This is a genomic window from Caballeronia sp. AZ7_KS35 (genome assembly GCF_023631045.1).
GTDB classification, from domain to species: Bacteria; Pseudomonadota; Gammaproteobacteria; order Burkholderiales; family Burkholderiaceae; genus Caballeronia; species Caballeronia zhejiangensis.
On the sequence record NZ_JALQDV010000008.1, the window covers coordinates 1 to 57,671 of the forward strand.

Sequence of the window (57,671 nt, forward strand, 5' to 3'; positions counted from 1 at the left end):
CGCGATTTTCGCGAGCGAGCCGCCGAATTTGCCTACCGCCGTACGCGCGGCCGATACGATCACTACGTCAGTCATTTCAGTTTCCTCTTGCCATCGAATGTTAATGCGGCTACGAACGGTTCCATGCGCTCGCGCGCACGGTCACGCGCCGCTCAGAAGTCGCGTTCCAGCACGTAACGGCCGGGTGCGGCCTCGATCACCGGGTAAGTCTTCGATCCCTGCGCCGCGCCCGCCTTGACCTGCTCGCCCGCGTTCGCGGCGAGCCACTTCGACCAGGTCGGCCACCAGCTTCCGGGATGCTCGGCGGCGGCATCGAACCACGCGTCGGGGTTCTCGGGCAGATGCCCGTCGTTGCTGTCGATCATCCAGAAGCTGCGCTTGTTCTTCGACGGCGGATTGATCACGCCCGCGATATGCCCCGACGCGCCGAGCACGAAGGTCTGCGGTCCGGAGAGAATCGGCGCGGACGCATAGGCCGATTTCCACGGCACGATGTGATCTTCGCGCGAGCCGTAGATGAAGGTCGGCACCGTGAGACGCGACAGGTCGACCGGCTCGCCGCACACCTTCAGCGCATTCGGCGTCTTCAGCTTGTTCTCGAGATACGTGTTGCGCAGATACCAGACGCACATCGGGCCGGGCAGGTTCGTCGAATCGCTGTTCCAGAAGAGCAGATCGAACGCTTGCGGCGTGCGGCCCTTGAGATAGTTATCGACGACGTAATTCCACACCAGATCGTTCGGTCGCAGATACGAGAACGTATTCGCGAACTCGATGCCGCGCATGAGACCGGCTGGCGCGCCGTTCTTGCCGCCGATCGCCTGCTCGCGCATCTGCACGTGCGCCTCGTCGACGAACACGTCGAGCACGCCGGTATCCGAGAAGTCGAGCATCGAGGTGAGCAATGTCATCGATGCGGCCGGTTCCTCGCCGCGCGCCGCCGCCACCGCGAGCGCGGTCGCGAGAAGCGTCCCGCCGATGCAGAAACCGAGCGTGTTGATCTTGTCTTCGCCCGTGATCTCCTGCACGACGCCGATCGTCTCCAGCACGCCTTGTTCGACGTAGTCGTCCCACGTCTTGTGCGCGATCGACTGATCCGCGTTGCGCCACGACAGGATGAACACCTGATGCCCTTCTTCGAGTGCATAGCGCACGAGCGAGCTTTCCGGCGACAGATCGAGAATGTAGAACTTGTTGATGCAAGGCGGCACGATCAGAAGCGGGCGCGCATACACCTTCGGCGCGAGCGGCTTGTACTGGATCAGTTGCACGAGTTCGTTCTCGTACACGACCGAGCCTTCCGTCGATGCGATGTTCTTGCCGACGAGAAAGCGCGATTCGTCCGACTGCGAGATCTTGCCGCGCTGCATGTCGGCGAGCAGGTTCAACATGCCCTGGCGCAGGCTCTCGCCCTTGCTTTCGATGAGCGTCTTCTGCGCGTCGGGATTGAGCGCGAGGAAGTTGCTCGGCGCGGCCGCGGCCGCCCACTGCTGCACCGTGAAGCGGATGCGCTCGCGCGTCTTCGGATCGCTCTGCACGGCGTCGGCGAGTTCCTGCAGATAGCGCGCGTTCAGCAGATACCACGCGGCGGTGAACGCATATGCCGGCGTGGATTGCCATGCGGTGTCGGTGAAGCGACGATCCTTCAGCGCCGACGGATCGATGCTCTGCGCGCCCGCCTGCTTGAGCAACTCGGCGGCATCGCGCGAATAGTTGCTCTGCAACTCGTGCAGACGCTCGGGCGCGATCGCGGCGGTCGGAATCTTCGGCAACGTGGGCAACCCCTGCATCGCCGCGCCGAAGCCCGGCATGCTGCTCGCGAGCTTGGCGAATTCCGCCATGCCGTTCATCTTCGTGAAATCGGGCATCTGCGGCATGGCGCCGGACATCGGAAACGACGGGAATGCCGTCGACGGAAATCCGTTCGGAAATCCGTTGGCGAATGCACTGAAAGCAGCGAACGGCGATGCCGCCGCCGCGGCCGCATCATTCGCGCTATTCGTCTGCTGAGTGAATTTCGACCACTGCGCGGGATCGGCGACGCTGCGCCACGCGTTCAGCCATTGATCGAACGCCTGCTGTACGCCTGTCGTTTCGGCGGATGCTTCTGCCGAGGTGCTGTCGGCGGTACGGGAGCGGGAAGATGAGGAAGTAGATTTGGAAGCCATACCCGCTATTGACCTGTGAGTCTCGGAAGACTTGGATTGCTGATGCAGGCATCGCCGGGCTTTCCTCGACCAGCGCGCAAGTGTTGGTGCGCCTTATGCGCGTGGCAAGTCTGAGCCTTGCTACGCCGTGCCCGATTGATTGAATTCCAGGAACATTCTTGCTCTAGGATGTCAGGCATGTCAATGCTTCGTCCCGATTTTGCCGCAGTGCGATATTTTTTTAATTATCGTTTTCCCCCATGCGAAATGTTGCGTTCGCAAGGGGTTTCGTCATAGGCAAGAAACGATAGTTGGGTATGTTCCAACACTAATGACAATGGTCATTCATTGAGCCAGATCATTGCGGCCATGCGGCCCGTCACGCGATCGCGTCGATATGAATAAAAGCGCTCTTTTTCCGTGACGGTGCAATGCGTGCCGCCGTGAACGCGCGCGGCATCGATGCCTAGATCGGCAAGACGCATACGCGCGAGCGCGTAGATATCGGCGAAATACTTGGCCGGTGCGCCGCCGACGGGACGGAACGCGGCGCTCGTCGCGTCGCGGCGATCCTCTTGCGACGCCGCGATGAAGGCGTCGAGCACGTCTTCGCCCACTTCGAACGCCTGCGGCCCGATGGCCGGCCCGAGAAACGCGTTGAGCGACGAGGCCGGCACGCCCGCGAGCGACGCGACGCGCTCGCCCGTCTTTTCGATGATGCCGCCCGCGAGACCGCGCCAGCCCGCGTGCGCGGCGCCGACCGCGCGGCCGTCGTTGTCGCAAAACAGCACCGGGAGACAATCGGCCGTCATCACGACGCACACGACGCCCGCGCGATCCGTCACGCTGGCGTCGGCGCGCGTGCGCTCGCCCTGTGCGAGGCGCTCGATGACGGCGCCCGCCTCCACGACTTCCGTGCCGTGGATCTGCTCGAGCCACGCGGCTTCGCGCGAACCCGTCAACGCGAGCGCGCGGCGGCGATTTTCCTTCACCGCGTCAGGCGCATCGCCCGTGGAAAAACCGAGATTGAGGCCGCCCGCGCCGGGCTCGCCGCCGCCATAAGGCGCATCGCTCACGCCGCCATTACGCGTCGTGACGAATGCCCGCACGCGCGGCGACACGCTCCATTGCGGCCAGAGACAGTCTTTCGATGGCAAATCGGCAGCGTCGCGCGTCATGCTTCGTCGTCCTCGTAATCTTCGTCGTCCCAGTCGCCTTCTTCGCCTTCGCCCATTTCATAGACTTCGGCGAAATCGTCGTCCTCATCGAACTCGACTTCTTCGTCCTGTCCGAAGCCGAGCTCCGCGGCGAGCGTCGCGATGTCTTCGGGAACGTCCGCGCGCCAGTGCACTTCCTTGCCCGTCGCGGGATGGATCAAGCCGAGGCGCCACGCGTGCAGCGCCTGTCGCGCGAATTCGTTGGGCAGCGGCTTGACCGACCGCTTGCCGCGCGCGTGCCCGTACACCGGGTCGCCCAGCAGCGGATGCTGGATATGCGCGCAATGCACGCGAATCTGATGCGTCCGGCCGGTTTCCAGATCGCAATGGATGGCGCTGACGGGCTGGCCGTGCCACGTCGTGCGGTCGATGGTGCGGAAATGCGTGCGCGCGGGCTTTCCCGACGCAGTCTTTACCACCGCCATGCGCGTGCGCTCGCGCGGATCGCGGCCGATGGGCGCGTCGATCGTGCCTTCGTCGGGCATGTTGCCCCACACGAACGCGACGTAGCGGCGTTTCACCGTCCGCGCCTGCAACTGCCGCACGAGGTCGGTTTGCGCCTCGAGCGTGCGCGCGACGACCATCAGCCCGGACGTTTCCTTGTCCAGCCGATGCACGATGCCCGCGCGCGGCAGCCCGGCGGCGGCATCGCCGTAACGATGCAGCAGGCCGTTGAGCAGCGTGCCGCTCCAGTTGCCCGCGGCCGGATGCACGACCATGCCCGCGGGCTTGTTGATGACGACGAGCGCCTCGTCCTCATAGACGATATGCAGCGGCACCGGCTCCGGCGCGAACGCGAGCTGCTCGGGCAGAAGGTCGGGGACGAGCGTGATCGTCGCGCCGAGCGGGACGGGCTGGCGCACTTTCGCGCCCGCGCCGTCGACCAGCACGCGCCCTTCCTCGATCCAGCCCTGCAACCGGCTGCGCGAGAACTCGGGGAAGATTTTCGCGAGCACCTTGTCGAGCCGGTCGCCAGCGAGCTCGTCGGGCACGCGGGCCGTGCGGGGCGCTTCGCGAGCCGCGCCGCCGCCCGAATCGGCCTGCGCTGCGTCGTCGGGGGTAGCGCATGGGCTATAATCTTTGAGTTGGTCTTTGGTACGACGAGTACTTGAGCGGGTCATTTGAACGAGATTCGGCGGCATGGAAGAACAGCCGCGCCGGAAAAACAGCTAGAACAGCGAAGAATCAACTAGATTCAGCCAGGAACAGCAAGCACTGATGCGAGCCTTCAACACCATTCATCTCTCGATGCGTCAATCGATCAAGTATCTGGCGCTGGCCGCGAGCGTCGCCATCGTCACGGCCTGTCACGGCCTGCCCGAGAAGACCGACGAAACGGCAACATGGAATAACAACAAATTATATACGGAGGCCCAGGACGCGCTGTCCGGCAGCGACTGGGGCAAGTGCGCGAAGTATTTCGAAGGGCTCGAAGGCCGCGATCCGTTCGGCCATTTCGCACAGCAGGCGCAGATCAACGTCGCGTACTGCAACTGGAAGGACGGCGAAACCGCCAACGCCGACCAGGCCATCGACCGTTTCATCAAGCTGCACCCGGATCATCCCGAAATCGCGTATGCGTACTATCTCAAGGGCATGATCCACTTCAACGACGACTTGGGCCTCTTCGGCCGCTTCTCGGGTCAGGACATGAGCGAGCGCGATCCGAAGTCGCTGCGCGAGTCCTACGACGCGTTCAAGGTCGTCGTCGACAAGTATCCGCAAAGCAAGTACGCGCCCGATGCCGCGCAGCGCATGCGCTATATCGTGAACGCGCTCGCATCGCATGAAGTGCACGCCGCCGATTATTACTATCGCCGTGGCGCGTATGTGGCCGCGATCAATCGCGCGCAGCTCGCCATTCGCGAGTACAAGAACGCGCCGGCAACCGAAGACGCGCTGCACATCATGATGCTGTCGTACGAGCGTCTCGATCAGCCGCAACTCGCCGACGACACCAAGCGCGTGCTCGCAGCGACGTTCCCGGACAGCCCGTATGTCACCGGCAAGCGGCGCGCGGGCGCTGACAAGCCTTGGTATCAGATCTGGTAGTCCAGAAAGCAAAAAGCGAAACGGCCGGTTGATCACCGGCCGTTTTTTCATGTCGACGAGAATTGCGAACCCGATGCTTATTCGGCCAGTTCCGTCTTCCACTTCGCGGCATCGCTGAAAAACTCGCGCACCACGTCCAGCTCGCGCGTGCGCTTGAACGGCGGCAGGCTTTGCCAGATGCGCCGGCCGTAAGGCTTGTCGACGAGCCGCGTGTCGCAGATCATCAGCACGCCGCGATCCGTCTCCGCGCGAATCAGCCGCCCCGCGCCCTGCTTGAGCGTGATGACCGCCTGCGGCAACTGATGCACGGCGAACGGGCTCAAACCTTTCTTCGTCAGCGCGTCGAGGCGCGCGGCCAGCACCGGATCGTCGGGCGGCGCGAACGGCAGCTTGTCGATGACGACGAGCGACAACGCATCGCCGCGCACATCGACGCCTTCCCAGAAGCTCTGGCTGCCCACCAGAATCGCGTTGCCATAGGCGCGGAAACGGTCGAGCAGTTCGGTGCGGCTCGCATCGCCCTGCACGAGCAGCGGATTGTCCCAGCCGCGCCGCTCGATCACATCGCGCATGCGGTTGGCGATGCGGTCGACGGCGCGCAGCGTCGTGCACAGCACGAACACGCCGCCGCCCGCCGATTCGATCACCGGCAGCGCGGCATCGAAGACGGCATCGGTGAATTGCGGCGACGACGGTTGCGGCAGATTGCGCGGCACGTACAAAAGCCCTTGCGACGGATAATCGAACGGGCTCGGCAGCGTCATCGAACGGCGCGCGTTGAGGCCCATCTGCGCCGCGTAATGCGTGAAGTCGCCGCGCACCGAGAGCGTCGCGGACGTGAAAATCCACGCGCGCGGCACGCCTGCGCGCTGCTTCGCGAAGATCGGCGCGACCGAAAGCGGCGTTTCGTGCAACTGCACCGTGTGCGAAAACACCTCGATCCAGCGCACCATTTCGTTCGGCTCTTCCTTCGCGGCCTCTTTCGCGACGTCCTCATCCGCGACGACGGCGCGTTCGAGCGATGTCGGCGGCGTCGTCCAGCCCGCGAGCAGATCCTGCAACTCGCGCGCGCGGCGCACCAGCGCCTGCAACGATTCGGCACGTTCCGCATGCGAGGACAGCGCCGCGGCAAGCGCCGAAAGATGCGTCTCGAGCGTGTCGAGCGCCTCGAAGATCGGATGGTCGTCCGGCAACTGGCCGAGCGACAGACGCACCGAATCTTCCTTGAACGCGAGCCGCACGTCGCGCGCGGCGCGCTCCAGCGCCGCGCCGAGCTTGGTCCAGTCGGCGGCGTCACGCGCGTGCGACAGACCTTCGGCGACGGTATCGCGGGCGAGTTCGAGCAGTTGCGTCGTCGAAAGCGTCTCGCCGAAGAAGAGTGTCGCGGTTTCGGGCAACTGATGCGCTTCGTCGAAGATGATCGTGTTCGCCGTCGGCAGAAGCTCGGCCATGCCGGTGTCGCGCAGCATCACATCGGCGAAGAACAGATGGTGATTCACCACGACGATGTCCGCCTGCTGCGCCTCCTTGCGCGCCTGCATCACGAAGCATTCCTTGTAGTGCGGGCATTCCTGGCCGAGACAGTTGTCGCGCGTGGACGTGACCATCGGCCAGACGGGCGAATTCTCCGGCACGCTCGCGAGTTCGGCCTTGTCGCCGGTGCGCGTGATCTTCGCGAAACGGACGATCTCCTGTAGATGCGACGTGTCCTGGCGCGTCGGTAGACGGCCGTTGTCCGCAGTGCGCTCCAGATAGTAGTGACACAGATAGTTGGCGCGGCCTTTGAGCATCGCGACCGAAACCGGAACGGCGAGCGCGTCGCGCACGGTCGGAATGTCGCGCTGAAAAAGCTGATCCTGCAGATGCTTCGTGCCCGTCGACACGATGACCTTGCCGCCCCACAGCATCGCCGGCACGAGATACGCGTAGGTCTTGCCGGTGCCCGTGCCCGCCTCGACGATGAGCGTGTTCTCGCCGCCGTCGATAGCCGCCTTCGCCGTCGCGATGCCGATGTCATCGGCCGGCTGCTCGTCGGGCGCATAGGGTTTGTCGGACGGGCCGAGCTTGCGCGCGGGGCGGCGCTGCGCCTCGAACATCGCGGGCTCGGGCATTGCGCGGCCGGACGCTTCCATCGCGGCGGCGACGGAACGCGCCATTTCGATCTGCGATGCACGCGGCCGATAACCGTCGATCGCGCGTGCGAGCAGACCTTGCGCGGAAAAGATGGCGTCCAGCTCGACGCCGCGTTTATCGGTCAGCGCGAGCGGCGCGTTCGCGTCATCACTGGGTTGTGCGGGTGAGTTCAAGGCGTGCTAAATCCTGCGGGTTTCGACGCGGCCGCGCACGCGAGGCGCCGTCGCAGCACGCGCTCGCGGCGGGCACGCGGCGTTCAGTGCGCGTCCGAGTCAAGCTGCAATTGCAGCAGGAGTATGGTGTCTTTCACCTTGAGCTTGCGCTTTTTCAGGCGCCTCAGCTCGAGGTCGTCGATGCCGGACATCTTGTCGATCAGCGTGTCCAGACTGTGATGCTCGTCCTGCAACTGCGCGATGCGATCGCGCAGCAGGGCGGCATCCATGGCGGGTTGTCGGGGTGCGCGCGGGGATTCACTAAAGCGCTGCTGCATGCTCGCCTCCTTTCATCCACTTGGCGCGGGCCCGTTCGACGAGCCCGACTGCCCTATTTACCTTGCTGCTGTTGTTGCTGCTGCTGCAGTTTCAATTGCTCCTGGCGCTGCTGCTCTTGCTGCTGCGCCTTTTCCTGCGCTTTTCTCGCGGCTTCTTTCTGACGCGCTTCGACTTCCGCGCGATGCTGCGCGGCTTCCTGCTGCTTCTGCTCGTAGCGCTGCGCCTTTTGCTCGCGGTCCTGCGCGTCCTGCACGCCGCGCGCGCGCGCTTCGTCGAGTTGCTTCTGGTAGTCCGCCTGCTTGCGGTCGTACGCCGCCTGGTTGGCCGCGCGTTGCGGCGCTTCGGCTTCGCGCTGGGCGGCGGCCAGCGCGTTCTGACGTTGCCTGTCCTCGTAGGCCTGCTGGCTCGCTTTCTCGTTCGCCGCGCGCTGCGGCGCTTCGGCCTCGTATTGCGCCCGCTTGATCGCCTTCTGCTGATCGCGTTGCTTCGCCCGCTCGGCGCGCTGCTCGTCGTCGAGCGCGAGCTGTTCCTGGCGGATTTGCTGGCGCGTCTCGCGCATCTCGTTGCGCGCGTTGTCCAGACAATGATTCACGAAGAACTTGCTATAGCAGTCGTGCTCTTTCACGCCGTAGCGGTAGTTGTTTTCCTCGGTGCGCCGGTCGAGCACCTTCTGGCGCTGGGCGAAATCGGCTTGGAGGGAATCATCGGCGCTTGGCTGAGCCGCTGCATCCGGGGCACGAGCACTCACGGACGTGTCCGGGTCGACGGGCTTGGCGGCTTGAGCGAGCGCGCGCTGCGGCGCGAATGCGCCCGCTGCGCAAAGCAGCAAAACCGCCGCGGCAACCGGCACGTTTGGAAGGCGAAAGTTGGGCAAATGGATGGACGGCAACGTGATAAAGAATCAGGCGCAAAACGGCTCGTGCGATGCCCAAATTCTATCACCGCACGCCGGAGCGCTTCGCCATTTATGGCAAAATCCCCCGCTTCAGCAACCCGGTCCGAACCTGGCTCGTCACAGCGTCACCCGCCCGCGGCGCCTCGCTTTCGCGAAGCCGCGCACACGGCGCGGATCTCGCCGGCGAGCCGCAGACAGCGCAGAATCATGACGGAAACCGTAGCACTCAAGATCGTACAGCGCATTGCCACCGAACTCACCGTGCAGCCGCGCCAGGTCGCCGCCGCCGTGCAGCTTCTCGACGAAGGCTCGACTGTCCCGTTCATCGCCCGGTATCGCAAGGAAGTCACCGGCAATCTCGACGACACGCAACTGCGCACGCTCGAAGAGCGCCTGCTCTACTTGCGCGAACTCGAAGATCGCCGCGCGGCCATCCTGCAAAGCATCGACGAGCAAGGCAAGCTCACCGACGAACTGCGCGGCGCCATCGAAAGCGCCGACAGCAAGCAGGTGCTGGAAGACCTCTATCTGCCGTACAAGCCCAAGCGGCGCACGCGCGCGCAAATCGCCCGCGAAGCCGGTCTCGAGCCGCTCGCGCAGGCGCTCCTCGCCGATTCCACGCTCGATCCTCAAACGGAAGCCGCGAAATTCGTCGATGCGGAAAAAGGCGTCGCCGATACCAAAGCCGCGCTCGACGGCGCGCGCGACATCCTCTCCGAGCAGTTCGGCGAAACCGCCGAGATCCTCGGCAAGCTGCGCGAGCATCTGTTCAATCAGGGACTCGTCATGTCGAAGGTGGTGGACGGCAAGGAAGGCGAGGAAGGCGAAAAATTCCGCGACTACTACGACTACAGCGAAACGATCCGCACCGTGCCGTCGCACCGCGCGCTCGCGCTGTTCCGTGGCCGCAACGCAGGCGTGCTGAGCGTCAAGCTGGGCTTGGGCGAAGAACTCGACGCGCAGATTCCGCATCCGTGCGAAGCGATGATCGCGGGCCACTTCGGCATCGTGAACCGCTCACGCGCTGCCGACAAATGGCTCGCCGACGTCTGCCGCTGGTGCTGGCGCGTGAAGGTTCAGCCGCATATCGAAACCGAACTGCTCACGCAATTGCGCGAAGAAGCCGAGCACGAAGCCATTCGCGTGTTCGCGCGCAACCTGAAGGACTTGCTGCTCGCCGCGCCCGCGGGTCCGAAGGCCGTGATCGGCCTCGATCCGGGCCTGCGTACGGGCGTGAAGGTGGCGGTCGTCGATCGCACCGGCAAGCTGCTCGCGACCGACACCATCTATCCGCACGAGCCGCGCCGCGACTGGGACGGCTCCCTCGCGAAGCTCGCGCGCATCGCGCAAGCCACGCAAGCGGAACTCATCTCGATCGGTAACGGCACGGCCTCGCGCGAAACCGACAAGCTCGCGAGCGAACTCATCGCGAAGCATCCGGAACTGAAGCTGCAGAAGATCGTCGTGTCGGAAGCGGGCGCGTCGGTGTATTCGGCGTCCGAACTCGCCGCGAAGGAGTTTCCGGAACTCGACGTCTCGTTGCGCGGCGCGGTTTCCATCGCGCGGCGTCTGCAGGATCCGCTCGCGGAGCTCGTCAAGATCGAACCCAAGGCGATCGGCGTCGGCCAGTATCAGCACGACGTGAATCAGCGCGAACTCGCGCGTTCGCTCGATGCTGTCGTCGAGGATTGCGTGAACGCGGTCGGCGTCGATGCGAACACGGCCTCCGTCGCGCTGCTCGCGCGCGTGTCGGGACTGAACGCGACGCTCGCGCGCAATATCGTCGATTTTCGCGATGCCAACGGGCCGTTCCCGTCGCGCGAGCATCTGAAGAAGGTGCCGCGTTTGGGCGACAAGACCTTCGAGCAGGCAGCCGGTTTTCTGCGCATCAACAACGGCGAGAATCCGCTCGATCGCTCGTCGGTGCACCCGGAAGCGTATCCCGTCGTCGAGCGCATTCTCGCGAAGATCAAGAAGCATATCGGCGATGTGCTCGGCAAGCGCGAAGCGTTGACCGGTCTCTCGCCGACCGAATTCGTCGACGATCGTTTCGGCCTGCCGACCGTGCGCGACATTCTCGCCGAGCTTGAAAAGCCGGGCCGCGATCCGCGCCCCGAGTTCAAGACGGCGACGTTCAAGGAAGGCATCGAGAAGATTTCGGATCTCGTGCCGGGCATGATCCTCGAAGGCGTAGTGACGAACGTGGCGGCGTTCGGCGCGTTCGTGGATATCGGCGTGCATCAGGACGGCCTCGTGCACGTTTCGGCGATGTCAACGAAGTTCATCAAGGATCCGCACGAAGTCGTGAAGGCCGGTCAGGTCGTGAAGGTGAAAGTGCTGGAGGTAGACGTGAAGCGCCAGCGCATCGCCCTCACCATGCGTCTGGACGACGACTTCGCTCCGGCTTCATCGGGCGCGGGCGGCGGCGCGGGTTCGCAGCGCGGCGGCGGTCAGGATCGTCGGTCGGGTCAGCGTCCGCAACAGCGTCGCGAGCCGGAACCGGCCGGCGCGATGGCAGCGGCGTTCGCAAAACTGAAACGATAAAGCCTCACGGCGTCAGCAAAAAACCCCACGTCTTGCGACGTGGGGTTTTCTTTTTGCGCTTCGCAACGATGCAGCGTCAGATTTCGATCTTCGTGCCCAGTTCCACCACGCGATTTGCGGGAATGCTAAAGAAATCGGTGGGCTTCGCCGCGTTCTGATGCATCCACGCGAACACGCGCTCGCGCCACACCGACATGCCCGGCAGTTCCGTCGGCACGACTGTCTCGCGCGCCATGAAGAACGACGTGTCCATCAGTTCGAAGGTCATTGCGTGGGTGCGCGTGATCTGTTCGAGCACGGCCTTCACGTCCGGCGTCTCGTTGAAACCGTACGCCGCCTTCACGAGGAACAGCCCGCCGCCGATGTCCTTCACTTCGAGACGATGCGCGTCGTCGACATAAGGAATGTCACGCGTCGTGAAGTTCATGAAAATGGTGCGCTCGTGCAGCACCTTGTTGTGCTTGAGATTGTGCAGCAGGCTCACGGGCACGAGCGAATCGCTGCCGGTGAGATAGATCGCCGTGCCCGACACGCGATGCGGCGGATGCGCGAGCAGGCCCTGCAGAAACGGCATCAGTGGAATGCCGTCCGCGGCCGTGCGGTCCTTTACGATCATGCGGCCCTTGTACCAGGTCATCAGCAGGAAGAAGAGCGCCCCGCCGATGCACAGCGGCAGCCAGCCGCCCTGCTCGACTTTCAGCAGGCTCGCGCCGAAAAAGCCGATGTCGATCATCAGGAACACGGCGATCATCCCGCCGACAAGCCAGCGGTTCCAGCCCCACAGATTCACCATCACGACCGACACGAGGATCGTGGTCGTCAACATCGTCGCGGTGACGGCCAGACCGTACGCGGCGGCAAGATTCTCCGAGCTTTTGAAGCCGATGACGATGCACAGGATGATGAAAAGCAGCATCCAGTTGACGAGCGGAATGTAGATCTGGCCGATCGCGAGCTCCGAGGTATGCAGGATCTTCATGCGCGGCACGTAGCCGAGCTGGATCGCCTGGCTCGTCAGCGAATACGCGCCGGAAATGACCGCCTGCGATGCGATCACCGTCGCGACCGTCGACAGGATCACGAGCGGCAGCAAAGCCCAGTCGGGCGCGAGCAGGAAGAACGGATTCTCTATTGCCTTCGGATCGTGCATCAGCAACGCGCCCTGGCCGAAATAGTTCAGCAGCAGCGACGGCATCACGAATCCATACCAGCCGTAACGGATCGGCTTCACGCCGAAGTGACCCATGTCCGCGTACAGCGCTTCCGCGCCGGTCAGCACGAGCACGACGGAGCCGAGCACGATATACGCCTGCAATACGTGCTGCGCCATGAAGGAAATCGCGTAGTACGGATTGAGCGCGACGATAATGCGCGGCTCGATCACGATATGCGCGGCCCCGAGCACAGCGAGCGTCGCGAACCACACGACCATGATCGGGCCGAAGAGCTTGCCGACCACCGCCGTGCCGTGGCGCTGAATCCAGAAGAGCAGGATCAGGATGACGATCGTGATCGGCAGCACGTAGGGCGTGAGCTTGGGCGCCGCGATCTCCAGACCTTCGACTGCCGAGAGCACCGACATCGCGGGCGTGATGACCGCATCGCCATAGAACATGCATGCGCCGAAGATGCCGAGCATCATGAGCACGCCGGAGACCTTGCCGGCCTCTCTCACGCTGCGCAGCGCGAGCGTCGTCATTGCGAACACGCCGCCTTCGCCGTTGTTGTCGGCGCGCATGACGAAGAGCACGTACTTGACGGCGACGACCATGACGATCGCCCAGAAGAGCAATGAGATGACGCCGAGAATCGACGCCTCGGACAGGCCGATGCCGTGCGACGGGCTAAAGGCTTCCTTCAATGAGTAGAGAGGACTCGTGCCGATGTCGCCGAAAACGACGCCGATGGCCGCGAGCGCAAGCGAGGGCAATGGTTGTTTATGCTCGTGCGCGTGAGTCGTGTTAGTCATAAAAGCGAGATATCCGTCCAGAGCGGAAAGAAACGAACGCCATTCTATCTAACGTCGCACGCCAAGATGCCGTCTCGCGTGTTGCTGCAGCGCCACGAGAGACGCGATTGAGAGTGTAGCATCGCGCCTCGCACGCGTCGGCAAGCGCGTCGGACACAATCCGTCGCGCTTCGCTGTTCGCTGCAGCCAATGAAAAACGCCGTTGCGCCCGGCTTGGTGCCAGGCGAACGGCGTTATCGGCGCGAACGGTCAGGCCGTGGCGCTCAGCCGCGGCCGTTTTGCGTGCCGCGCTTGATCCATGCGCCGAGGTTGTGCGGACGGACCGTGTCCCACTCCTCGAACGGCTGATGAATCCACGGATTCGTTTCAAGATGCTGAACGTGATAGTCGGGCTTGACCTTGGAGCATGCCTTGTACCAGAGCACCGCGGAGCGCACGGCCGTGATTGCCGGATAACGTTCCTTCAGATGCTCCTGCACGCGTGCGAGCGTGACGCCCGAATCGACCAGATCGTCGACGAGCAGCACGTTGCCGGACAGATCGCCGCGCGTCATCGTGATGTATTGCGCGATGTCGAGATCGCCCTGCTCCGTGCCCGCCGCCTCGCGGTACGAGCTCGTTGCGAGAATGGCGAGCGGCAGGTCGTAGATGCGCGAGAGCTGGTCGCCCACGCGCAGGCCGCCGCGCGCGAGGCATAGGATCTTGTCGAACTTCCAGCCCGACTCGTGCACCTTCAGTGCGAGCAGTTCGATCAGCCGGTGGTATTCATCCCAGCCGACCCAGAGGTTCTTGTCGTCGTTGCGCGGGTCCGTCATCGCGATCATGGTGAGGCTCTTTCAAATGCTTAGGTTATATACGAAATGTGGCCGCAGATGCGGCCACATTCTTTACAGCGTCCGGTTGCGGTCGAGGCGCTTGTCGCGCTCAGACCTTGAACGGATGACGGAGCAGGATGGTTTCGTCACGGTCCGGACCGGTCGACACCATGTCGATCGGCACGCCCGCGACTTCCTGCACACGCGTGAGATAGGCGCGCGCGTTCTCCGGCAGGCCGTCCCATTGCGTGATGCCGATGGTGCTTTCCTTCCAGCCGCCGAACGTTTCGTATACCGGCTCGCAACGCGCGACTTCCGATGCGCCGCGCGGCAGGATATCGACCGGCTTGCCGTCGAGCGTGTAGCCGGTGCAGAGCTTCACTTCATCGAGGCCGTCGAGCACGTCGAGCTTCGTGATGCACAAGCCCGAGACGCCGTTGATCTGGATCGCACGGCGCAGCGCGGCGGCGTCGAGCCAGCCGGTGCGGCGCGGACGGCCCGTGACCGAACCGAATTCCTTGCCGACGGTCGCGAGATCCAGGCCGACCTTTTCCTGGCGTTGCGGATTGTCGGCATCGTACAGCTCGCTCGGGAACGGGCCCGAGCCGACGCGCGTGCAATACGCCTTCGTGATGCCGAGAATGTAGTTCAGACGCTGCGGCCCGATGCCCGCGCCGGCCGTTGCCGCGCCCGCGACGCAGTTGCTCGACGTGACGAACGGATACGTGCCGTGGTCGATATCGAGCAGCGTGCCTTGCGCGCCTTCGAACAGCAGATTGCTGCCGGTGTGGTTCGCGTCGTAGAGGCGGCGGGAGACGTCCGTGACCATGGGCGCGAGACGGTCGGCATAGCCGAGCATCGTGTCGAGCGTTTCCTGGAAATCGACGGCTTTCGCGCCGAGGTATTGCGTCAGCACGAAGTTGTGGAAGTCGAGCGCTTCGCGCAGGCGTTCCTCGAACACCGCACGGTCGAAGAGATCCTGCACGCGCAAGCCGCGACGCGCGACCTTGTCTTCGTACGCCGGGCCGATGCCGCGGCCGGTCGTGCCGATCTTGCCGGCGCCGCGCTTGGCTTCGCGCGCCTGGTCGATGGCAACGTGGTACGGCAGAACGAGCGTGGCGGCTTCGGAAATGAAAAGGCGCTTCTGGACGTCGATGCCAGCCGCTTCCAGTTCGTCGATTTCCTTGAACAGCGCTTCCGGCGACAACACGACGCCATTGCCGATGTAACAGGCCGTGCCCGCGCGCATGATGCCCGACGGAATGAGGCGCAGAATGGTCTTCTTGCCGCCGATGATGAGCGTATGGCCGGCGTTGTGACCGCCCTGGAAGCGCACGACGCCTTGGGCGTGGTCCGTCAGCCAGTCGACGATCTTGCCCTTGCCCTCATCACCCCACTGGGTGCCCACGACGACGACGTTGCGCCCCGGGTTCACATTCACTGCACTGGCAGACATGTTGATTCGTTAGCTGGTTAAAAACGTATTTTACCTATGTTCGCGAAAGGTTCCGAGTTTTTCGGGACGCGTTTCGCGATTTCGTCACGCTCGCGCGATTGGAATCGGCTAAGCAAAATCCCTTGCCGATCAAGCGACTGTATGCGCTGGCCGCTTCAGGGGCGGGTTTCGACCGTCCACTTGCCGTCACGTTCGACGAGCACGCGATCGAACGCGAATTCGTCAAGATCGTGTTCATGGCCGGGCAGCGCCTGGATCACCACTTCGCCCGCGTCGCGGAGCGCGAGAATCGCCGCGCGCAGCGGCTCGTCGTGCTTCCACGGTGCGAGGATCGCGCTACCGCGCGCGTCGACCGGGGAAATGCGCGCCACTTCGCGCAGATCGAGCGAAAAGCCCGTCGCGGGCCGCGCACGGCCGTAGGCCAGACCGACGTCGTCGTACCGGCCGCCGCGCGCGACCGCGTTCGGCACGCCATCGACGTAAGCCGAGAACATCACGCCGCTGTGATACGCATAACCGCGCAAGTCCGCGAGATCGATCATCAGTTCCGCGCCTTCGACTTGCCCCGCGAGAAACGCGAGATCGTCGAGCGCGCGCGCGATCACCGGCAGATTCGGCAGACGGCCACGCGCGATCTGCAGCACCGACGCATCGCCGTACAGCGACGGCAGCGCGCGCAGCGCCTCGCGCGGTACCTGTCCGAGATGCGCGGTCAGTTCGTGGAGGCGCGGCACGTCCTTGCTCGCGAGCGCGTCGTAGAGCGCCTCGCCGAGCGACGCCGCGGCCGGCTCGAGTTCCAGCAACGCGGCAAGCACACCCGCGTGACACAGATCGAGACGCACTTTCGTCAGACCTGCGAGATGCAGCGAGTCGAGCATCAATTGCTGGATCTCGAGATCCGCTTCCAGTCCTGCGTGACCGTAGATTTCCGCGCCGATCTGAATCTGCTCGCGCGTGGCGTGCAGCCCGCGCGGACGCGTATGCAGCACGACGCCCGCGTAGCACAGACGCGTCACGCCCTGACGATTCAGCAGATGCGCGTCGATGCGCGACACCTGCGGCGTGATGTCCGCGCGCAGGCCGAGCGTGCGCCCGGACAGCTGATCGACGAGCTTGAAGGTGCGCAGATTCAGGTCGCTTCCGCCGCTCGTCAGCAGCGATTCGAGATACTCGAGCATCGGCGGCATGACGAGTTCGTAGCCGTAGGACCGGAAACGGTCGAGCAGACGGCGGCGCAACTCTTCGATCTTGCGGGCTTCCGACGGCAGAACGTCGGCGATATTCTCGGGAAGTAACCAGGTGGACATCGATGCGATTCCTACGGGACGCGAGGCTCGACGCTTCGTGCGTGGCGCTCGTCGGTCAGGGACGAAAAGATAGAAACAAGATAGGCGAAACGGTGCGATGCTGCCGGGCGCGGCTCACGTCGCGATCAGGAGCAGTATCAGGCCGAGCACCATGGCGACCAGCCCGCCGATGCGGATGTGGTGCGTCGGCCGCTCCGCGATGCGGCGAAAAGTGTCGCGCCACGCGGTCGGAAAAACGAAGGGAAACATACCTTCGATGATCAGCATCAACGCAAGAGCGAGCAGTAACGTCTCGGCCATGTCCAAGGGATTTTTATAGGCCACGCAGCCAGCACAGGCTGGCCGCGCGGCGCGCGCACGGGATCAGCGCTTCACCGTGGCCGGGGCCGGCGTGTCAGCCGCACCGCCGGTCGGGCTCTTCATGAAGCGGAAGAAGTCGCTGCTCGGATCGACGACGATGACGTCGCCCGGCTTGAACGTCTTCTTATACGCTTCGAGGCTCTGATAGAACTGGTAGAACTGCGGATCGCGTCCGTACGCATCGGCCGCTATGGCCGCCGCCTTGCTGTCTCCTTCGCCCTTGATCGACTGCGCCTGGCTGTACGCGTCGGCGAGAATCGCCTGCTGCGTGCGCTCGGCGTCGGCCTTGATCTTGTCCGCCTCCGCCGTGCCCTTCGCGCGCTCGTTCGCCGCCGCCTGCTGGCGCGCCGCGATCATGCGCTTGTAGACCGCATCCGCTACGGCCGGCGGGAAGTCGATGCGCGTCATCTGCAAATCGACCATTTGCACGCCGAATGCCGCGGCCGCGCCTTCCACGCTCTTCTGCGCGTCGGTTTCGATGGCCTGCTGATTGCCGAGCGCGTCCGTCAGCGAGCGCTTCGCGAAGCCGCTCGCGAGCGCGGTGCGCGTGAGCGCGGTGATGCGTTCCTCGGCCGTCTGCGTGTTCTTCTCGTTGCTTTCGAAGAGCTTCAAGGGATCGGCGACGCGATACTTGATCACCGTGTTCACCAGCACTTCGTTCTTGTCCGATGTCGAGAAACGATCGGCGCCGGATTCGTCGATGGTGAGCGTACGCGTGTCGATGAGCGTGAGCGTCTGGAACGGCGGCGGCAGCTTGAAATGCAGCCCCGGGCCTTCGAGACGCGGATTGCCTTCGCCATGCGCGGCGACGACGGCGGCATGCCGTTCGTCGACGGTGAAGATCATCGACGATCCGATGAACAGCACGATCACGACAGCGACGATGAGCGCAAAAATTCGATTCATGTCGCGCTCCTTATTGCAGGTCGTCTTGACGACTGCGGGAGCGGAACGCATCGCGCGAACGCAGCGGATCGCCGCCGGCATTGGCGCTCGCGCCGCTGGCCGCGCTGGCCGGCGCAACCGCGGCCGGCGCCGATGCGCTCGCCGCGCCCTGCGCGCGCGCCTGAGGCGCTTCGGACGCGCCCGACGCCACCGCGCCGCTGGCGGCATCCGCCGATTCCTTCACCTGCTGTCGATTGGCTTCGACGAGCTTGTCGAGCGGCAGATACACCACGTTATTGCCGGCCTTGCTATCGACGAACACCTTCGTCGTGCGCGAGTAGATCTGCTGCATCGTGTCCAGGTACATGCGTTGACGAATGACCGCGGGCGCCTTCGAATATTCCGCGTACACCTCTTTGAAGCGCTCCGCGTCGCCCTGCGCCTGCGTGACTTCGCGATTGCTGTACGCCCTCGCCTCGTCGATCAGCTTGGCGGCATCGGCCTTCGCGCGCGGCAACAATTGATCCGCGTAGGCTTGCGCCGTATCGCGGGCGCGCTCGTTGTCCTGACGCACGCGCGCCGCTTCCTCGAACGCCGACTGCACCTGTTGCGGCACCTGCACGCTTTGCACGGCGACGCCCGTCACTTGCAGACCGGTGCGATAGGTATCGAGCGAGCGCTGGATCGTTTCGATGAGGCGCGCGCGGAGGGCTTCGCGATCCTTGTAGAGCATGTCGTCCGTCGAAAGACTGCCGGCGATCTCGCGGATCGCCGACTGCGCCGCTTGCGTGACGCTGTCGTCGGCGTTGATGCTGCGGAACAGGAAATCGGTGGGCGACTTGATCTGGTATTGAACGGCGAAGCGCACGTCGACGATATCCGCGTCGTTCGTCAGCAGCGACGCGTCGCGCACGTTGCCTTGGGAGAGCGCGGTGCCGCGCCCGACTTCGACGGAGCGGATCTGCGACGTATCGACGATTTCGCTCGACTGGAACGGATACGGCAGACGCCAGTGGATGCCTTGCGCGACCGTCTGACGATATTGTCCGAACTGGGAGACGACGCCGACATGGCCGTCCTGCACGACGAACACACCGCTGCCGAGATAGATGGCGATAAGCACGCCGATAACGATGCCGAGCCCGATCTTCGTGCCGCGGCCATTCTCGCGCGGCGCGCCGTTGCCGGGCTTCCGGCCGAACACGCCCGCGATGCGGCGGTTGAATTCGCGCCACATCTCGTCGAGATCGGGCGGACCTTCGTCCTTGCCGTTCGGACGCTTGCCGTCCTGCGGACGCTTCGAGTCGTTCTTCACGCCATTGCCGTCGCCCCGCCCCCAGCGCGGATCGTTGATCGAAAAGACGGCAGGCTCAGCTTGCCGGTTAGTCCGCTCTTTGTAGTCGTTCACTCGGTGATTCACCATTAGACAGCCGGGGTCGACGCCGGGTCGATGCAATTCCGAAGGCACTCAGTGTCCGTGCTCGGGAACCTTTTGATTGTCACGCTCGACGGCCGGCCGATGGTCATCCGGCTGCGCGTTCGTGTCGTGTATGGCGTTTGACCCGGACTGCGTGGATTGCGTTGCTTCGGACGCCTCGTGCGGCCCCGGAAATTCGGCGAGCACGCTGGGTAGGCCCGCATCGGTTTCTTCGGATTCCGCCGTGGCTATTTCGGCGATGGCAGCGCGCAGCGCATCGAGCCCCTGACCCGTGCGTGCGCTCAAGAAAACGCGCGAAATATTACCATACTCGTCCCTTTCAACCGCTTCGCCACGGGCCGCGAGCTCGGGCACCGCATCGATCTTGTTGAAGACGAGAATCTGTCGAATGTTGTCCGCGCCGATGCCGCGCAACACCTCGTTCACCTGATCGATCTGATCGAGGCGCACCGCGCTCGATGCATCGACGACGTGCAGCAGCACGTCCGCATGAATGGTTTCTTCGAGCGTGGCGCGGAATGCGGCGACCAGTTGGTGCGGCAATTCGCGGATGAACCCGACGGTATCCGACACGACGACATGGCCCGCTTCCTCGCCGAGGAACACGCGGCGCGAAGTCGTATCGAGGGTGGCGAAGAGCTGGTCCGCCGCGTACGCCTGCGCTTTCGTGAGCGCGTTGAACAAGGTGGACTTGCCCGCGTTCGTATAGCCGACGAGCGACACGGACATCGTGCGATTGCGCGCGCGCTGACGTCGCTGCGTGCCGTGCTGGCGGCGCAGTTTCTCGAGACGCGACTTGAGCGCCTTGATGCGCTCGCCGATCAGACGCCGGTCGGTTTCGAGCTGCGTTTCGCCCGGACCGCGCAGGCCGATACCGCCCTTCTGCCGTTCGAGGTGAGTCCACGCGCGAATGAGGCGCGTCGACAGATATTGCAGTTGCGCGAGTTCGACCTGCAGCTTGCCTTCGTGACTGCGGGCGCGCTGCGCGAAGATATCGAGAATGAGGCTCGTGCGATCGACCACGCGGCGATTCAGCGCGACTTCGAGATTGCGCTGCTGCGCGGGCGCGAGCGCGTGATTGAAGATGACGAGCTCGACGTCGTTCGCTTCGCACTGCAGACGCAGTTCCTCGACCTTGCCGCTGCCGATGAACATCTTGGCATCGGGACTCTGACGGCGGCCGGTGAGCGTGACGGCGGGATGGGCGCCCGCACTTTGTGCGAGCAGACTGAGTTCTTCGAGACTGGCTTCGAAATCGATCTTGCCGAAGTCGATGCCGACGAGCGCTGCGTTAATCAAATTAATATGTTTAAGTATTTGAAGCGACCGGCGAGTTGCTTAATGTTCGCATTAGAAGTGGCAATTTCGCGCCGGCCGCGACGAGGTTTAGGACGGTTCAGCGTCCGGGTGGAAGTTCACCGGGCGAGCGGGCACGACCGTCGAAATGGCGTGCTTATAGACCATCTGGGTGACCGTATTTCGGAGCAACACGACGTACTGGTCGAACGATTCAATGTTCCCTTGGAGCTTGATGCCGTTGACCAGATAGATCGAGACCGGCACGTGCTCTTTACGCAGTGCGTTCAAAAACGGGTCTTGTAACAATTGCCCTTTGTTGCTCATAGCAAACTCCGTGTTTTTTTGCAGGTTGGAAGTATTGTGGACGAAGAAAAAGAGATCCACCGACAATCGCTACACTATAGCTGATTTTCGCTGTTTTACGTTTCAGTAGCCGGATCGGCCAAATGGCCAGCGGCACCGAAGCGTAAGGCTTCACGCGGCCCTTACTCCTTGTCCGCGTAAGGGTTTCGACTCGATCGAAACTCTATGCGAAGTGGAGTGCCGGCGAGCCCAAAAGTTTCGCGAAAGCGCCCTTCCAGATATCGCTTGTACGTGTCCGTGATCGCGTCGAGCGCGTTGCCGTGCACGACGATGATCGGCGGATTTTGCCCGCCCTGATGCGCGTAGCGCAGCTTCGGACGCACCGGGCCACGCCGGCGCGGCTGCTGGAATTCCACCGCCTCGATGAGCGCGCGCGTCAGCTTCGGCGTCGGCAGCTTGGCCATCGCGGCGGCGTAGGCGTCGTCGACCGATTTCATCAACGCGCCGATGCCCGTCTTCTCCAGCGCCGAAACGTAGTGGAATTTAGCAAAGTCCAAAAACTTGAGCTTGCGCGTCAGGTCCGACTTCGTGCGCTCACGCACATGCGAATCGAGACCGTCCCACTTGTTCACGCCCACCACCAGCGCACGGCCCTGCTCGACCACGAAACCGGCGATATGCGCGTCCTGTTCCGAGATGTCCTGCTGCGCATCGAGGAGGAGAATGACGACGTTGGCATCCGCGATCGACTGCAGCGTCTTCACGACCGAAAACTTTTCGATCGCTTCGAACACCTTGCCGCGCCGACGCAGGCCGGCCGTGTCGATCAATGTGTATTTGCGGCCTTGTCGCTCGAAATCAACATAAATCGAATCGCGCGTGGTGCCCGGCATGTCGAACGCGATCACCCGCTCTTCGCCGATCAGCGTGTTCACGAGCGTCGACTTGCCGACGTTCGGACGCCCGACGATCGCAATCTTGACGCCATGTTTCGCCTTCTCGTCTTCCGACTCTTCCGGCTGATCCTTGTACGCGATATCCAGCGCGTCGTTGATCATTTCGACGACGCCGTCGCCGTGCGCCGCCGAGATCGCGCGCGGATCGCCGAGACCGAGCTCGTAGAAGTCCGCCGCGACCGCCGAGTACTTCATGCCTTCGGCCTTGTTGACGACGAGAAAGAGCGGCCGGCCCGTCTTGCGCAGATAGTCGGCGATCGCCTTGTCCTGCGGCGCGAGCCCATTGCGTCCATCGACGATGAACACGACGATATCGGCCTCTTCCACCGCCTGGCGCGTCTGCCGCGCCATCTCGTGCAGAATGCCGTCCTTCGCCACCGGCTCAAAGCCGCCCGTGTCCACCACGAGATACGGGCGTTCGCCGCCCACACGGCCTTCGCCGTAATGACGGTCGCGCGTCAGGCCCGGCAAATCCGCGACGAGCGCGTCGCGCGAGCGCGTCAGCCGGTTGAAAAGAGTCGATTTCCCAACATTGGGGCGCCCGACGAGGGCAATCACGGGTTTCATCTGATTTTGTTCAAGGTTGAACGCAAGGCGAACGCGGAACGGGCGGTACAACCGTCTCGTTGCGTTCCGCTACGCCGCGCAATGGCTGCGCTTGTCGAAAATTAGCATGGATTCGGCCTGCCGCACGCGAGGCGCGCTGGTCGGCCGGATCGTCGGCGGTCGTTCGCCGGTTCCGCCTCGTTCGAGGCTCTTCTTGCACGACGCCTTCGCGCGTCGCGCTTCGTTCTTGCGACCCTGCTTTTGCATGCGGGTTTTATCGCGATGCGCGCATGACGCAGCGCTTCTTTCTCGTGCGGCTCGCCGTGGCGAGCCTGCCGCGCCGCGCAACATCGACGGCGCGCTTGCTATTCAGACCGCGAGCAAGCCTGACTCGCTCGCGGTCCGGCTGCGATCAGTTGCTCGGACGGAAACCGTAGAGATCGCCGTCATGCGTCTGCACGACGAGCGTGTTGCCCGCCATCACGGGCGCAGCGGTGATCGCGCTGCCATCGGTCGGCGCGCGGCCGATCAGTTCGCCGTTTTCCACGTTCAGGAAGTGCACGAAGCCCTTGTAATCGCCCACGACGACCGCGCGGCCGAGAATGTACGGCACGCTGACACTGCGGTTCTTCAGCACGTCCGTCTTCCAGAGCGGCGTGCCATCCGACGCGCGGAACGCATTGACGACCGACCAGTCGTCGCCGGCGGCCACGATCTGCTCGTCCTGAGCCAGGCCGCTGTCGCTCGAAAAGTTCTTTTCCCAAACCGGGCGGCCCGAATTTGCATCGAAGCAGCCGATACGGCCCTGGAACGTCACCGCGCAAGTCTGCGCGCCGACGAGTCCCGGCGCGCCGGTCACGTCGTTGATGCGCTCGACTTCGGTCACGCCCTTCGGATACGACACCGGCGCTTGCCAGAAGGCATCGCCCGATTGCAGGTTGATCGCCGCGAACGTGCCGCCGGGGAAGCCCGCCAGCACAGCCTGATTGGCCGCGAACGTCATGCCGGCCGCGACGCGCAGATTCAGTGGCACCGCGCGCAACTGGAAGATCCACTTCTGCTCGCCGGTCTGCGCGTTGAACGCGATGACCTTGCCGTCGATCGTACGCACGATCACGAGATCGTTGCCGACCAGCGGCGGCGAAACGATCTCGCCCGGCGCGGTTGCTGTCCACAGCAGCTTGCCGTCGGGGCCGAGCACGTCGACCTGCCCCTTCAGACCGCCCACGGCCGTGAGATTGCCGTCGCTGCCGACGCCCGCGGACAGATCGTCCTTCAGTTTGACGCGCCAGACGTCCTGACCGGTCTTCGCGTCGATTTTAGCGACGGAGCCGTTCGCGCCCGCGGCATAAACGTAATCGCCGACCGCGACCGGCGAGAACAGATAACGGCCAGCCTTGCCGACGCTTGCCTTCCACGCCTGGTTGACGTTCAGCACCGGCTTGAACTCCGCGAGCGGTACCGGCACGCGGCGTTCATCCTTGGTCGACGAGCAAGCGGTCAACAAGACGGTCATCGCGCAAGCGAGCGGCACGGCGTAGCGTTTCAAAAATGTCATCGGTGGACGCAACATGAATTGGTGAATTGGGTTGATCGGCGCTGCCCGCCGCGTCGCTTCATGGCGACACCGTGGCGGGCGGCTTGATTGACTGATGGCAGGGATCGAAGACGAACCGATTGGAAACCAGCCGGATCAGCCGCCGAGCGCGTCGAGCTTGAACTGAATCAGCTGACGGGCGGACGTGTCGTTCTCGGGCAGCGCCGTCAGCGCGACCTTGTAGGCCGCGCGCGCGTCGTCGCGTTTGCCTTGAGCTGCGAGCAGGTCGCCACGGCGGTCCGCGATCACGCCTTTGAACGCTTCGAGAGGCTGCTCGGCGAGCAGTTTCAGGCCCGCGTCGTAGTTCTTCTCGTCGAGCAGCACGAGCGCCAGACGCAGCTTCGCGATCTGCTTGTACTCTTCGTCCTTCGCATGGTCGATGGCCCATTGCAGTTGCGCCTTCGCGCCAGCCGTGTTGCCCGCCATGTAGAGCGATTTCGCGGCCGCGAGCGCGGTCATCTGCGCGTAGCCGGTGCCGCCGAACTTGTCTTCCATGTCCGTCGCGACGCGCTGGACCAACGCCTGATTGTTTCCGTCCACTGCCTGCTGCAGATGGTCGTAAAGCACCGACGCCTCGGCGGCCTGACGGCGCTGCCAGAAATTCCATCCGTTGTACCCGGCCGCAATGACGAGCGCCACGAGCACAACCCACGTCGTGGTGTTACCCCATTTGGCCCACCAGGCCTTTACGCTTTCAAGTGATTCTTGTTCGTCGTGATAGCTCATCGTCCAGCTATTCCTTCCTGCGTTTCAATTCCCTCAACGAGTTCCGCGCACGATGCCGGATCGCCCCGATCAGGCCCACGCGCGCGGCAATGCGCCTGAATCTCAGGCACCCTCGTCATCGGCGGTTGCAACCATCGCATTGATTAGGTATTCGGTCAAGTCTTCCGCCCGAACGTTCACTTGCTCGTTCTTTTGTCCGCCAGACGTTTCGTCGATCGAGCGGCGCAGCGGCTTGACGCCGATCATACCTTGCGCGAGTTCGTCCTCTCCGAGCACTACGGCGAACGCCGCGCCGCTCGCGTCGGCCTTTTTCATCTGCGACTTGAAGCTCGCGGACGCGCCGTCCGGGCTGCAATGCAGAATGACGTCGAGACCCGTGTCGCGCAGCCGCTCGGCGACGATGAACGCCTGCTCCGCCGCCGCTTCGCCCTGATGCACGACATAGACGTCCGTGCCTTCGGCTTCCGGTATGAGCTGCTCTTCCTTCAGCAATTCTAGGATGCGCTCGACGCCCATGGCCCAGCCGCACGCGGCCGTCGGCTTGCCGCCGAGCTGTTCGATCAGCGGATCATAGCGACCGCCGCCCGCGACCGTGCCCTGCGCGCCGAGCTTGTCGGTGACCCACTCGAACACGGTCAGGTTGTAGTAGTCGAGACCGCGCACGAGACGCGGGTTGATCGTAAAGGGAATGTTGTTCGCCTTCAAAAGACGCTGCACGCCCTCGAAGTGCTTGCGCGATGCGTCGCCGAGAAAGTCGACGAGCTTCGGTGCGTTCTGCGCGATCTCCTGCATCGCCGGATTCTTCGTGTCGAGCACGCGCAGCGGGTTCGTGTAGAGCCGGCGCTTCGCTTCCTCGTCGAGGGAATCGACGTGTTTTTCCAGATACGCGATCAGTTCCTTGCGATGCGCCGCGCGCTCTTCGGCCTGACCGAGCGAATTCAGTTCGAGGCGGATGCCGGTGAGTCCGAGGTCGTCCCACAGACGCTGGCACATCATGATGATTTCGGCGTCGGTGTCCGGCCCGGCGAAGCCGAGCGCCTCCACGCCGACCTGATGGAACTGGCGATAACGCCCGCGCTGCGGACGCTCATGACGGAACATCGGACCGACGTACCACAGACGCTTCGGGCCGTCGTACAACAGGTTGTGCTCGATGGTCGCGCGCACGACCGCCGCGGTGTTCTCCGGGCGCATCGTCAGATGCTCGCCGTTGAGCGCGTCGGTGAAGCTGTACATCTCCTTCTCGACGATGTCGGTCACTTCGCCGATGCCGCGCGTGAACAACTGCGTGTGCTCGACGATCGGCGTGCGGATGTTCTGATAGCCGTATGCGCGCAGCATCGACTTGACGGTGGTTTCGAAGAAATCCCACAACGCGGCATCCTGCGGGAGGATGTCGTTCATGCCCTTCACGCCGCTCAGTTTCTCGAGCCGTTTCTTCTGTTCAGTCATCTGTCTTTAGAGTGATGCCGCGGACGTCTCGACGCGCTGCCCATAGGTACGCTCGACATAGTCGCTGACGATTTGCTGGAATTCCTCGGCGATGCGCTCGCCGCGCAGCGTCTTCACCTTCACGCCGTCGATGAACACGGGCGCCGCCGGATTCTCGCCCGAACCCGGCAAGCTGATGCCGATATTGGCGTGCTTCGATTCGCCCGGCCCGTTGACGATGCAGCCCATCACCGCGACGTGCATCTTCTCGACGCCGGGGTACTGATCGCGCCACGTGGGCATCGAGTTGCGCAAGTAGCTTTGAATCTGCGACGCCAACTCCTGGAACAGCGTGCTCGTCGTGCGGCCGCAGCCGGGACACGCGATGACCATCGGCGTGAAGGAGCGCAGGCCCATCGTCTGCAGGATTTCCTGGCCGACGACGACTTCGCCGGTGCGCGCGCCGCCCGGTTCCGGCGTGAGCGAAATGCGAATGGTGTCGCCGATGCCTTCCTGCAGCAGCACCGAAAGCGCCGCCGTCGATGCAACGATGCCCTTGGAGCCCATGCCCGCTTCGGTCAGGCCGAGATGGAGCGCGAAGCTGCAACGCTTCGCGAGTTCGCGATACACGGCGATCAGATCCTGCACGCCGCTGACCTTGCACGACAGGATGATCTTGTCGCGGCCGAGACCCAGTTCGACGGCGCGCTCCGCCGAGCCGACCGCGGATTGAATCAGAGCCTCGTACATCACGCTTTGCAGTTCCCACGGATTCGAACGCGCGGCGTTTTCGTCCATCATGCGCGCGAGCAGATCCTGATCGAGACTGCCCCAGTTCACGCCGATACGCACCGGCTTGTCGTATTTGATCGCGGCTTCGATCATCTGCGCGAATTGCGTGTCGCGCTTCGCGCCCTGGCCGACGTTGCCCGGATTGATCCGGTATTTCGACAGCGTCTCGGCGCACGCGGGATGATCGCGCAGCAGCAGATGGCCGTTGTAGTGGAAATCGCCGACGAGCGGCACCGTCACGCCCATGCGATCGAGTTGCTCGCGGATATGCGGCACGGCCGCCGCCGCTTCCGGCGTATTCACCGTAATGCGGACGAGCTCGGAGCCCGCCTGCGCCAGTTCCTTGATCTGGATGGCCGTGCCAATCGCGTCCGCCGTGTCGGTGTTGGTCATCGACTGCACGCGCACCGGCGAATCGCCGCCGATCGTCACGAGCTGGCCACCCCAGCGCACGTCGACGGCATGCGATGACCGGCGCGTCAACGGACCGCCGAAGACCGGCTCGGTCGAACAAATCTTGCTGTTGATCAGGGATTGAGCTTCGGATTGCATCGAAAAACCCTTTGGCAACCTTGCCGCCGATACGGCGCCGGTCGCGTGTGTGGAACCTCAAACGGGCGTCACGGCTTGCACCGTGACGCCCTCGACTTGTCCGCCGCGCTGGACAGATCGATCTCGCAAGCTCAAGGCAGCGAGAGACGCGCGACGTTTCCGCGTGCGGACGAATAGCGTTTGGCGTCGACGGGCTCGTCATCGACCGACAGCGACTCGACGCCCTTCACGTTGCCGACGGTCACCTTGAACGGCGCCTCGCCTTCCACGCGCTGGGTGTTGCCCGCGCGCACGAGTCCGGAATACAGTTCCTTGCCGTCCTTGCCGCGCACGCTGAACCAGCTATCTTCCTTCACTTTCAATTCGATCGCGCTCGAACCGCTGCCCGCGACGGCCGGAGCCGACGCCGCCATCGCAACAGCCGAAGCCGCCTTCGCGGCCGATGCGGGCGCCGCCGCAGCCGGCGCGCTCGCGCCCTGCACCGCGGACAGCGTCGACGACGAAGCCGGCAGCGCATTCGTGCCGAGCGGACGCGGCATCGGCTGCTCGCCGGGGCCGGCCGCCACTTCGGGCAGCGACGCTTCGCCGGTGTTGGCGGCCGCGGCCTCGTCGGGCGTCGGCGCGGATGTCGTGCCCGACGCTTCGTTCGATGCCGAAGCAGGCGCGGACGTCGACGACAGACCGATGCCCGTCGTCGCCTTGAGGCGCGCGAGCCAGTTGTTCGAATCGCCGCCGGTGTGCCACATCACGAGCACGGCCAGCACGACGATGATCGCGAGCACGCCCCACATCCACGAGCGCTTTCGGCCCGACGAATTGCCGAGCGGCACCGACACGCGTCCGCGCGGCAGACCCGCGCCCGCCGACGCCGGCACCTTCAGATTCTGCGCGATGTCATCGCCGCTGCGCCGGAACGCCTGCGTGAACGGCGCCGGATCGGCGCCGAGAATCTTCGCGTAACTGCGCACGATGCCCGCCGCGAACGTGCGATCGGGCAACTGGCTGATATCGCCCGCTTCGAGCGCGAGCAGTTTCGGCGGCGACACCTTGAGACGCGCGGAAACGTCGTCGATCGACCATGCTTTCGCCTGGCGAAGTTGCGCGAGACGCGCGCCGACCGCCTGTATCGAGTCCAGATTCCCCGCCTGGCTCGCATTCGATGCCGCCCTTTCCGCGTCGCCCAGGCCGTCGTACTGACTGCCGGACCGGTTGTTGCCGGAATGACTGCCGAAAGGCGTCGGGTGCTGCGGCTCACTCATGCCAAATTCCTCGCATCGATTCTTCCATATAGCGCTGTTGCGTCGTTCGGTTCCAAAAACCCCGTGCACGATACAACCGCAGCGCCATTGCAGACCGCTTTATAACAAAATGTTCGGCTTTTAGCGCCGCATCCAGACGCTTGCTGCGCCCTCCGCTGCGGCTTTTTTCGATGCGGACGCCCGGTCAGACCGCCCGCACCTCGATCGTCTTGCTGCCTGCACGGCCCATGCGTTCGGCAAGACGCGTGCGGTCCTGCACCGCGCCCGCGAGTTGACCGCACGCAGCGTCGATATCGTCGCCGCGCGTCTTGCGCACGGTCGTTACGACGCCCGCATCGATCAACACGTGCGCGAACCGCTTGATCTGCTCGTTCTTCGAGCGCGTCAACCCCGACTCCGGAAACGGATTGAACGGGATCAGATTGAACTTGCACGGCACGTCGCGCGTCACGGCAAGCAATTCGCGCGCGTGCGCTTCGGTGTCGTTGACGCCGTCGAGCATGCAATATTCGAACGTGATGAAGTCGCGCGGCGCGACCTTCAGATAACGCTGACACGCGGCCATCAATTCGCGCAGCGGGTACTTCTTGTTCAGCGGGACCAGCATGTCGCGCAGCGGATCGTTCGGCGCGTGCAGCGATACCGCGAGCGCCACCGGCAGGTCGGCCGCGAGGCGGTCCATCATCGGCACGACGCCGGAGGTCGACAAGGTCACGCGACGGCGCGACAAGCCATAGGCGTTGTCGTCGAGCATCAGGCGCATGGCCGGCACGACGGCGTCGTAATTGAGCATCGGCTCGCCCATGCCCATCATCACGACGTTCGTGACGACGCGCTCGCCCTTGCCCGGCCCGCCGACTTCGCGCCCGAGCGACTTGCGCAGCGCGAACTCCGCCATGCGCAACTGGCCGATGATCTCGCCCGTCGTCAGGTTTCGGGAAAAGCCCTGCTTGCCGGTGGAACAGAACCGGCAGTTCACCGCGCAACCCGCCTGCGACGACACGCACAGCGTGCCGCGCGTCTCTTCGGGGATGAACACGGTTTCGACCGCGTTGCCGTTGCCGACGTCGACCAGCCATTTGCGGGTGCCGTCGGCGGAAACGTGGTCGCTGATGATGTCGGGCATCGCCATGTTGGCGCGGCCCTTGAGTTTTTCGCGCAGCGATTTCGCGAGATCCGTCATGCCGTCGAAGTCTTCGGCACCATATTGGTGGATCCAGCGCTGCAATTGCTTGGCGCGAAACGGCTTTTCGCCCAGGCTCGCGCAGTACGCGGTGAGCCCGGCGGCGTCGAGATCGAGGAGATTGACGGTGGTGCTGCTCGTCATGTCAAGTTCTGCCATTTCAGATTGCGAAGCCCGGCATCTTCCCGGGACCGTTCGCGCCAATTTCTGCTTCTTTTCGTACCGCTTTTATTGCGTCGAGGCGCGATGCCCGCGATGACCGAACAGCCATCGCGGCTTTCAACGCGAAAATTAACGCGAGTAGACGTTCACTTGCGGGAAGAAGAACGCAACTTCTTGCGCTGCCGTTTCCGGCGCGTCCGAACCGTGAACCGCGTTCGCGTCGATGCTGTCGGCGAAGTCGGCGCGGATCGTGCCCTTGTCCGCCTTCTTCGGGTCGGTCGCGCCCATCAGGTCGCGATTCTTCAGGATGGCGTTCTCGCCTTCCAAGACTTGAATCATCACCGGACCCGAGATCATGAATTCGACCAGATCCTTGAAGAACGGACGTGCGGCGTGCACGGCGTAGAACTTCTCGGCGTCGGCGCGCGACAGATGAACCATGCGCGACGCAATGATCTTCAGACCTGCGTTCTCGAAACGGCTGTAGATCTGGCCGATAACGTTCTTTGCCACTGCGTCCGGCTTGATAATCGACAGGGTGCGCTCGATCGCCATAAAAACTCCAAAAAATGAACGGTTTACGGATTAAAACGAATCGACAATTGTAGCACGAAGCAAGGTATGATTGCGATTGAAACCTTACGGCATCGTAAGGATCAAACCCTGCGAGGACTTGGCTGTCCGGACGGCCGAACTGACCTTCGGGCTATTGAATTCGGCGCGCGCCGGGGCCATATTGAAACAAAACGCTGCATTGCAACCGGAAGCACGCAGCGCGGCGCGGGCACCAAGCGGTTCTAATATTGGCTTAAGTCCGCGCACCTTATCATTCGTATATGACGAAGTCGCGGGAAGACCGAACGACAGACAATTGGAGCAAGGAGAAACCATGAACGAATCACCCTACAGCTTTGGCCGTAATGGCAGCGTCACCTCGGTCGAGGTGCGCAACCGCGTGCTGCGCAACACCTACTGGCTGCTCGCGCTCTCGATGGTGCCGACGGTGCTCGGCGCATGGGTCGGCGTCGCGACGGGCTTCTCGCTGTTCGCGGCTACCAGCCCGGCAATGAGCTTCATCGCGTTCCTCGCGATCGCGTTCGGCTTCATGTTCGCCATCGAGAAAACCAAGAACAGCGGCATGGGCGTGGTCGTCCTGCTCGGCTTCACGTTCTTCATGGGCCTGATGCTCTCGCGTCTCCTGAGCTTCATCCTCGGGTTCTCGAACGGACCGCAACTGATCATGATGGCCTTCGGTGGCACGGGCGTGATCTTCGCGGCCATGGCGACCATCGCGACCGTCAGCAAGCGCGATTTCTCGGGCCTCGGCAAGTTCCTGTTCATGGGCGTGATCGTCATTCTGCTGGCGGCGTTCGCGAACATCTTCCTGCAGTTGCCCGCGCTGATGATGACGATCTCCGTGCTCGCCATCGTGATCTTCTCGGCGTACATGCTGTTCGACGTGCAGCGCGTGGTGAACGGCGGCGAGACGAACTACATCAGCGCGACGCTCGCGATCTATCTCGACCTGTATAACGTGTTCACGAACCTGCTGGCGCTGCTCGGCATCTTCGGCGGCAACCGCAACTAAGCGCGCCAAACGCGGCAGAAACGAAAAACCGGCCTTCGGGCCGGTTTTTTTGTGCCTGCGAAGCGCCGCAGCCGGATCAGTCGCGCTCGAACAACGCAATCGATTCGACGTGCGACGTGTGCGGGAACATGTTCACGACGCCCGCGCCCTTCATCCGATAACCCGCTTCGTGCACGAGCAGGCCGGCGTCGCGCGCGAGCGTCGCCGGATTGCACGACACATAGACGATGCGCTCGGGCAACGGTCCATCGCCGCTCTGGGCGATGTCCGCGAGCGCCTTCGACACGGCGAGCGCGCCTTCGCGCGGCGGATCGATGAGAAACTTGTCGAAGCGGCCAAGCGCGCGCAGGTCGTCGGCGGTCACTTCGAAGAGATTTCGGCACGCGAACGACGTGTGGCCATCGACGCCATTCGCCTTCGCGTTCTCCAACGCGCGGGCCGTCAGCGCTTCGCTGCCTTCGATCCCGACAACCTCACGCGACACCCGCGCGAGCGGCAGCGTGAAATTGCCGATGCCGCAGAAAAGGTCGAGCACGCGATCGGACTTCTCCGGAGCAAGCAGGCTGAGCGCCCGGCTCACCAGCACGCGATTGATCTGGTGATTCACCTGCGTGAAGTCGGTCGGCTTGAACGGCATGCGGATATCGAATTCCGGCAGCGTGTAAGCGAGCTCGCTATCGAGCGGATAGAACTGATAAACCGTGTCCGGTCCTTTGGGCTGGAGCCACCATTGGACGCCGTGCTCATCGGCGAAAGTGCGCAGCAGCCCTTCGTCGGCTTCGGTCAGCGGCTCCAGAATGCGCAGCACGAGCGCCGTGACGTCCGATCCGACCGCGAGCTCGATCTGCGGCATGCGATCGCGAATCGACAGGCCCGCCACCAGATGGCGCAGCGGCACGAGCATCGCGGAAACATGCGGCGGCAGCACTTCGCAGCTCGTCATGTCGGCGACGTAACTGCTCTTGCGCTCGTGAAAGCCGACCAGCACGCCACCCTTCTTTTCGACGTGCCGCACGGTCAGGCGCGCGCGATATCGATATCCCCACGACGGCCCGTGAATCGGCCGGAACATGGTTTCGGCGCGCAGTTTGGACAGATGTTGCAGGTTGTCTTCGAGCACGCGCTGCTTCACGGCGATTTGCGCGCGAACATCTAGATGCTGCATCGAGCAGCCGCCGCAAATGCCGAAAAACTGGCACTTCGGCTTCGCGCGAATCACGCTCTCGCGCAGCACGCTCACCACTTGCGCCTGCTCGAAGCTCGGCTTTTTGCGGTAGCTCGAATAGCTGACACGTTCGCCCGGCAACGCGCCTTCGACGAAGATGACCTTGCCCGGCTCTCCGTTTTCGTTGACCGTGCGACCGACGCCGCGCGCTTCCATGTCGAGCGACTCGATTTCGATTTCGGGCGCGACGAAGTTCGGATCGGGCGTGACGGATTTCGCCGGCGCGGCGCGGCGGCGATGCTGGGTTTTTCGAGCGGCTTCGGACACCTGCGTACTTCCTGACTTATCGTGGGGCAAAGGCGAGATTGTAGACGAACGTCACGCTCTCATTCGACGAACGCCGCCAGATACTCCGCCCAGTGCGGCGAAGTCTCCTGCGCGAGCGCATTCTTGACGAAGTTGATTTCGTCGGCGTACTCGTCGGGCGTGAAGCCGCCGCGCATCATCTGAAAACGACAGTACATCAGATACGTGTTGACGACATCGGTCTCGCAATAGTTACGGATTTCGTCGATATGGCCGTCGCAATACGCTTCCCAGACCTTGCCGCCGTCCATGCCGAGCTTGCCGGGAAAGCCGCATAGCTTCGCGAGCGCATCGAGCGGCGCATTGGCGCGCGCCTGATACATCGCGAGCACGTCCATCAGGTCGATGTGCCGCATGTGATAGCGGCTGATGTAGTTGTTGAACTTGAACTCGCGGTCGTCCTGACCGAGATCCCAGTAGCGCGGCGCGGCGATGCCGTGCACGAGCGCGCGGTAGTGGAGCACGGGCAGATCGAAGCCGCCGCCGTTCCACGACACGAGCTGAGGCGTGTATTTCTCGATCACGCGATAGAACGACTGGATGAGCGCGGCCTCGCCGTCGGCCGTCGTGCCGAGCGAGCGCACGCGAAAGCCGTTGTTGTCGCGAAACACGCACGAAATCGCCGCGACACGCTGCAGATGATGCGGCAAGAAATCATTGCCGACGCGCTCGCGGCGCGCTTCGAACGCATGTTCGGCGACCTCGCGGTCGGAGAGATCGTCGGGCAAATCTTCGAGACGGCGAATGCCGTCGACATCGGGGATTGTCTCGATGTCGAAAACGAGAATCGGTGTCATTGAATCCTGGAGCGCGACGCCCCAAGCCGAAGGGCGTCGCCGAAGCGTTAAAGCACGGCGTCCTTGCGAACGCCGTTGGATGCGAAAAAGCGCTTGAGACGCACGAGCGCCTCTTGCTGGATCTGGCGCACACGCTCGCGCGTGAGGCCCATTTCGTCGGCGAGTTCTTCGAGCGTCGCGGGCTCGATGTGGTTCAGCCCGAAACGCCGTTCGATCACATGCCGGTGTTTGTCGGACAGACGCGAGAGCCACAGTCGCGTGAGCGATTCGAGTTCGCGATGCTGCACTTCCGCGTCCGGCGACTGGCTCTGATCGTCGGAAAGGAGATCGAGCAGGCTGCTGCCCGGATCGAGGTCGAGCGGCGCGTCGAGCGAAGCCGTGTGTTCGTTGAGCGCGAGGATATCGGTGACTTCCTCGGGCGTCTTGCCGGTGAGATACGCAATATCGTCGATGCTCGCGTCGCGGCGTTCGGGCGCAACGCTGTCATTCGAATTGGCGGAATTTTTTTCCAGATGGCGCTTCGCGCGCAGCACCTGGTTCAACTCGCGGATGACGTGAACCGGCAGACGCACCGTGCGCGCCTGGTTCATGATCGCGCGCTCGATGCTCTGGCGGATCCACCAAGTGGCATAGGTCGAAAACCGGAAACCGCGCGTCGGATCGAATTTCTCGATTGCGTGCATGAGGCCGAGATTGCCTTCCTCGATCAGGTCGAGCAACGGCACGCCGCGATTGAGATATCCCTTCGCGATACTGACGACGAGCCGCAGATTGCGCTCGATCATCACCTGGCGCGCGTCGAATTCGCCGGCTTTCGCGAGTCGCGAATAGCGCTGCTCTTCCTCGACGGTCAGGAGCGGCTTCACGCTGATGCGGTTCAGGTAATGCTGGATCGTGTCGGCGGTGAGCTCGGCCTGCAAAAGCGAGCGGAAATCGTCGGCGTCGGGCGCGGAATCGTTTGCGCCTTCCGCTGCTTCGTCGCTGCTTTTTCCGCGGCTGTTGCCTTCTTCGTCCGAATCGACGTCGACATCGACATTGTCGATGTCCTCGTCTTGAGTCGAAGCACCGTCTTCCACCGACACTTGCAAAGGTCGGCTGATCGTCTCAGTCTCGGCTTGCGGCAGGCGGCGCTTCGTTTTTGGCATGATGGTTTCGCTTTATTGCGGCGGCAAATACTTCAGTGGGTCAACAGGTTTTCCCTGCCGGCGAACTTCGAAATGCAACATCACGCGGTCCGAATCGCTGTTCCCCATCTCAGCGATCTTCTGCCCTTTAGTTACCGCGTCTCCCTCTTTTACCATCAAAGCACGGTTATGTGCGTACGCTGTCAGAAAAGTTGCGTCGTGTTTGATGATAATGAGATTGCCGTAGCCGCGCAGCCCATTTCCGGAGTAAACCACTCGGCCATCCGCCGACGCGTTGACCGGATCTCCCGCCGCACCGCCAATGTTCAAACCTTTGTTGCTCGCTTCGTTGAATGTGCCGAGAATCGGACCGCGCGCCGGCCAGATGAACGCCGGCTGGGCCGCTGGCGCCGCCGCGTTCGCATCCGCGCCCGGCACGCCAGGCGCCGATGCCATGCCCGCCGCCGCGCCGGCCGTTCCCGGCGCCGCGCCCATACCCGAGTTGGCGCCGTAATACGGCGGCTGCGCGGTCGCACCCGGCTGCGGGCTCGCGTACGCGTTCGCGCCATTCAACGGCTGCGTCTGCACGCCGCCGCCCACGATCGGCGCGGTCGCCACACCGGGCGTCGCCGCCGCGACATTCGCGCCCGGAGGCGCCACGCGCATCAGCTGGCCGACTTCGATCTGGTTCGGGTTGGTCAGGTTGTTCCACGCTGCGATGTCGTGATAATTCTGACCGTTTTCCAGTGCGATCCGATATAGGGTGTCGCCCGGCTTCACACGGTAATAGCCCGGCGGCGGCGGGCCGTTGTCCGGCGTCTGCGCTGCCGTCGTGCCGATGGGCGCGCCCGTTCTGTCGACGACCGGCGCCATGTCCATGCGCGTCGAACACGCCGCCAGCGCGGACAACGCCAGCACGCACACGCCGCGCTGCGCCGCGCTTAAGGCTTGGTCCGCACTTCCTTCTCGCAAAGCACGCAGGATACTCATCGGTGTCAAATCACTCCGGATTTTAAGGGTACAAAGAAAACGCGATCGAGCTGCTCTTCCCGCCATTGGCTTGCCGACACGCGCGTGACGAGCGTCAGCACCTGCGACTGCGCGGCCTGCGATCCGACCGGCGCGACGAGCTTGCCGCCGACCGCCAGTTGATCGAGCAAGGCCTGCGGCACGTCCAGGCCGGCGCACGCGATGACGATCGCGTCGAACGGCGCGGCCGCGGGCAAGCCGAGGCGGCCATCGCCGTAATGCAGCCGGATATTCGGCACGCGCAACGGCCGAAGATTGAGCTTCGCGCGCTCCGACAACGGACGCACGCGTTCGATCGAATAAACTTCAGTGGCGACTTGCGACAGCACGGCCGCCTGATAACCGCAACCGGTGCCGATCTCCAGCACCTTGTTCAACGCGCGCCCGGTCGCGACCAGTTCGATCATGCGTGCGACGACCGACGGCTTCGAGATGGTCTGGTGATGGCCGATCGGCAGCGCGGCGTCTTCGTAAGCCTGCGCCGCGAGCCCCGGATCGACGAACATGTGGCGCGGCACGACCGACATCGCATTGAGCACGCGCGGATCGGTCACGCCGTTCGAGCGCAGGCGTTCGACCATGCGCTCGCGCACCCGTTCCGATGTGAGTGTCTGCGTGCTTGCCAGCGCAACATTGGGCGCGCCTTTTTTCGTCGCGATCGCGGCGGCGTTCAGGTCGCGCTCGCCGGGCCGCGGCGCCGGACGCAGTGAATTCGCGCGCGCCGGATGAGCCGAATGATGCGTCTGCGCCGCGCTCTTGCTCGCCGACGGAACCGGTTTCGCCCCGCCAATTGCGGTCTTCGCGCCCGAACGCACGGGAAAAACGGACGTGGCCGGCTTCGCGGACGCCGCTGCCGTCGCGGGATTTTTCATCGTCGCGTTCGCCGCGCGCGATTGTCCAGGCCTTGTCGGCTGCGTCGGCGTCGGCGTCGGCTTCAGCGCGGAAGCGGCGGCTGGCTTGCCGCGCGAATCCTGCGGACGGGCCGCGGGTTTGCGCGGCTCGCGAACAAGATCCGCGAGCGCCAGCGGAAAGCGCTTGGCGCGCTCGTCGCTCATGTGCGAGCGCTCCCGGCGCGCGCCCATTCGCGCGTCTCCGCCATGAGCTTCGTATGAGTGAGATCGAGTTGCAGCGGCGTGATCGACACGAAGCCGTTCGCGACCGCGTGGAAATCGGTGCCTTCGCTCGCGTCGAGCGCATCGCCTGACGGGCCGATCCAGTAGATGGGGTTGCCGCGCGGATCGGTCTGGCGGATCACCGGCTGCGAAGGATGACGCTTGCCGAGGCGCGTCACTTTCCATTCGCGCAACTGATCGTAAGGCAGGCTCGGAATGTTCACGTTCAGCAACGGATGACCCGGCATCGGATGTTCGAGGAAATGAGCGACGATCTCGGCCGCCACGCGCGCGGCGTCGTCGAGATGAAGCCAGTCGCGGCCGACGAGCGAGAATGCGATCGCCGGAATGCCGAACATGAAGCCTTCGGTGGCGGCCGCCACGGTGCCCGAGTACAGCGTGTCCTCGCCGACGTTCTGCCCGTTGTTGATGCCCGACACGACGAGATCAGGCTGCTCGTCGAGCATGCCCGTGAGCGCGATGTGCACGGAATCGGTCGGCGTACCGTTCACGAAGTTGAAACCGTTCGGCGCCTGATGAACGCTCAAGGGCCGCGACAGCGTAAGCGAGTTGGACGAGCCGCTGCAGTTCTGCTCCGGCGCCATCACCGTCACTTCGCCGAGCGGCTGCAGGACATCGTGCAGCACATTGATGCCGCGCGCCAGATAACCGTCGTCGTTGCTGAGTAGGATTCGCATCCGACGATTGTAACCGAGGAAAGTGGCGCGACGACGACTCGAACTGCCATACACTGAGCCCAGTTCAACCAGGAGAAAACATGCGCGCCGTACGATGCAACGAACACGGATTGCCCCACACGCTTTCGATCGAAACGCTGCCCGACCTGCATCCGGAAGCAGGCGAAGTCGTCATTGACGTGAAAGCGGCGAGCGTGAACTTTCCCGACGTGCTCATCATCCAGAACAAATACCAGTTCAAGCCGCCGCTGCCGTTCACGCCCGGCGCGGAGTTCGCGGGCATCGTGCGCGAAGCCGGCGCGGGCGTCACGCATCTCGCGCCCGGCATGCGCGTGGCCGCCTACACCGCGCAAGGCGCGTTCGCCGAACAGGCGCGCGCGAAAGCCGCCGATTGCATCGTCTTGCCCGATGACGTCGATCTCGCCGAGGCCGCCGCGTTCTCGCTCGCCTACGGCACGTCGTATCACGCGCTCGTCGATCGCGGCGGGCTCAAGGCCGGCGACACGCTGCTCGTGCTGGGCGCGGCCGGCGGCGTCGGCATCGCGGCGATCCAGATCGGCAAGATCGTCGGTGCGCGCGTGATCGCGGCGGCATCGAGCGCGGAGAAGCTCGCGTTCTGTCGCGAACATGGCGCGGACGAGGTCATCGATTACGCGCACGAAGACTTGCGCGAACGTATCAAGGCGCTGACGGACGGCAACGGGCCGGATGTGATCTTCGATCCGGTCGGCGGAACGTATGCCGAACCCGCGTTTCGCAGCATCGGCTGGCGCGGACGGTATCTCGTCGTCGGCTTCGCGAACGGCGAGATTCCGAAGCTGCCGTTCAATCTGGCGCTGCTGAAAGGCGCGAGCATCGTCGGCGTGTTCTGGGGCGGTCACATGCAGCGCGAACACGCGCTCGCCGATCGGGAATTCGCGACGATGGTCGAGTGGATCAAAGCGGGCAAGCTGCGCCCTGTCGTCACGAAACGCTACTCGCTCGACGAAACGCCGCAAGCGCTGGACGACATGATGAACCGGCGCGTGACGGGCAAGATCGTGATCGAGCCATAACGCGCGCACTGCTACCATTGCGCGCTTTCACGCACTCCGCGAAGAGCCATGGCGAGTCTATGCCCCGATGTCAGCGTCATCGTGCCGGTTTACAACTGCGAAGCCTGGCTCGAAGCGCTGCTGCGCTCGGTGCTCGATCAGCAAGGCGTCGATCTCGAAGTCATCGCGATCTGTGACGGCGCGACAGACGACAGTCTCGCCATGCTCGAAACGATGGCGGCGGCCGATGCGCGCATCCGTGTGGTAGCGCAGGAAAATCGCGGCGTATCGGCGACGCGCAATGTCGGGCTGACGCTCGCGCGCGGCGAGTGGATCGCGTTCGCGGACGGCGACGACTGGATGAAGCCCGGCGCGTTGCGCAGTGGATCGAACACGGCCGCCGGCATCGGCTCGATGTCGTGATCGGCAACGGATTCAGCTTCGAGGACTTGCCGCCGCCCGCCGATCCTCGACCGATGTACGAAGGCCAGCCGTGGGGCGACATCTGCGACGGCACGGCGTGGCTCAAACGGACCGTGCCGAACGACGACTGGGTCGTCTGCGTGTGGCTGCAATGCGTGCGGCGCGATCTCGTCGTGAGACACGGCCTGCGTTTCGAGGAAGGCGTGGTGCACGAGGACATCATCTGGGCGTTGCAGCTCGGGCTTCACGCACAGCGCGTCGGTTTCGTGCGCGAACCGTTGTACGGCTATCGACGCAATCCGGAATCGATCACGAACTCGCCCTCGCCGGCCGCTGTCGCGCGCCGCGCGGCGGGTTATCTGCGCGTGATCGACGCGCTCGTGACCGCCGCGCTCGATCCGCAAACCGACCGAAGTCTCAGCCGGATTCTGCTACGCCAAGCCAACCGCGAAAGCGGTCATCTCCTGCATGTGCTCAGAAAGCGCCTGACCGACGACGAACTGCGCAAGCCTTTCGCGCGGCAGTTTCTGCAGTCGGGGTATGTTCGCGCGATGCTGAAGGGCGCGACCAATGCGAGCGAAGTGTGGCGCGCGCTTCGCTGCTGGCGCGTCTATTCGCGCTTCGCGGCGTGAAGGCGTCCGCTTATAGGCGTCGCGATTGCGCGCGCGGCAGCATGCCGATGCGCGTTGCTTGGGTCGGCTGAGCCGCTTTGGCGTCGGCGAAATCGGCCATCGCGTAGTGTTGCGCCGCGCGCGCATGGTTGCCGTGCAACGTCCTGAACGCGGATGTCACGCGACGCACGGTGAGCAGGCGTTGCCACAAGCGTTCGCGAAGCCCGCCGAAAGGCAGAAAGGACGGCGGCACCACGACCGCGCCCGGGCCCCAGCCCGGACGCCACGAGCGCGCAAGGCCCTGGCGCATAAAGAGAGAGAGCGTCGGCACGCCGATGCAGGACGCGAGATGCCCGAGCCCCGAATCGTTGCCGATGAACCACGACGATTCGGCGATCCATGCCGCGACTTCGCCCAGTTGCGGCAGCGCATTGACCTCGCACCCTTCTTCAGCGATATCGCCCCAGACGCCGAACTCCGCAGGCGCGACGAGAAAGCTCGGCCGCAATCTCCGCCGCGTCAGCGCACGCGAGAGCGCAAGAAACTTCTCGCGGCCCCACATCTTTTCAGGATGACTGCCGGTCGGATGAATGACGACGCGATTCGCGAAGCGCCCGCGCATGACGCCGGACGGCACGACGAGACCGTTCGCGCGCGTCACGTCGGCGAGACCGAGCACGTTCTTCGCGATATCGACGATGCGGTCGACCATGTGCTTCGAGCCGCCGTATTCCGGCAGCGTGGCGAGACAGATGGTCTGGCCCGAGCGGCTCAGCGTCGATGCGTAGTCGGTCGGGCGAAGCTCGATCACGGTGTCGAACGCGCCCTGCCAGGCGTCGCGACGCCCTACCGTCACATGGGGAAACCAGTCGGCGAGTTGCTCCACGACCCAGCCGAACACGACGGGGCGATATCCGTTGCGGATGAGATTGTCGACGAGAACGAGCCCGATGAGGCTGTCGCCGATCGGCGATGGCAATACCACCGCAATCGAACCGTCAGTTCGCAGTTTCATTGTTGGTCCCGCGGGATCGCACGACGGACGTCGTGCAACGGCCTGTCCAGGACAGCATGATAGCGATGTCGACCGTGTCGTGCCATGACGGGCATTCCGAAAACGGTCGGCTTCGTTGACGGCGTGTTGGCACGCGCACAACCGGGGCGTCAAAGCTTCTCGGTTTCTCCGCTCTTCGGCTGCCATTTCATGAGCCGGCGCTCGACCAGCGCGACGAGACCGTCGAGCACCAGCGCGAACGCGGTCAGCACGAGAATCCCCGCGAACACCGTGTTGATGTCGAAGGTGCCTTCGGCCTGCAGGATCAGATAACCGACACCGCGCGCCGAGCCGAGATATTCGCCGACCACCGAGCCGACGAACGCGAGCCCCACCGACGTGTGCAGGCTCGAAAACACCCAGCTGGTCGCGCTCGGCAGATAGACATACCGCAGCAACTGCTTGCGATTCGCGCCGAGCATGCGCGCATTCGCGAGCACGACCGGGCTCACTTCCTTCACGCCCTGATACACGTTGAAGAACACGATGAAGAACACGAGCGTCACGCCAAGCGCGACCTTTGACCAGATGCCGAGACCGAACCACACCGCGAAGATCGGCGCGAGGATCACGCGCGGCATCGAATTGGCGGCCTTGATGTAGGGATCGAGGAGCGCGCTCGTCATCGGCGCGAGCGCGAGCCAGAGACCGACGCCGAGTCCCGTCACCGTGCCGATGACGAACGCCAGCACCGTTTCGATCAGCGTCACCCACAGATGGATGTAAATCTCGCCGCTCGTGAACCATTCCCAGATGCGTATGAGCACCTTCTGCGGCTCGCCGAAGAAAAAGGCGGCCTTGTTCGCGTCGTCGAAATAGAAAGGCGGCAAGAGCGTCGGGCTCGTCAGCATGTACCACAGCACGAAGCACGCGAGCAGCAACAGCCACTGCCACACGATGAGATTCGCCCGATTCGGGCGCAGCTTGTTCCACATGGTCGTATCGTCTTATTCGGCGGCGGCGGGCTTCAGCTGCTGCTGATAACCCTTCAGCACTTCTTCGCGCAGCACGCCCCAGATCTGCGCGTGCAGTTCGACGAAGCGCGGATGCGAGCGGATCTCGGCGACATCGCGCGGGCGCGGCAGATCGATCGCGAATTCGCCGATCGGATGCGTGCCCGGCCCCGCCGCCAGCACGACGACGCGATCGGACATCGAGATCGCCTCGTCCAGATCGTGCGTGATGAAAAGCACGGCCTTGCGTTTCGCGGCCCACAGATCGAGCAACTCGTTTTCCATGAGCTGGCGCGTCTGGATGTCGAGCGCGGAGAACGGCTCGTCCATGAGGATGATGTCGGGATCGAGGATGAGCGTCTGCGCCATCGCGACGCGCTTACGCATGCCGCCCGACAACTGATGCGGATAACGGTCGCCGAAACCGCCGAGGCCCACGCGCTTCAGCCATTCCTCGCCGCGCTTGTCGGCTTCGGCCTTCGGCACGCCCTGAAACGCGAGGCCGGCCGTGACGTTGTCGAGCGCGGAGCGCCACGGCATCAGCGCATCGGCCTGGAACATGTAGCCCGCGCGCCGGTTGATGCCCTTCAGCTTTTCGCCGAACACGCTCACGGTGCCCGACGAAGGCTCCAGCAATCCCGCCGACACGTTGAGCAATGTCGATTTTCCGCAGCCGGTCGGCCCGACGACGGACACGAATTCTCCTGGCGCGATCGCGAGGCTCGTATCGCGGACCGCCGTGTAGCGATCACGGCGACTCTCGCGCGACGCGAACGTGCAGGTGACGTCCTCGAGCGCGAGCGCATGGTTCGATGGCGACGACATCGGTCAGACCTTGACGCTCGCAAGCGCCTTCTTGACGAAATCGTTGGTCCAGGTCTTCGACAGGTCGATCGGCTTGCCCTTCACGGTTTCGTCGAAGGCTTGCAGCGTCTTGAGCGAGGTCGCGGGACCGTCGGCGGGCATCAGGCCGTCCGGCGACAGCGCTTCCTTCACGTGCTGCCACGAATCGAGATACAGCGCGCGATCGCCGAGCAGATAGCTTTCCGGCACCGTCGAGATGAGATCCTTGCCCGAGGCCGTCTGCAGCCACTTCAGCGCGCGTACCATCGCGTTGGTGAGCGCCTGCGTCGTGTTCGGATTCTTCGTGATGAAGCTCTGCGACGCGTACAGGCAACCCGCCGGCATGTTGCCGCCGAACACCTTCACGGTGTCCGCGAGCGTGCGCGTGTCCGACACGATGCGGATATCGCCCGCGCGATCGAGCTTGGTCATCACCGGATCGAGGTTGGCGATGGCGTCGATCTGGCCGGATTGCAGCGCGGCGATCGCGCCCGCGCCCGCGCCGACGCCGATGAACGACACGTCGGTCGCCTTCAGCCCCGCTTGCGCGAGCACGAAGCTCGCCATGATCGCCGTCGACGAGCCCGGCGCCGTCACGCCGATTTTCTTGCCCTTCAAATCGGCGACGGACTTGTAGTTCGGCATCGCCTTCTTGGACACGGCGAGCACGATCTGCGGCGCGCGCCCTTGCAGCACGAATTCGCGGAAGTACTGATTCTTCGCCTGCAGCAGCAACGTGTGCTCGAACGCGCCGGATACGACATCCGCGCTGCCGCCGACCGCCGCCTGAAGCGCCTTCGCGCCGCCCGCGAAATCGGCGATTTCGACGTCGAGCCCTTCGTCCTTGAAGTAGTTGCGACGCTCGGCGATCGTGAGCGGCAGATAGTAGAAGAGATTCTTGCCGCCGACCGCGACCGATACCTTGCTCTGCTCCAGCTTGTTCTGTGCGAATGCGAGCGGCATGCCCGAGATTGCCCCGCCCGCGAGCGCGGCGCCGCTCGCGATGAACGTTCTGCGTTTCATCGTTGTCTGTCTCCTGGTTTTATCGTTGTCGGCGCTGTTCGGCTCGAGGCTCAGATCACCTTGGCCGCGCGCAGCCGCGCAATATCGTCGGCATCATACCCGAGCGTTTGAAGTACTTCATCCGTGTGTTCACCGAGTTGCGGCCCGAGCCAGCGCGTTTCCCCCGGCGTTTCGGAGAGCTTCGGCGTCACGTTCGGCAGCGTGATCTCGCGGCCGTCCTGCCACGGGAAACGCTGCAGCATCTGACGCGCGAGGTATTGCGGATCGGTGAACATGTCGGCGACGCTGTAGATGCGCCCGGCGGGCACGTCGGCGGCGTTCAACACAGCGAGCGCCTCGTCGATGCTGCGCGTCGAGAGCCAAGCGGCGATAGCGTCGTCGATTTCCTGCGTGCGCGGCACGCGTCCGTCGTTCGACGCGAGCGCGGGATCGTCCGCGAGATCCGCGCGATCGATCGCGTTCATCAGGCGCTTGAAGATCGGATCGCTGTTGCCGCCGATCACGATGCTGCCATCGCGGCACGGATACGTGTTCGACGGCACGATGCCCGGCAGCGACGCGCCCGTGCGCTCGCGCACCATGCCGTACACGCCGTATTCCGGCACGACGCTTTCCATCATGTTGAAGACGGCTTCATAGAGCGCGACGTCGACGACCTGGCCTTTGCCGCCGTTCACTTGGCGATGATGCAGCGCCATCAGCGCGCCGATCACGCCGTGCAGCGCGGCGATCGAATCGCCGATCGAAATGCCGATGCGCGGCGGCGGCAAATCCGGATAACCGGTGATATGACGCAAACCGCCCATCGATTCCGCGATTGCGCCGAAGCCCGGACGATCGCGATACGGACCGGTCTGACCGTAACCGGAAAGGCGCACCATCACGAGACCGGGATTGTCGGCGGACAGCACCTCGTAACCGAGCCCGAGTTTCTCCAGCAAGCCGGGCCGGAAATTCTCGACGACGATATCGGCTTCCTTCGCGAGCCGCCGCACGATCTCCTTGCCCTCGTCGGCCTTGAGATTGATCGTCACGGATTTTTTGTTGCGCGCCTGCACGGCCCACCAGAGCGACGTGCCGCCCACTTCCGGATAGAGCTTGCGCCACTTGCGCAGCGGGTCGCCGCCGTTCGGATCCTCGATCTTGATGACGTCGGCGCCGAACTCGCCCATGAAGCGCGCGGCGAACGGGCCGGCGATGAGCGTGCCCAGTTCCAGTACCTTCACGCCCGCGAGTGGTCCCGTCGTTGCGCTCATGGTCGTGTCTCCTTTGTGTGTTTTCTCAGAGCGGAATATCGAGCGGCTTGAAGCGCGGCGTGCCGTCGGCGAGCGTCTCGTTGAACATCGCCGCGGGGCGCACCCACAAGCCGCGTTCATGCGGCCACAGATGCTCGTAGACGATCATCGCTTCCTCGGTTTCCGAGTGCCGCGCGACGCCGATCACGCGATACAGCCCGCCCTTGTAGTGACGATGCGTCGCGAGCGCGAGCGCTTCGGTTTCTGTCATCGATTGGAGTTCTTTCATATGGAACGGCGATCGAGCATCGCGCGCGCGATCGTGCCGGCATCGACATATTCGAGCTCGCCGCCGACCGGCACGCCGCGCGCGAGCCGCGTCACCTTGAGCCCTTTGCTCTTGAGCGTTTGCGCGAGATAGTGCGCGGTCGCTTCGCCTTCGTTGGTGAAGTTGGTGGCGAGCACCACTTCCCGCACAACGCCGTCGAGCGCGCGATTGATGAGCCGCTCGAAGTGAATCTCCTTCGGACCGATGCCGTCGAGCGGGCTGAGCCGTCCCATCAGTACGAAATAGAGCCCGCGATACGTGAGCGTCTGTTCGAGCATGATCTGGTCGGCAGGCGTCTCGACGACGCACAGCAAAGCCGGATCGCGCTCTTCGTCGCTGCAGACTTCGCAGATATCGCTTTCCGTGAACGTGTTGCACTTCTCGCAGTGCTTCAGATTCTCGGTGGCAAACAGCAGCGAATTGCCGAGCTTTTCGGCGCCTTTGCGATCGTGCTGCATCAGGTGATACGCCATGCGCTGCGCCGACTTCGGTCCGACGCCGGGCAGCGCGCGCAGCGCTTCGACGAGCGCCGACAGGGCGGAAGGTTGTTTCATGTGTCCTTCATTTGACATCGAAGCGCGCCGAATCCGCTCCGGCGCGCGCGATCAGAACGGCAGCTTGAAACCCGGCGGCATCGGCATGCCGGCGGTCATGCCGCTCATCTTCTCTTGCGTGGTGGCTTCCGCCTTGCGCACGGCGTCGTTGAACGCGGCGGCGACGAGGTCTTCCAGCATGTCCTTGTCGTCGGCGAGCAGGCTCGGGTCGATCTGCACGCGGCGAACGTCGTTCTTGCAGGTCATCGTCACCTTCACGAGACCGGCGCCGGACTGGCCCTCGACCTCGATCTGCGCGAGCTGATCCTGCATCTTCTTCATGTTTTCCTGCATCTGCTGAGCCTGTTTCATCAGCCCGGCGAGTTGGTTCTTCATCATGGTTCGGCTCCTTACTGGAAAACGTGTGGCAAAAGCACGCGCGATGCGCGCGCCCGATATTCGGTGCGGCGGCGCGAAGTCGAAAACCGCGCCGCGCGCTTCAGTTCACGATGGATTCGCGCCCGATGCGGCAATCGGCTTGATCGAACCCTGCACGATGCTCGCGCCGAAATCGCGGATCAGCGATTGCACGAACGGATCCTGTTTGATCTCCTGCTCGGCTTCCTGCTGACGGCGGGCGCGTTCGGCGGCGTCGAGCGCGGCAGCGGTGCGCCGCGCGGGCGCGACGTTCACGCTGACTTCGATCGCGCGGCCGAGCTTTTCGGCGAGCGCGGCCTTGAGCTTGCCGACATGCGTGGCGTCGGTGTACATCTGGACCGGAACCGCAAGCGTCACGGAATTCGCATCGCAGGCGGTGAGCTCGCTGTTGAACGCAAGCTGATACGCAACGCCCTTCAGCGGAAGATCGACGGCGAGCGCCGCCCATTCGATCGACACGCCGAGCGCATCGAGCGGCACGGCGGGCGGCAACGGCGCCGTGTCGATGACGGGCGCCGGTTTCGCGGCGGGCTCGGCGTTGAAGCGCATGTCGTCCGGGCCGCTGTCGAAGGCTGGCACGAAGCCGTCGTCGGGCGGCATGAAGTAAGCGTCTTCGGATCCGGCCGGCGCGTAGTCGTCGGGCGGCATCTCTTCCCACGGCGGCACGACGTTCGACTTGCTCGCGTTGCCGGCCGCGGGCTTCGGCTCGGGCGCGGCGGATGCGGCAGCCGGAGCGCGGCGCGGCGTCGGCACCGGAACTTGCGCGGCCGGTTTCGCGACGGGCTTGGGCGCAGCGGGAGCCGCCGTCTGCGCAGACGCGCCACGCCCGCCCCGATCGGACGACAGGCGCATGCCCGCGCTGCGCAACACTTCAAGCGCCGCGCTCGCGCCGCTTGCCGCGCGCGAAGTCGCGGCTTCGTCGGACGTGCTCGGCGCGGCAGGCGCGGCTTCATCGACGGCCTGTCGCGCGGCGCTCGGCATCGGCGCGGCTTTTACCGGCACGGGCTCGCTCTTTTCGACGACGGGTTCTTCGACCGCCTTCACGACCACCGTCTCGACGGCGGGCGCCGGCGCTTTCGCAACCGACGCCGACGCCGACGCCGACGCAGGCGCGACGGCGCGCTCGGCCATCGCACCCACGAGCGCGGCGCTGCGCGCGGGCTTCGCGCCCGAAGGCGCACCCACGGCGACGCCGCCGCCCGATCCGCCCGCCGGCTCGAACGCGAGCATGCGCAGGAGCGTCATCGTGAAGCCGGCGTACTCGTCCGGCGCGAGACCGAGCTCGCTGCGCCCGACCGTGGCGATCTGATAGAAAAGCTGAACCTGCTCGGCCGACAGCATCTCGGCGAAGCGGCGGATGTCCGCGGCTTCAGGCCATTCGTCCAGCACCGACGTCGGTGCGAACTGCGCCCATCCGATCCGATGCAGAAGACTCGCCAGATCCTGCAGCGCCGTCGAGAACGACAGGCTGCGCAGCGCCATTTCGTCGGCGATCGCGAGCACGCCGGGGCCGTCGCCGCCGGCGAGCGCGTCGATGAGACGGATCAGGTAGCTTTGATCGAGCGCGCCGAGCATGCCGCGCACGGCTTCCTCGGTGACTTCGTTCGCCGAATATGCGATGGCCTGATCGGTCAGCGAAAGCGCGTCGCGCATGGAGCCGTCCGCCGCGCGCGACAAGAGACGCAGTGCCTGCGGCTCGAACGGGATGTTCTCCTGCTGAAGAATGTTCTCCAGATGCGAGACGATGTGCCCCGCCGGCATCTGCTTCAGATTGAACTGGAGGCAACGCGAGAGCACGGTGACCGGAATCTTCTGCGGATCGGTCGTCGCGAGAATGAACTTCACGTGCGGCGGCGGCTCTTCCAGCGTCTTCAGCATTGCGTTGAAGGCGTGGTTCGTGAGCATGTGCACTTCGTCGATCATGTAGACCTTGAAGCGGGCATCGACGGGTGCGTACACGGCGCGCTCCAGCAGCGCCGCCATTTCGTCGACGCCGCGATTGCTCGCCGCATCCATCTCGACGTAATCGACGAAGCGGCCTTCATCGATTTCCCGGCACGCACGACACACGCCGCACGGCTTCGAGGTCACGCCGGTTTCACAATTGAGCGCCTTCGCGAAGATGCGCGAGAGCGTCGTCTTGCCGACGCCGCGCGTGCCCGTGAAAAGATACGCGTGATGCAGGCGGCCGCCGTCGAGCGCGTGCGTGAGCGCACGGACGACGTGCTCCTGGCCGACGAGCGACTCGAATGATTTCGGTCGCCATTTGCGTGCGAGAACTTGATAGGTCATGCGCGAAATTGTATCAGCAACGACCTTGCGCAAACGCCGCTCCAGCGGGGTGATCGGGCGCACGAACGCGCCACGCGCCATGGCGTGCGGAACACGAATAAGTCAGGAAAACCAGCAGGGAGACCTACGGAAGAAAAGCGGAAGGTGACGAGCCCGACCCTCGGCACTGGTGGAAAGCGGCTGTGGCTGCTTCGTTCCCGACCTGACCAGGTTGACCGCGCCACCATGCGAGGAGGCCCGTCACGTTGAATTGTACCACGGGGTCGGGCGCAGCCGGAAGGCGTCGGCGAAACGCACGCCCTTCCGAGCCCCTCTTGTGCTTCGTATTTTCGGCCTCAGATGCGCCCTATCAGCATCCGGCAACGGATAGCGAATTAGGCTAAGATGACACGTGAATTACTTGGAAGTGGTGCATTTCGCCCTTCCGCGGATCATTCGCCGCCGTTCGCGGTTCATTCTGGCGCACGGCGCGCGGGCCGAAGTCCGGCCCGTTGGTGACGAAAATTTTTTCGGTTTTGGTGTATCGTGGCGAGCATTCAAACGCGGGCCTCGATTCAATAGAGGTATTCAGACAATGAGCGAATCAATCAAGCACATCAGCGACGCTTCTTTCGAACAGGATGTCGTCAAGTCGGATAAACCTGTCCTGCTCGATTTCTGGGCTGAGTGGTGCGGTCCGTGCAAGATGATTGCCCCCATCCTCGACGAAGTCGCGAAGGATTACGGCGATCGCCTGCAGATCGCGAAGATCAACGTGGACGAACATCAGTCGACGCCCGTGAAGTTCGGCGTGCGCGGCATTCCCACGCTGATTCTCTTCAAGAACGGCGCAGTGGCCGCGCAGAAAGTCGGCGCATTGTCCAAGTCGCAACTGACCGCGTTCCTCGACAGCAACCTGTAACGGCATCACCGGCGAGCGGCGGCATCTCCCGTCGCTCGCGTCTGCATCGACGACACGCCAAGGCGTGGTGCCGATGCAGCCGATGTTGTCACGCGACAACATCGGCCGACAAGCCCCGCCCAAAGCCCACCCGAGGCCGCTGTGGCGTGTGCTATGCTAGAATCACAAGAGTTCAAGAAGTATTAAGTCTCGAGCGGTTCCGCTCACCTCTTCTCCCAAATCTTTCTGTCGCACCTCTCTCCCCGGCGGGAAATCCGTATGCATTTATCCGAGCTCAAGTCTCAGCACGTCTCCGCACTGATCGAGATGGCCAACGGCCTCGAAATCGAAAATGCGAACCGCCTGCGCAAGCAGGAATTGATGTTCGCGATTCTTAAAAAGCGCGCCAAGGGCGGCGACACGATTTTCGGCGACGGCACGCTCGAAGTGCTGCCCGACGGCTTCGGCTTTCTGCGCTCGCCCGAGACGTCGTATCTCGCGAGCACGGACGACATCTATATCAGCCCGTCGCAAATCCGCCGCTTCAATCTGCACACCGGCGACACGATCGAAGGCGAAGTCCGCACGCCGAAGGACGGCGAGCGCTATTTCGCGCTCGTGAAGGTGGACAAAGTCAACGGGCAGCCGCCCGAGGCCTCGAAACACAAGATCATGTTCGAGAACCTCACGCCGCTGCATCCGAACAAGCCGCTGCCGCTCGAACGCGAAATGCGCGGCGAGGAAAACGTCACGGGCCGGATCATCGACATGATCTCGCCGATCGGCAAGGGCCAGCGCGGCCTGCTCGTCGCATCGCCGAAGTCGGGTAAAACCGTGATGCTGCAGCACATCGCGCATGCGGTGAAGGCGAATCATCCGGACGTCATCCTGTTCGTGCTGCTCATCGACGAACGCCCGGAAGAAGTCACTGAAATGCAGCGCTCGGTGCGCGGCGAAGTCATCGCATCGACATTCGACGAACCGGCCGCGCGTCACGTTCAAGTGGCCGAAATGGTCATCGAGAAGGCGAAGCGTCTCGTCGAAATGAAGCATGACGTCGTGATTCTGCTCGACTCGATCACGCGTCTCGCGCGCGCCTACAACACGGTCGTGCCGGCATCGGGCAAGGTGCTGACGGGCGGTGTCGACGCCAACGCGCTGCAGCGTCCGAAGCGCTTCTTCGGCGCCGCGCGCAACATCGAGGAAGGCGGCTCGCTCACGATCATCGGCACGGCGCTCATCGAAACCGGCAGCCGCATGGACGACGTGATCTACGAAGAGTTCAAGGGCACCGGCAACATGGAAGTGCACCTCGAGCGCCGCCTCGCGGAAAAGCGCGTCTATCCGTCGATCAATCTGAACAAGTCGGGCACGCGTCGCGAGGAATTGCTCATCAAGCCCGATCTGCTGCAGAAGGTTTGGGTGCTGCGCAAGTTCATTCACGACATGGACGAAGTCGAAGCGATGGAATTCCTGCTCGACAAGATCCGTCAGACGAAGAACAACGCCGAGTTCTTCGACATGATGCGCCGCGGCGGAGGCTGATCCCCGTCCCGCTTCGCTGCTTCGGAACAGAAAACCGCCTGCATCGTCAGGCGGTTTTTTATTGGGGCCGTGCGTACAATCCGCAACTAGTCCAGTCTTCCGATTCAACGCATGGCCAACCTCTTCTCCCGCTGGTTCGGCGCGCAACGCCGCGAGCGCGCGCTGCGCAAATACGCGATCGACGACGCGCTCTGGCAACGCACGCTCGACACGTATCCGTGCTTCGGACATCTGGACGCCAGCGACCTCGCGCGTCTGCGCGAAACCGCGAGCCTTTTCATCGCGCAGAAGGAATTCTCGACGGCGCACGATCTCGAACTGACGGATCAGATGATCGTATCGATCGCCGCGCAGGCCTGTCTGCCGGTGCTCAATCTCGATCTCGATTTATATCGCGGCTGGGTCGGTGTGATCGTGTATCCGGGCGAGTTCATCATCCGCAAAACCGTGGAGGACGAAGACGGCGTGGTGCACGAAGTCGAGCACGATGCGAGCGGCGAAGCGTGGGAAGGCGGCCCGGTCGTCCTGTCGTGGGAAGACGCGCAGATGGCCGACGGATCGGACGCCTACAACGTCGTCATCCACGAATTCGCGCACAAGATCGACATGGTGACGGGCGAGGCCGACGGTCATCCGCCGCTTTACCGGCGCTGGCACGCGCCGCTCGATTCGACCGCGTGGTCCGACATTTTTGACAACGCCTATGACCAGTTCTGCGCACGCGTCGATGCCGTGCCGGAGCGCCGCTGGGCGCGGTTCGAACGCGACTCGCTGATCGATCCTTACGCGACCGATCATCCGTCGGAATTCTTCGCGGTGTGCAGCGAGGCGCTTTTCGTGACGCCGAAGCTGTTCGAAGCCGAATATCCCGAGCTTTACCGGCTACTCGCGCGCTATTACCGGCAAGACCCGGCGGGCGTTGGGGCGCTCGTCGCGCCGGCTGCATGAGTTGCGCCGCGGCCTCCGAAAAAGATGTCAACCGACTGATTTTCTGGCATAATCGCCGTTTTTCGACCCTAGGCAAGTGACTCGCGCGGCACTAAAAAACGAGTGCAACGGGTTGGCTACCGCCAGATACCAGGAAAGACCATGAAAGAAGGCATTCACCCGGATTACCGCGAAGTCCTGTTCGTCGACATGTCGAACGACTTCAAGTTCGTGACCCGCTCGACCATCCAGACGCGCGAAACCGCCGAATTCAACGGCAAGACCTACCCGCTCGCGAAGATCGAAGTGTCGTCGGAATCGCACCCGTTCTACACCGGTCAGCAAAAGATCATGGACACGGCGGGCCGCGTCGAGAAGTTCAACAACAAGTTCGCGCGCTTCTCCACCAAGAAGTAAGTCGGGCTTCGGCTTCAGCGAAAAGGGCAGCTTCGGCTGCCCTTTTTTGTCGCCGGCAGCTTGGCGCATGCCACCGCACCGCCCTTGCTGCATCCGGCATGCATTGTTGCGCGGGGTTACGGCGAGCTTCGATGAACCGCCCTTTACGCCGCCGCGCGACTACAATGCCGGTTGCTTTGGCCCCGTCGCGCATCCAGCGCGAATCAGCGGGCCGCTCTCCATCAAGCCTTCACGCATGCGATCTGTCGTTCGTCTGACCGCCTCCGCCACCAGCGCCCTGCCGCGCTGGCTTCTGCTCGCCATCTGCATCACCTATGCGTCGTTCGGACTGTTCGGCCGCGATCCGTGGAAGAACGAAGATGCGGGCGGCTTCGGCGTCATGTGGACGATGGCCAATGGCGACGCGCGCGACTGGCTGCTGCCGAACCTGGTCGGCAAGGCGCCGACCGCCGACGGCCCGCTGATGTACTGGCTCGGCGCATCGGCGATTCGGCTTTTGAGTCCGTGGGTCGATGCGAGCAACGCATCGCGCGTGGTCACGGGCCTGCTCTTCTGTCTCGCCTGCGCGTTCGTCTGGTATTCGGCCTATCTGCTCGGCCGGCGCGACGAGGCCCAGCCCTTCAAATATGCGTTCGGCGGCGAACCGGAGCCGCGCGACTACGGCCGCACGCTCGCCGATGGCGCACTGCTGATTCTGCTCGCGTGCTTCGGACTCGCCGAGCGCGGCCACGAGACCACGCCGCAGCTTGCGCAGTTCGCCGGCACCGCGATGCTCCTCTACGGCCTCGTGCGCAGCCTCGACAAGCCGATCCACGGCGGTCTCGTGTGGGGCGCGGCGCTTGGCGTAGTCGGCCTGTCGAGCTCGCCGGTGCTCGTCTTCGCGCTGTTGCTCTGCACGCTCGCGATGACGATCGTCGTCAAACAAATCCGCTCCGCGCCGCTCCTGATCTTCGGGCTGCCGGTCGCGATCCTGCTGATCGGCGCATGGGTGCTGCCGACACTGCATTACTTCCCGGATGACGGCGAATGGTGGCTGCGCCAATGGTGGCGCAACAGCTTCTCGTTCTTCTCCGGCACGCCCGGTTCGATATTCGGCTACGCGATCAAGAACCTGCCGCTCTTCACGTGGCCCGCGTGGCCGCTCGCGGTGTGGGCGTTCGTCAGTTGGGGCGGACTGCGCCGCTCGCCGCACGTCGGCGTGCCGCTGTCGATCATCGGGCCGCTGCTCGTGCTGGTCGTGCTGCAGGCGCACGAGACCAACCGGCTATTCATGCTGCTTCTGCCGCCGCTTTCGGTGCTCGCGACGTTCGCGCTGCCTACCCTCAAGCGCGGCGCGATCAACGCGATCGACTGGTTCGCGATGCTGAGTTTCACGATCATCGGCTCGCTGGTGTGGCTCGTGTGGACCGCCGGCATGTTCGGCTTCCCCTCGGCGATGGCCCGCAATCTCGCGCGTCTCGCTCCGGGTTTCCATCCCGAGTTCAAGCTGATTTCCTTTGTGTGCGCGGTGGCCGTGACCGTCTGCTGGTTCCTGCTCGCGCGCTGGCGGCTCGCCCGTCATCCGAAGGTGCTGTGGCGCAGCGTCGTGCTGTCGAGTGCGGGCACCACGCTCATGTGGGTCCTGCTCATGACGCTGTGGCTGCCGGTCGTGAACTACAGCCGGACGTATCGCGACGTGGCCGAGCAAATCGCCGATCATCTGCCGCCCGACTACACCTGCATCTCGCCCGTACGCCTCGGCGACGCGCAGATCGCCACCTTCGCGTATTTCGGCGGCATGCATTTCGCGTTCGATGAGGATTGCGATGTGATCCTGCGCCAGGATCCGGCCGATTACGGCGAGCCGTCGTCGATGTCGGCGTTCCAGTGGAAGCTCGTCTGGGAAGGCCGGCGCGTCGCCGACCGCGACGAGCGGTTCCGTCTCTACGTGCGCATCGAGCGTCCCGTGCCGCCGGCGAAGAAACCGCTGCGCCCGAAGAGCCTGCGCCGCGCGCAGTAATACGATGCGCGCGATACCGACTTCCGCGAGTACGACCGGCATGCTGAGCGATGTGCGCAAGATCGCCGCGCTCGCCTGGCCGGTGCTGATCGGCCAGCTCGCGGTGATCGCGTTCGGCGTGATCGACACCGCGATGGTCGGCCGCTTCTCCGCCACCGATCTCGCCGCGCTCGGTCTCGGCGGTTCCGTCTATATCTCGGTGTATATCGGCCTGACGGGCATTCTCGTCGCACTGCAGCCGATTGCCGGCCAGCTCTTCGGCGCGGGCCGCGAAAGCGAAATCGGCGAAGAGACGCGTCAGGCGTTCTGGCTCGCCGCCGCGCTCGCCGTGATCGGCTTCGTGCTGCTGTTCCATCCCGAGCCGCTTCTGTCGCTCGCCAAGACGCCGCCCGCGCTGCACGACCGCACCGTCGACTATCTGCGCATTCTGTCGTTCGGCCTGCCCGCGAGCCTCGCGTTTCGCGTCTACAGCTCGCTCACGAACGCCGTCGGCAAGCCGCGCCTCGTGATGTTCCTGCAGGTCGGCGGCCTGCTGCTCAAGTTTCCACTCAACACGTGGTTCATCTTCGGCGGATTCGGCGTGCCGGCGCTGGGCGGTCCGGGTTGCGCGCTCGCGAGCACGCTCATCAACTGGGTGCTGGCGGCGGTCGGCATGACGGTGCTCCTCAAGGTCGAGTTCTTCCGCCCGTTCGCCATCTTCTCGCACTTCTGCTGGCCGGTCTGGCGGCGTCAGCTCGCGCTTCTGCGGCTCGGCATTCCGATGGGCCTCTCGTATCTGATCGAAGTCACGTCGTACACGTTCATGGCGCTCTTTATCTCGCGCTTCGGCACGACGACGCTCGCCGGTCATCAGATCGCGGGCAATCTCGGCGCGGTGCTGTACATGACGCCGCTCGCGATCGGCATCGCGTCGTCGACGCTCGTGTCGCAGGCGCTCGGCGCGCAACGCTACGACGACGCCCGCTCGATCTCGCGTCACGGCATCGGCATGGCGTGCGTGCTCGCGCTCGTGTACGGCGTGCTCCTGCTCGCGGCGCGTCCGCTCGTAATCGCTGCCTACACACCCGATGCGAACGTGATCGCGGCCGCGATGCCGCTCGTGCTCATCATCTTCTTCTATCACTTCTGCGATGCGCTGCAGATCACCACCGCGTTCATCCTGCGCGCATACAAGGTGACGCTCGTGCCGACCGTGATCTACGCGATCGCGCTATGGGGCATCGGGCTTGGCGGCGGTTATCTGCTCGGCTTCGATGTCGGCGGCGGCGTGCCCGAATGGCTGCAGGGCGCGCGCGGCTTCTGGATCGCGAATTCGGCGAGCCTCGGCGTCGCGGGCGTCGGCTTGTTCGTGTATTGGCGGCGCGTGAGTTCGCGGCATCTGCCGAACGTGAACGCAGATTGATCTTCCGTTAAAAAGCGTCGCCCGAGCGCAGCCGACGAAAGATCGACGTAAGGCTCCAGTAGAATTTCGCGTCGAGGAAAACTCGGAGCGAGTGGATGAGCCGCATAACAACGTCACAAAAAAAATGGATTCTGGCCGCAACCACGCTGATCGCCGCGTTGGGATCAAGCGCCGCGCTTCATCGGGCCGATGCCGCGCGCATCACGAGCGTGTCGCCGCAAGGCAAGGTCGCGCAAGTGCGGCAGGTCGTCGCCAAGTTCGACGAACCGATGATCGCCTTCGGCAATGCGGCCGCCGCCGCGCCCGGCAAGATCGCCTGTAGCGGCGCGGGCGCATCGGCTACCGCGGGCTCGGGCCGCTGGATCGACGCCAAGACCTGGGCCTTCGACTTCGAGCACGATCTGCCGCCCGGCGTGCGCTGCGCGCTCGATCTCTCGGACACCCTCAAATCCACGGCCGGCAACGCGCTTTCCGGCCCGCGCCACTTCGCGTTCCAGACGGGCGGACCGTTCGTCACACGCATCATGCCGGGCTACGGCGACATCGAAGAAAATCAGGCCTTCGTGCTGCGTCTGAACGGCCCGGCGACGCAGGCGTCCGTGCTGCAGCATGTCTGGTGCGAATCGAGCGCGCTCGGCAATCGCATTCCGGTCCGCGCCGTCGACGACGCCACGCGCGCCGCGCTGCTCAAACACTTCCGCCTGGAGAAAGAGAGCGATCGCGTACTGACGCTCGCGTGCCAGCAAACGTTGCCGTCCGCGACGAAAATGCAGCTCGTGTACGGCACGGGCGTGACGGGACCGAGCGGCATCGCCAATGACGTCGAGAAGCGCTTCAACTTCGACGTGCGCAAGCCCTTCACCGCCGGTTTCTCCTGCGAGCGCGAAAACGCCAACGCACCGTGCACGCCGCTGCGGCCGATGCGCCTCACGTTCTCCGCGCCGATCAGCCGCGCCGATGCGCAGAAGTTCGCACTGCGCGGTCCGAAAGGAAGCGCCGCGCCTCACTTCGATCCTAGCGATAAAGATGCGGAAGTCAGCGGCATCGAGTTCGCCGCGCCGCTGCCCGAGCGCGCCAGTCTCACCATCGAGGCGCCCGCGAATCTGAAAGACGTGAGCGGCCGCACGCTCGCCAACGCCGACCTTTTCCCGCTCAAGACCGCGACCGCCGCGATGCCGCCGCTCGCGAAATTCTCGTCGGGCACGTTCGGCATCATCGAGCGATTCGCGGAACCCGGCATGCCCGCGATGCTGCCGGTCACGCTGCGTCATGTCGAAGCGGACCTGCATGTGCAAGGGCTCCATTCGGGCACGTCGCAGATCACGAAGCTCAAGCTCGAC

51 protein-coding genes and 1 other RNA gene (1 of these 52 running past the window's edge) are annotated in these 57,671 nt (G+C 63.9%); 13 read left to right on the top strand and 39 right to left on the bottom strand.

What is annotated here, in order from left to right:
- Positions 1-152: 152 nt before the first annotated feature.
- From phaC to NCT05_RS09430, 3 genes are all read right to left on the bottom strand, one after another.
- On the bottom strand, positions 153-2,168 hold the full coding sequence (phaC, locus tag NCT05_RS09420) for a class I poly(R)-hydroxyalkanoic acid synthase (RefSeq protein ID WP_250502178.1): 2,016 nt from the start codon (positions 2,166-2,168) through the stop codon (positions 153-155).
- 320 nt (positions 2,169-2,488) lie between these two features.
- A complete protein-coding gene (gene pgeF / locus NCT05_RS09425) occupies positions 2,489-3,325 on the bottom strand; it encodes a peptidoglycan editing factor PgeF (protein ID WP_250457758.1) in 837 nt (278 codons plus the stop codon).
- Positions 3,322-4,485 (bottom strand): RluA family pseudouridine synthase, encoded by a 1,164-nt coding sequence (locus NCT05_RS09430; RefSeq protein WP_081851903.1) that lies wholly within the window; start codon positions 4,483-4,485, stop codon positions 3,322-3,324. The genes pgeF and NCT05_RS09430 overlap by 4 nt, the downstream gene beginning before the upstream one ends.
- 97 nt (positions 4,486-4,582) lie before the next feature.
- Here NCT05_RS09430 and NCT05_RS09435 point away from each other — a divergent pair, with 97 nt between their 5' ends.
- Positions 4,583-5,416 (top strand): outer membrane protein assembly factor BamD, encoded by an 834-nt coding sequence (locus NCT05_RS09435; RefSeq protein WP_008349407.1) that lies wholly within the window; start codon positions 4,583-4,585, stop codon positions 5,414-5,416.
- Between the two features lie 77 nt (positions 5,417-5,493).
- Here NCT05_RS09435 and yoaA read toward each other — a convergent pair whose 3' ends face one another.
- From yoaA to NCT05_RS09450, 3 genes are all read right to left on the bottom strand, one after another.
- Positions 5,494-7,722: a DNA repair helicase YoaA gene (yoaA, locus tag NCT05_RS09440; protein WP_008349405.1), complete on the bottom strand. Its 2,229-nt coding sequence runs from the start codon at positions 7,720-7,722 to the stop codon at positions 5,494-5,496.
- Between the two features lie 83 nt (positions 7,723-7,805).
- Positions 7,806-7,991: a DUF465 domain-containing protein gene (locus tag NCT05_RS09445; protein WP_008349403.1), complete on the bottom strand. Its 186-nt coding sequence runs from the start codon at positions 7,989-7,991 to the stop codon at positions 7,806-7,808.
- A gap of 101 nt (positions 7,992-8,092) precedes the next feature.
- Positions 8,093-8,929 (bottom strand): flotillin family protein, encoded by an 837-nt coding sequence (locus NCT05_RS09450; protein ID WP_051996708.1) that lies wholly within the window; start codon positions 8,927-8,929, stop codon positions 8,093-8,095.
- Positions 8,930-9,142: 213 nt separating this feature from the next.
- Between NCT05_RS09450 and NCT05_RS09455 the strand changes: the two genes are divergently transcribed.
- Positions 9,143-11,479, top strand: coding sequence for a Tex family protein (locus NCT05_RS09455; protein ID WP_250502179.1), 2,337 nt, complete (start codon positions 9,143-9,145; stop codon positions 11,477-11,479).
- 76 nt (positions 11,480-11,555) lie between these two features.
- On the opposite strand, the gene NCT05_RS09460 is transcribed toward NCT05_RS09455, so the two are convergent.
- From NCT05_RS09460 to ndk, 17 genes are all read right to left on the bottom strand, one after another.
- Positions 11,556-13,448: a potassium transporter Kup gene (locus NCT05_RS09460; protein WP_250502180.1), complete on the bottom strand. Its 1,893-nt coding sequence runs from the start codon at positions 13,446-13,448 to the stop codon at positions 11,556-11,558.
- Positions 13,449-13,711: 263 nt separating this feature from the next.
- The gene (locus NCT05_RS09465; RefSeq protein ID WP_008349397.1) at positions 13,712-14,272 is read right to left on the bottom strand and encodes a phosphoribosyltransferase; all 561 of its coding nucleotides are present in this window, start codon (positions 14,270-14,272) and stop codon (positions 13,712-13,714) included.
- Positions 14,273-14,372: 100 nt separating this feature from the next.
- On the bottom strand, positions 14,373-15,719 hold the full coding sequence (locus tag NCT05_RS09470; protein WP_008349396.1) for an adenylosuccinate synthase: 1,347 nt from the start codon (positions 15,717-15,719) through the stop codon (positions 14,373-14,375).
- Positions 15,720-15,874: 155 nt separating this feature from the next.
- On the bottom strand, positions 15,875-17,026 hold the full coding sequence (locus NCT05_RS09475) for an ATP phosphoribosyltransferase regulatory subunit (RefSeq protein WP_008349394.1): 1,152 nt from the start codon (positions 17,024-17,026) through the stop codon (positions 15,875-15,877).
- 114 nt (positions 17,027-17,140) lie between these two features.
- Positions 17,141-17,332 carry a DUF2065 domain-containing protein gene (locus tag NCT05_RS09480; RefSeq protein WP_033536382.1) on the bottom strand — a complete coding sequence of 64 codons (192 nt, stop codon included), beginning with the start codon at positions 17,330-17,332 and terminating at the stop codon, positions 17,141-17,143.
- 57 nt (positions 17,333-17,389) lie between these two features.
- Complete coding sequence (hflC, locus tag NCT05_RS09485) at positions 17,390-18,292, bottom strand: protease modulator HflC (protein WP_008349390.1); 903 nt, start codon at positions 18,290-18,292, stop codon at positions 17,390-17,392.
- A gap of 10 nt (positions 18,293-18,302) precedes the next feature.
- Complete coding sequence (gene hflK, locus NCT05_RS09490; protein WP_008349387.1) at positions 18,303-19,679, bottom strand: FtsH protease activity modulator HflK; 1,377 nt, start codon at positions 19,677-19,679, stop codon at positions 18,303-18,305.
- A 60-nt stretch (positions 19,680-19,739) separates the two neighbouring features.
- Entirely contained in the window at positions 19,740-21,008 is a 1,269-nt protein-coding gene (gene hflX, locus NCT05_RS09495; protein ID WP_008349385.1) for a GTPase HflX, read from the bottom strand.
- A gap of 87 nt (positions 21,009-21,095) precedes the next feature.
- Positions 21,096-21,332, bottom strand: a complete 237-nt coding sequence (hfq, locus tag NCT05_RS09500) for an RNA chaperone Hfq (RefSeq protein ID WP_008349383.1) — start codon at positions 21,330-21,332, stop codon at positions 21,096-21,098.
- A gap of 161 nt (positions 21,333-21,493) precedes the next feature.
- On the bottom strand, positions 21,494-22,834 hold the full coding sequence (der, locus tag NCT05_RS09505) for a ribosome biogenesis GTPase Der (protein WP_008349381.1): 1,341 nt from the start codon (positions 22,832-22,834) through the stop codon (positions 21,494-21,496).
- A gap of 391 nt (positions 22,835-23,225) precedes the next feature.
- Positions 23,226-24,371: an outer membrane protein assembly factor BamB gene (gene bamB / locus NCT05_RS09510; RefSeq protein ID WP_008349379.1), complete on the bottom strand. Its 1,146-nt coding sequence runs from the start codon at positions 24,369-24,371 to the stop codon at positions 23,226-23,228.
- A gap of 135 nt (positions 24,372-24,506) precedes the next feature.
- Positions 24,507-25,136, bottom strand: coding sequence for a tetratricopeptide repeat protein (locus NCT05_RS09515; protein ID WP_008349377.1), 630 nt, complete (start codon positions 25,134-25,136; stop codon positions 24,507-24,509).
- Positions 25,137-25,238: 102 nt separating this feature from the next.
- Complete coding sequence (gene hisS / locus NCT05_RS09520; RefSeq protein ID WP_250502181.1) at positions 25,239-26,588, bottom strand: histidine--tRNA ligase; 1,350 nt, start codon at positions 26,586-26,588, stop codon at positions 25,239-25,241.
- Positions 26,589-26,594: 6 nt separating this feature from the next.
- Positions 26,595-27,911, bottom strand: coding sequence for a flavodoxin-dependent (E)-4-hydroxy-3-methylbut-2-enyl-diphosphate synthase (ispG, locus tag NCT05_RS09525; protein ID WP_008349373.1), 1,317 nt, complete (start codon positions 27,909-27,911; stop codon positions 26,595-26,597).
- Positions 27,912-28,042: 131 nt separating this feature from the next.
- Positions 28,043-29,170, bottom strand: a complete 1,128-nt coding sequence (locus tag NCT05_RS09530) for a helix-turn-helix domain-containing protein (protein ID WP_250439828.1) — start codon at positions 29,168-29,170, stop codon at positions 28,043-28,045.
- A 184-nt stretch (positions 29,171-29,354) separates the two neighbouring features.
- Entirely contained in the window at positions 29,355-30,497 is a 1,143-nt protein-coding gene (gene rlmN / locus NCT05_RS09535) for a dual-specificity RNA methyltransferase RlmN (protein WP_250502182.1), read from the bottom strand.
- 147 nt (positions 30,498-30,644) lie between these two features.
- On the bottom strand, positions 30,645-31,070 hold the full coding sequence (gene ndk / locus NCT05_RS09540) for a nucleoside-diphosphate kinase (RefSeq protein WP_008349368.1): 426 nt from the start codon (positions 31,068-31,070) through the stop codon (positions 30,645-30,647).
- A 334-nt stretch (positions 31,071-31,404) separates the two neighbouring features.
- Here ndk and NCT05_RS09545 point away from each other — a divergent pair, with 334 nt between their 5' ends.
- Complete coding sequence (locus NCT05_RS09545) at positions 31,405-32,103, top strand: Bax inhibitor-1/YccA family protein (protein WP_008349366.1); 699 nt, start codon at positions 31,405-31,407, stop codon at positions 32,101-32,103.
- A gap of 76 nt (positions 32,104-32,179) precedes the next feature.
- Here the strand turns inward: NCT05_RS09545 and rlmD are convergent, their stop codons facing one another.
- From rlmD to surE, 6 genes are read right to left on the bottom strand one after another with little or no spacing between them, the layout of a single operon-like run.
- Entirely contained in the window at positions 32,180-33,634 is a 1,455-nt protein-coding gene (gene rlmD, locus NCT05_RS09550; protein WP_502801783.1) for a 23S rRNA (uracil(1939)-C(5))-methyltransferase RlmD, read from the bottom strand.
- A 20-nt stretch (positions 33,635-33,654) separates the two neighbouring features.
- Complete coding sequence (locus NCT05_RS09555) at positions 33,655-34,431, bottom strand: 3'-5' exonuclease (protein ID WP_008349363.1); 777 nt, start codon at positions 34,429-34,431, stop codon at positions 33,655-33,657.
- A 47-nt stretch (positions 34,432-34,478) separates the two neighbouring features.
- Positions 34,479-35,576, bottom strand: coding sequence for an RNA polymerase sigma factor RpoS (gene rpoS / locus NCT05_RS09560; protein ID WP_008349362.1), 1,098 nt, complete (start codon positions 35,574-35,576; stop codon positions 34,479-34,481).
- A 12-nt stretch (positions 35,577-35,588) separates the two neighbouring features.
- A complete protein-coding gene (locus NCT05_RS09565) occupies positions 35,589-36,545 on the bottom strand; it encodes a peptidoglycan DD-metalloendopeptidase family protein (RefSeq protein WP_034473731.1) in 957 nt (318 codons plus the stop codon).
- A gap of 5 nt (positions 36,546-36,550) precedes the next feature.
- Complete coding sequence (locus NCT05_RS09570; RefSeq protein WP_250502184.1) at positions 36,551-37,639, bottom strand: protein-L-isoaspartate(D-aspartate) O-methyltransferase; 1,089 nt, start codon at positions 37,637-37,639, stop codon at positions 36,551-36,553.
- Entirely contained in the window at positions 37,636-38,394 is a 759-nt protein-coding gene (gene surE / locus NCT05_RS09575; protein ID WP_008349357.1) for a 5'/3'-nucleotidase SurE, read from the bottom strand. The genes NCT05_RS09570 and surE overlap by 4 nt, the downstream gene beginning before the upstream one ends.
- An 80-nt stretch (positions 38,395-38,474) precedes the next feature.
- On the opposite strand from surE, the gene NCT05_RS09580 reads away from it, so the two are divergent.
- The 3 genes from NCT05_RS09580 to NCT05_RS09590 are packed head-to-tail and all read left to right on the top strand — an operon-like array spanning position 38,475 to position 40,483.
- Positions 38,475-39,449, top strand: a complete 975-nt coding sequence (locus NCT05_RS09580) for an NADPH:quinone oxidoreductase family protein (protein WP_250502185.1) — start codon at positions 38,475-38,477, stop codon at positions 39,447-39,449.
- A 48-nt stretch (positions 39,450-39,497) separates the two neighbouring features.
- On the top strand, positions 39,498-39,851 hold the full coding sequence (locus NCT05_RS09585) for a glycosyltransferase family 2 protein (RefSeq protein ID WP_250502186.1): 354 nt from the start codon (positions 39,498-39,500) through the stop codon (positions 39,849-39,851).
- Positions 39,848-40,483: a glycosyltransferase family protein gene (locus NCT05_RS09590; protein WP_250502187.1), complete on the top strand. Its 636-nt coding sequence runs from the start codon at positions 39,848-39,850 to the stop codon at positions 40,481-40,483. Before NCT05_RS09585 ends, NCT05_RS09590 begins: the two co-directional genes overlap by 4 nt.
- 10 nt (positions 40,484-40,493) lie before the next feature.
- Here NCT05_RS09590 and NCT05_RS09595 read toward each other — a convergent pair whose 3' ends face one another.
- From NCT05_RS09595 to ffs, 10 genes are all read right to left on the bottom strand, one after another.
- Entirely contained in the window at positions 40,494-41,477 is a 984-nt protein-coding gene (locus NCT05_RS09595; RefSeq protein ID WP_008349351.1) for a glycosyltransferase family 9 protein, read from the bottom strand.
- Between the two features lie 149 nt (positions 41,478-41,626).
- Entirely contained in the window at positions 41,627-42,451 is an 825-nt protein-coding gene (locus NCT05_RS09600) for an ABC transporter permease (protein ID WP_034473729.1), read from the bottom strand.
- 12 nt (positions 42,452-42,463) lie between these two features.
- On the bottom strand, positions 42,464-43,294 hold the full coding sequence (locus NCT05_RS09605; RefSeq protein WP_008349347.1) for an ABC transporter ATP-binding protein: 831 nt from the start codon (positions 43,292-43,294) through the stop codon (positions 42,464-42,466).
- A 3-nt stretch (positions 43,295-43,297) separates the two neighbouring features.
- Entirely contained in the window at positions 43,298-44,335 is a 1,038-nt protein-coding gene (locus tag NCT05_RS09610; RefSeq protein ID WP_250434830.1) for an ABC transporter substrate-binding protein, read from the bottom strand.
- Positions 44,336-44,385: 50 nt separating this feature from the next.
- Positions 44,386-45,591 (bottom strand): CaiB/BaiF CoA transferase family protein, encoded by a 1,206-nt coding sequence (locus NCT05_RS09615; RefSeq protein ID WP_008349341.1) that lies wholly within the window; start codon positions 45,589-45,591, stop codon positions 44,386-44,388.
- A gap of 25 nt (positions 45,592-45,616) precedes the next feature.
- A complete protein-coding gene (locus NCT05_RS09620; RefSeq protein ID WP_034473750.1) occupies positions 45,617-45,841 on the bottom strand; it encodes a DUF1653 domain-containing protein in 225 nt (74 codons plus the stop codon).
- Between the two features lie 14 nt (positions 45,842-45,855).
- Positions 45,856-46,452 (bottom strand): recombination mediator RecR, encoded by a 597-nt coding sequence (recR, locus tag NCT05_RS09625; protein WP_250480543.1) that lies wholly within the window; start codon positions 46,450-46,452, stop codon positions 45,856-45,858.
- Positions 46,453-46,503: 51 nt separating this feature from the next.
- Entirely contained in the window at positions 46,504-46,830 is a 327-nt protein-coding gene (locus tag NCT05_RS09630) for a YbaB/EbfC family nucleoid-associated protein (RefSeq protein ID WP_008349334.1), read from the bottom strand.
- A gap of 105 nt (positions 46,831-46,935) precedes the next feature.
- Entirely contained in the window at positions 46,936-49,161 is a 2,226-nt protein-coding gene (gene dnaX / locus NCT05_RS09635; RefSeq protein WP_250502188.1) for a DNA polymerase III subunit gamma/tau, read from the bottom strand.
- A 143-nt stretch (positions 49,162-49,304) separates the two neighbouring features.
- Positions 49,305-49,403: signal recognition particle sRNA small type (gene ffs / locus NCT05_RS09640), an RNA gene on the bottom strand.
- 332 nt (positions 49,404-49,735) lie between these two features.
- Here ffs and trxA point away from each other — a divergent pair.
- The 7 genes from trxA to NCT05_RS09675 form a co-directional block, all read left to right on the top strand.
- A complete protein-coding gene (gene trxA / locus NCT05_RS09645; RefSeq protein WP_008349330.1) occupies positions 49,736-50,062 on the top strand; it encodes a thioredoxin TrxA in 327 nt (108 codons plus the stop codon).
- Positions 50,063-50,320: 258 nt separating this feature from the next.
- Positions 50,321-51,586: a transcription termination factor Rho gene (rho, locus tag NCT05_RS09650; protein ID WP_008349328.1), complete on the top strand. Its 1,266-nt coding sequence runs from the start codon at positions 50,321-50,323 to the stop codon at positions 51,584-51,586.
- A gap of 111 nt (positions 51,587-51,697) precedes the next feature.
- Positions 51,698-52,534, top strand: a complete 837-nt coding sequence (locus NCT05_RS09655; protein WP_250457748.1) for a M90 family metallopeptidase — start codon at positions 51,698-51,700, stop codon at positions 52,532-52,534.
- Between the two features lie 141 nt (positions 52,535-52,675).
- Complete coding sequence (locus tag NCT05_RS09660) at positions 52,676-52,930, top strand: type B 50S ribosomal protein L31 (RefSeq protein ID WP_008349325.1); 255 nt, start codon at positions 52,676-52,678, stop codon at positions 52,928-52,930.
- Positions 52,931-53,165: 235 nt separating this feature from the next.
- Positions 53,166-54,929 carry an ArnT family glycosyltransferase gene (locus NCT05_RS09665; protein ID WP_008349322.1) on the top strand — a complete coding sequence of 588 codons (1,764 nt, stop codon included), beginning with the start codon at positions 53,166-53,168 and terminating at the stop codon, positions 54,927-54,929.
- A gap of 40 nt (positions 54,930-54,969) precedes the next feature.
- On the top strand, positions 54,970-56,331 hold the full coding sequence (locus tag NCT05_RS09670) for an MATE family efflux transporter (RefSeq protein WP_250434835.1): 1,362 nt from the start codon (positions 54,970-54,972) through the stop codon (positions 56,329-56,331).
- 95 nt (positions 56,332-56,426) lie between these two features.
- Positions 56,427-57,671, top strand: partial view of an alpha-2-macroglobulin family protein gene (locus tag NCT05_RS09675; RefSeq protein ID WP_250502189.1) — the 5' portion only. 4,773 nt of this gene lie beyond the right edge of the window; the window shows 1,245 of its 6,018 coding nt (coding positions 1-1,245); it begins with the start codon at positions 56,427-56,429; the stop codon falls past the right edge of the window.

What these genes read in the sequence shown, in the direction of transcription:
- phaC (WP_250502178.1), bottom strand. Translation starts at nt 2,168, where the DNA reads ATGGCTTCCAAATCTACTTCCTCATCTTCCCGCTCCCGTACCGCCGAC.
- pgeF (WP_250457758.1), bottom strand. Translation starts at nt 3,325, where the DNA reads ATGACGCGCGACGCTGCCGATTTGCCATCGAAAGACTGTCTCTGGCCG.
- NCT05_RS09430 (WP_081851903.1), bottom strand. Translation starts at nt 4,485, where the DNA reads ATGACCCGCTCAAGTACTCGTCGTACCAAAGACCAACTCAAAGATTAT.
- NCT05_RS09435 (WP_008349407.1), top strand. Translation starts at nt 4,583, where the DNA reads ATGCGAGCCTTCAACACCATTCATCTCTCGATGCGTCAATCGATCAAG.
- NCT05_RS09445 (WP_008349403.1), bottom strand. Translation starts at nt 7,991, where the DNA reads ATGGATGCCGCCCTGCTGCGCGATCGCATCGCGCAGTTGCAGGACGAG.
- NCT05_RS09455 (WP_250502179.1), top strand. Translation starts at nt 9,143, where the DNA reads ATGACGGAAACCGTAGCACTCAAGATCGTACAGCGCATTGCCACCGAA.
- NCT05_RS09460 (WP_250502180.1), bottom strand. Translation starts at nt 13,448, where the DNA reads ATGACTAACACGACTCACGCGCACGAGCATAAACAACCATTGCCCTCG.
- NCT05_RS09465 (WP_008349397.1), bottom strand. Translation starts at nt 14,272, where the DNA reads ATGATCGCGATGACGGACCCGCGCAACGACGACAAGAACCTCTGGGTC.
- NCT05_RS09470 (WP_008349396.1), bottom strand. Translation starts at nt 15,719, where the DNA reads ATGTCTGCCAGTGCAGTGAATGTGAACCCGGGGCGCAACGTCGTCGTC.
- NCT05_RS09475 (WP_008349394.1), bottom strand. Translation starts at nt 17,026, where the DNA reads ATGTCCACCTGGTTACTTCCCGAGAATATCGCCGACGTTCTGCCGTCG.
- hflC (WP_008349390.1), bottom strand. Translation starts at nt 18,292, where the DNA reads ATGAATCGAATTTTTGCGCTCATCGTCGCTGTCGTGATCGTGCTGTTC.
- hfq (WP_008349383.1), bottom strand. Translation starts at nt 21,332, where the DNA reads ATGAGCAACAAAGGGCAATTGTTACAAGACCCGTTTTTGAACGCACTG.
- der (WP_008349381.1), bottom strand. Translation starts at nt 22,834, where the DNA reads ATGAAACCCGTGATTGCCCTCGTCGGGCGCCCCAATGTTGGGAAATCG.
- bamB (WP_008349379.1), bottom strand. Translation starts at nt 24,371, where the DNA reads ATGACATTTTTGAAACGCTACGCCGTGCCGCTCGCTTGCGCGATGACC.
- NCT05_RS09515 (WP_008349377.1), bottom strand. Translation starts at nt 25,136, where the DNA reads ATGAGCTATCACGACGAACAAGAATCACTTGAAAGCGTAAAGGCCTGG.
- hisS (WP_250502181.1), bottom strand. Translation starts at nt 26,588, where the DNA reads ATGACTGAACAGAAGAAACGGCTCGAGAAACTGAGCGGCGTGAAGGGC.
- ispG (WP_008349373.1), bottom strand. Translation starts at nt 27,911, where the DNA reads ATGCAATCCGAAGCTCAATCCCTGATCAACAGCAAGATTTGTTCGACC.
- NCT05_RS09530 (WP_250439828.1), bottom strand. Translation starts at nt 29,170, where the DNA reads ATGAGTGAGCCGCAGCACCCGACGCCTTTCGGCAGTCATTCCGGCAAC.
- rlmN (WP_250502182.1), bottom strand. Translation starts at nt 30,497, where the DNA reads ATGACGAGCAGCACCACCGTCAATCTCCTCGATCTCGACGCCGCCGGG.
- ndk (WP_008349368.1), bottom strand. Translation starts at nt 31,070, where the DNA reads ATGGCGATCGAGCGCACCCTGTCGATTATCAAGCCGGACGCAGTGGCA.
- NCT05_RS09545 (WP_008349366.1), top strand. Translation starts at nt 31,405, where the DNA reads ATGAACGAATCACCCTACAGCTTTGGCCGTAATGGCAGCGTCACCTCG.
- NCT05_RS09555 (WP_008349363.1), bottom strand. Translation starts at nt 34,431, where the DNA reads ATGACACCGATTCTCGTTTTCGACATCGAGACAATCCCCGATGTCGAC.
- rpoS (WP_008349362.1), bottom strand. Translation starts at nt 35,576, where the DNA reads ATGCCAAAAACGAAGCGCCGCCTGCCGCAAGCCGAGACTGAGACGATC.
- NCT05_RS09565 (WP_034473731.1), bottom strand. Translation starts at nt 36,545, where the DNA reads ATGAGTATCCTGCGTGCTTTGCGAGAAGGAAGTGCGGACCAAGCCTTA.
- NCT05_RS09570 (WP_250502184.1), bottom strand. Translation starts at nt 37,639, where the DNA reads ATGAGCGACGAGCGCGCCAAGCGCTTTCCGCTGGCGCTCGCGGATCTT.
- surE (WP_008349357.1), bottom strand. Translation starts at nt 38,394, where the DNA reads ATGCGAATCCTACTCAGCAACGACGACGGTTATCTGGCGCGCGGCATC.
- NCT05_RS09580 (WP_250502185.1), top strand. Translation starts at nt 38,475, where the DNA reads ATGCGCGCCGTACGATGCAACGAACACGGATTGCCCCACACGCTTTCG.
- NCT05_RS09585 (WP_250502186.1), top strand. Translation starts at nt 39,498, where the DNA reads ATGGCGAGTCTATGCCCCGATGTCAGCGTCATCGTGCCGGTTTACAAC.
- NCT05_RS09595 (WP_008349351.1), bottom strand. Translation starts at nt 41,477, where the DNA reads ATGAAACTGCGAACTGACGGTTCGATTGCGGTGGTATTGCCATCGCCG.
- NCT05_RS09600 (WP_034473729.1), bottom strand. Translation starts at nt 42,451, where the DNA reads ATGTGGAACAAGCTGCGCCCGAATCGGGCGAATCTCATCGTGTGGCAG.
- NCT05_RS09605 (WP_008349347.1), bottom strand. Translation starts at nt 43,294, where the DNA reads ATGTCGTCGCCATCGAACCATGCGCTCGCGCTCGAGGACGTCACCTGC.
- NCT05_RS09610 (WP_250434830.1), bottom strand. Translation starts at nt 44,335, where the DNA reads ATGAAACGCAGAACGTTCATCGCGAGCGGCGCCGCGCTCGCGGGCGGG.
- NCT05_RS09615 (WP_008349341.1), bottom strand. Translation starts at nt 45,591, where the DNA reads ATGAGCGCAACGACGGGACCACTCGCGGGCGTGAAGGTACTGGAACTG.
- NCT05_RS09620 (WP_034473750.1), bottom strand. Translation starts at nt 45,841, where the DNA reads ATGACAGAAACCGAAGCGCTCGCGCTCGCGACGCATCGTCACTACAAG.
- recR (WP_250480543.1), bottom strand. Translation starts at nt 46,452, where the DNA reads ATGAAACAACCTTCCGCCCTGTCGGCGCTCGTCGAAGCGCTGCGCGCG.
- NCT05_RS09630 (WP_008349334.1), bottom strand. Translation starts at nt 46,830, where the DNA reads ATGATGAAGAACCAACTCGCCGGGCTGATGAAACAGGCTCAGCAGATG.
- dnaX (WP_250502188.1), bottom strand. Translation starts at nt 49,161, where the DNA reads ATGACCTATCAAGTTCTCGCACGCAAATGGCGACCGAAATCATTCGAG.
- trxA (WP_008349330.1), top strand. Translation starts at nt 49,736, where the DNA reads ATGAGCGAATCAATCAAGCACATCAGCGACGCTTCTTTCGAACAGGAT.
- rho (WP_008349328.1), top strand. Translation starts at nt 50,321, where the DNA reads ATGCATTTATCCGAGCTCAAGTCTCAGCACGTCTCCGCACTGATCGAG.
- NCT05_RS09655 (WP_250457748.1), top strand. Translation starts at nt 51,698, where the DNA reads ATGGCCAACCTCTTCTCCCGCTGGTTCGGCGCGCAACGCCGCGAGCGC.
- NCT05_RS09660 (WP_008349325.1), top strand. Translation starts at nt 52,676, where the DNA reads ATGAAAGAAGGCATTCACCCGGATTACCGCGAAGTCCTGTTCGTCGAC.
- NCT05_RS09665 (WP_008349322.1), top strand. Translation starts at nt 53,166, where the DNA reads ATGCGATCTGTCGTTCGTCTGACCGCCTCCGCCACCAGCGCCCTGCCG.
- NCT05_RS09670 (WP_250434835.1), top strand. Translation starts at nt 54,970, where the DNA reads ATGCTGAGCGATGTGCGCAAGATCGCCGCGCTCGCCTGGCCGGTGCTG.